Source organism: Limnohabitans sp. Rim8 (assembly GCF_943326455.1).
GTDB lineage: Bacteria > Pseudomonadota > Gammaproteobacteria > Burkholderiales > Burkholderiaceae_C > Limnohabitans_A.
In genome coordinates, this window is record NZ_CALPTI020000012.1 from 1 (window position 1) to 54,648 (window position 54,648).

Here is a 54,648-nt window from a genome sequence, read left to right on the forward strand (position 1 = left end):
CGCCCAACTGACCGCCTTGCAAGTGCAGCAATTGAACCAGCGACGCGGAGTATTGGGCTCGCACATGCGCCAGTTCATGCAGCGCTACGACCTTTTGGTCACGCCCTCGGTGTCGATTCCGGCTTTTGAGGCGCGCCCGGCGGGTTCGGTGCCGATGGACCCAGTCAGCATGCTGGGCTGGACGCCTTTCAGTTACCCCTTCAACCTGACCCAGCAACCTGCCATCACGGTGCCTTGCGGCCTGACCCGAAGCGGCTTGCCCATGGGCCTGCAGATCGTGGGCCCGATGTTTGGCGATGCCTTGGTGTTGCGTGCTGCGCGTGCCTACGAGTCGGTGCAGCCTGTCGTGCGTCCCAAGCTCTGAAGTGGCTCCTCTCTTGCCTTGAATGCTCTACCCGGTATTGCCCTGTTGGCTGCGAGCTAATCTTTTGGTGTAATAGCCGGTTCACCCTAGATTCAAGCGCTTGGGTGCATATCGCATTCATGTGGGGAAGCCATGCAATTGATTTGGGTCTCAGGGCCTGCCGCCAAAGTGGTCACTGTGTCCATCACCACCCGCACGGTGTTGACGGCCGTTGCGGCGGTGTCCGGTTTTTTGGTGCTGTTGGGTTTTGTGTTCAATTTGATCGGCTTGCGGGTGGCAGTGGAATACGTGCCCGAATTGGCCCATCGCATGGGCGGCGTCACCAGCCACAGTGAGCAGCAAAAAATCGAAGCCGATTACCGGGGCAAACTCGACGAACTGAACCAACAGCTGGCCCGCGTTACCGACCGCATGTCGCAATTGGAGCAGATCAAAAACAAGGCACTCGGACGCTTGGGGCTTGAAAAACTCTTGTCTTTTTCCTCTTCGGTGCAAACCGATGGTTGGCTCGGCCGGGGTGGCCCCATGAACTTGTTGCCTCTGTGGCGCTCCAACGACGACGCCCTTGGTACCCAGATCGACCAGTCCTTGCAAAAAGCACAGCGCTTTGACCAAGCCATGCAGGAGATGCAAAACCGTTGGCAGAAAGACCTGGGCCGCATCGACTTGTTGCCCACCTTGCTCCCCATTGCGGGTGATTTTGCCGTCACCAGTGGTTTTGGCTTTCGGGTCGATCCCTTGTCACGTTTGCCCAGCATGCATGAAGGCATTGACTTTGTGGCACCCGTTGGCACCCCGGTGTTGTCCACCGCACCCGGCGTCGTGCTGGTGGCTGAATATTCGGGGGCCTACGGCAAGATGGTGGACATCCAGCATGCAGAAGGGTTTGTGACCCGCTATGCACACCTGCAGGCCATTCATGTGCAAGCCGGGCAAATCATTGCGCCGCACCAAACCGTGGGCACTTTGGGCAACACGGGTCGCTCCACCGGCCCGCATCTTCATTACGAAGTCATCTTCAATGGGCGAGCCCTGCACCCTGTCAAGGCATTGGCCGCCTGGAGCCGCTCCTGAAACGGCGCAAATTCATCGACAAAAGGAGACTCCCATGTTCGGATCCAAAAAGAACAACCTCACACCCCTTGTCATGGGGCAGGAAAAGTTTGACACCCTGATTGGCCGCAACGCCGAGATACATGGTTGCCTGAAGTTGCACGAAAGCGTGCGGATTGACGGCAAGGTCGTGGGCAACATCGAGGCGCCCAAAGACAGCGCCATCTCGGTGGTGATTGGCACCACCGGTGAGATCCATGGCGATGTGATCGCCAGTCGAATCATTGTGGCTGGCAAAGTATCGGGTAATTTGCATGGCTTTGAGCGGGTGGAGCTCATGGCCAGCGCACTGGTGCAAGGCGATATCAAGTACGCCTCCATGGCCGTCGAACATGGGGCTCGTTTGCTGGGCTTGATGCTCCAGGTCGATACCCACGAGACAGGCGCGGGCATCGACCGCGATGCCAAGGCGGTGATTCGGAAAGCCAAAACCACTGGCCAGGCTGAGTGAGCACCAGCCGGGGAAGTCAGCCGCTAAAAATCATTATCATCAGCGGATGACATTTTTAGCCATCGACGTGGGCAACACGCGCCTGAAGTGGGCGCTGTACGACAGACCCAACCCCAGCGGGCAATTAATGGCGCAAGGCGCCGAATTTTTGGAAAACATTGACCGCTTGTCCGATGGCGCATGGGCTGAACTGCCCAAACCCGATCACATGCTGGGCTGCGTGGTAGCGGGTGACGCCATCAAGCGCCGCGTGCAAGAGCAAATGGACATCTGGGACTTTACCCCTCAATGGGTGGTGCCCAGTGCCCAAGAGGCGGGCCTGACCAATGGCTACGACCACCCCTCGCGTTTGGGGGCTGACCGCTGGGTGGCCATGGTGGGTGCTCGCCAACGGATGTTGGCCCAAGGTCCGGCGCGTCCTTTGGTGGTGGTCATGGTGGGCACAGCCGTCACAGTCGAGGCGATCGATGCCGAGGGTCGTTTTTTAGGAGGCCTGATTTTGCCCGGCCACGGCATCATGCTGCGAGCGCTGGAGTCCGGCACGGCCGGGTTGCATGTGCCCACCGGCGAGGTCACGCCTTTTCCCACCAACACCAGCGACGCCTTGACCAGTGGCGGCACCTATGCGATTGCGGGGGCCTGTGAACGCATGGTGCAGCACCTGCGCGCGCGCACTGGGCAAGAGCCCCTGTGCGTCATGACCGGCGGCGCGGGTTGGAAAATGGCGCCCAGCATGTCTGTGCAGTTCGAATTGGTGGACAACCTGATCTTTGATGGTCTGCTGGCGTTGGCCGCTCAGCGCTTTAACTGAGCATCAGTCTTGATGGGGCGTGTTGTAGGCCGCAGTCAAGGCCTGCAAATGGCTTTGTAAGTCGGTGTTGGCCATGTGCGGTGTCAGCAGGGCCAGCACATGTTGCGCACCCCGTGTCAGGGCCAGTCCGGCATTGGCAGGCTCCATCGCCTGACGTGGGTTGCGCACGTATTCATAACTCAACCAATAGGTCACCATCACCGACATGCTGGCCGACAAGGTCTCGATGTTGTCTGGGCTCAAGCGCATGAGTCCGGCCGCAGCCAATGACTCGAGCATCTGCCGAAAGGCGCGAGTCTTGCGTTCCAAGACCGCATGGAAATGCGTTTCCAAGTGGCGATTGCCAGACAGAAGGTTGTTCAGGTCCCGGTACAAAAACCGGTGGCTCCAGACCTGTTCAAACAGCGAGTGCAAAAAGAACCAGGTGTCCTCCACATCCTTCACATCAGGGGCAGCCTCCAGCAAACCCAACATGCTTGTTTCGTACTGGTCAAACAAGTGGTTGACCAAGGCATCTTTGGATGCAAAGTGGTAGTACAAATTGCCGGGGCTGATGCCCAGCTCGGCCGATATCAAAGTGGTCGACACATTGGGTTCGCCAAACCGGTTAAAGAGCTCCAGCGTCACCTCGGCGATGCGCTCTGCGGTTCGGCGGGGGGCTTTCTTGGCCATGTTTGCGGTTTGACGTGGGGCCTCAAGCCGACCGGCTGCGAGGCTTTTTGGCGGCTGCGGCAGGTTTGCTGCCTTGCAAGCTGGCCAGCTGAGCTTCAAGTTGTGCCACTCGCTCGGTCAACATCTGCATGTCCAAAAGCGAAGGCATGCCCAAACGATGCAAGGCTTTGGCCACTCGGTCTTCAAACAAGTGCTCCAGTTTGTCCACACGCCCGGTGGCCTGCTGGCCAAAATCACTGGCCATATGACTCAGGCGCTCGGTGGCTTCCTGAAGGCGTTGCTGGGCCTCGGCCTGGCTTTTGCGTTGAAACGCCAGCCCATCGTTCAGCAAAGTTTCGATGGCTTTGCTGCCTTGCTCTTGGGCTTTGGCCATGGCTCCGAGGCCTGCCAGCCAGACCTGCTGAGCGGGTGGCGTGTGGGCTTCGCTGGCGGATGAGGGTTTGGCGGTTTTGCGCTTTGAAGAGTCTGAGGTGGCCATGGTTGCGTCCTGAACAAGCCATCACTTTAACCGCTGCCTGTGACCATGCAACACCTCAGTGCCCTGCTGGCTGGTTCACGTGGAATGCAAAGTGGCGTGCCATGCAAAGAACAAGGCAAAGAGCAAGGCGCATTGCTCCTAAAATCATGTGAATCTGGCGCGGCCCCTCGTTGCGCCTTAACCCTCCTTCATCTCATGACCCTTTTGGTAACCGGCGGCGCGGGTTTTATTGGCGCCAACTTTGTGCTGGATTGGCTCGCTGCCAACGATGAGCCGATCGTCAACCTCGACAAACTGACCTACGCGGGCAACCCCGAAACCTTGGCCAGCTTGCAAGGCGATGTGCGTCATCAGTTGGTGCAGGGCGACATTGGCGACAGCGCCCTGGTCAGTCGCCTGCTGGCCGAACACCAGCCTCGTGCGGTGGTCAACTTCGCGGCCGAAAGCCATGTGGACCGTTCCATCCACGGCCCGGGCGAGTTCATCCAGACCAACATCGTGGGCACCTTCAACCTGCTCGAAGCAGTGCGGGGCTTTTGGGGCGACTTGCCCGAGACTGAAAAATTGGCTTTCCGGTTTTTGCATGTGTCAACCGACGAGGTTTATGGCTCTTTGGCCCAGGGCGATCCGGCTTTCTCCGAAACCCACCGCTACGAGCCCAACAGCCCCTACAGCGCCAGCAAGGCCGCCAGCGACCATTTGGTCCGTGCCTGGCACCACACCTATGGTTTGCCGGTGCTCACCACCAACTGCAGCAACAACTACGGGCCCTACCATTTCCCCGAAAAACTCATACCGCTCATGATCGTGAGCGCTTTGGCGGGCAAGCCCTTGCCTGTGTATGGCGACGGCATGCAGATTCGCGACTGGCTTTACGTCAAAGACCATTGCAGCGCGATTCGCCGCGTGCTCGAAGCCGGTCGCTTGGGCGAGGTGTACAACGTGGGCGGTTGGAACGAGAAGCCCAACATCGAGATCGTGCAGACCATCTGCCAACTGCTGGACGAGATGCGCCCCAAAGCCGACGGCGGCACTTACGCCAGCCAGATCACTTACGTGACCGACCGCCCCGGCCATGACCGCCGCTACGCCATCGATGCCCGCAAACTCGAAGCCGAGCTGGGCTGGAAGCCCGCCGAAACGTTTGAGACCGGCATCCGCAAAACCGTGGAATGGTATCTGGCCAACCCCGATTGGGTGAGCCATGTGCAAAGCGGCGCTTACCGCGAGTGGGTGAACACAAACTACGCAGAGCGCCAAACATGAAGATCTTGCTGTTGGGGAAAAACGGCCAAGTTGGGTGGGAGCTGCAACGCAGTTTGGCCCCCTTGGGCGAGGTGTTGGCGCTGGATCGGCGCAGCGCCGACTTTTGCGGTGACCTGAGCCAGCCCGAGCGCTTGGCGCAAACGGTGTTGGCCTTCCGGCCTGATGTCATCGTCAATGCCGCAGCCCACACCGCCGTGGACAAAGCCGAGAGCGAGCCTGATTTGGCCCGCTGCCTCAATGCCACCGCGCCCGCTGCGCTGGCGCAGGCGGCTGCTCAAGTGGGCGCTTTGCTCGTGCACTATTCCACCGATTACGTCTTCAACGGCGAAGGCGAAAAGCCTTGGCAAGAAGCTGACGCTACGGGCCCCTTGAGTGTTTATGGCCAAAGCAAACTCGAGGGTGAACAAGCGATCGTGTCCAGCGGCTGCAAGCACCTGATTTTTCGCACCAGCTGGGTCTACGCGGCGCGAGGCGGCAACTTTGCCAAAACCATGCTGCGCCTGGCCGCCGAGCGCGAGCGCCTCACGGTGATCGATGACCAACACGGTGCCCCCACAGGTGCGGACCTGATTGCCGATGTCACCGCGCACGCCATTCGCCATGCGCTCCAACAACCTGCCTTGTCAGGCGTTTTCCACTTGGTGGCTTCGGGTGAAACCAGCTGGCACGGTTATGCCAGCCATGTGATTGCACAGGCCCGCATCCTTCGGCCCGAGCTGGCCCTGAAAGTCAGCGAGATCGCCCCCGTACCCACCGCTTCATTCCCAACGCCTGCAAAGCGCCCACTCAATTCCCGCCTGCAAACAGGCAAGCTGCAACAGGCCTTTGGGGTGGTGTTGCCCCCATGGCAAGTCGGAGTCAACCGGCTGTTGGCCGAGATCCTCTGATCGGCTTTTGGCTTGCGGCACAATCGTTGGTACTCACTCTCTTTGTTATCTGCCTCATCACGCTTTGTTGAAGTTCATCACCATGACCGACACCTCCACACCTGCCGCCACTGGCCTGGCTGTTGCACCGCATGACCAGGCCCAAATTCTGGCGCAGGCCATGCCCTACATCCGTAAATACCACGGCAAAACCTTGGTCATCAAGTACGGCGGCAACGCCATGACCGACCCCGCTTTGCAGCAAGCTTTTGCCGAAGATGTGGTGTTGCTCAAGTTGGTGGGCATGAACCCGGTGGTGGTGCACGGTGGCGGCCCGCAAATTGAAACCGCCCTCAAGCGCTTGGGTAAAAGCGGTGAATTCATCCAAGGCATGCGCGTGACCGATGCCGAGACCATGGAGGTCGTGGAGTGGGTGCTGGGTGGCGAGGTGCAGCAAGACATTGTGGGCATGATCAACCGCGCAGGCGGCAAGGCCGTGGGCCTGACAGGCCGCGACGGCGGTTTGATCCGCGCCAAAAAACTGCGTTTGGTGGATGCCCAAGATCCCAACAAAGAACACGACGTGGGCCAAGTCGGTGAGATCGAAAGCATTGACCCGGCCATTCTGAAGTGCCTGCAAGACGACGCTTTTATTCCGGTGGTCAGCCCCATTGGTTTTGGCGTCAACAACGAGAGCTACAACATCAACGCCGACGTGGTCGCCGCCAAATTGGCCACCGTGCTGCAAGCCGAAAAACTGCTCATGCTCACCAACATCCGTGGCGTGCTTGACAAAGAAGGACAGCTGCTGACCGAACTGACGCCCAGCCGCATCGACGAGCTGTGCGCCGATGGCACCATCAGCGGCGGCATGATCCCCAAGATTGCGGGCGCCTTAGACGCGGCCAAGAGCGGCGTGAACGCTGTGCACATCATTGATGGCCGCGTGCCCCACGCCATGCTGCTCGAAGTCTTGTCTGAGCAAGCCTTTGGCACCATGATCCGCAGCCGCTAAAGCCGGCTTTGCCAAAGCCCCGCACCTGACTCAGAGGACAACATGAGCGACACCCGCCCAGACCACGCAGACGATTCCGAAGAAGAAGCATCTCCAGCACGCAAGCGACCCCGCCCTGGCGAGCGCCGTTTACAAATTCTGCAAACACTGGCCGCCATGCTGGAGAAGCCTGGCTCCGAGCGCATCACCACCGCAGGCCTGGCCGCCCAAATTGGCGTGAGTGAAGCGGCTTTGTACCGCCACTTTGCCAGCAAGGCCCAAATGTTCGAAGGCTTGATTGACTTCGTGGACCAGTCCGTCATGGGCTTGATCCGTCAAGTCACCGACCGCGAACCCGCAGGCCCTCAGCAAGCCGGACGCATCGTGGCTTTGCTGCTCCAATTTGCCGAAAAGAACCCCGGCATGAGCCGTGTCATGAATGGCGAGGCGCTTGCCTTTGAGCACGAGCGATTGCAAGAGCGCATCAATTTGCTGTTTGACAAGATCGAAGCGCAGTTGCGCCAATCTCTCAAAGGGATCGAATCGGCCACGCCGACAGCAGACCTGCATGTCACGGCGTCTTTGCTGGTGGCCTTCATGCAAGGCCGTTTGCAGCGCTTTGCCCGTTCGGGCTTCAAGCGCTTGCCCTCAGAGCATTTGCAGGCGGCTTTGGGACGGATCTTGTAAACACGTTTTGTGTTGACTTTGGGTTATCCTTACTTTAAGGTAAGGTGAAGCAGGAGGTATTCAACATGACAACCGCTACGCTCACAAGCAAAGGACAGATCACCATCCCCGCCAATGTTCGTCACGACCTGAAGGTCGATGCAGGTGATCGTGTCGAATTTATCCTGATCGCACCGGGTCGGTATGAATTTGTGGCCGCTACACAGAACGTCACCGAGCTCAAAGGCATGTTCGGTAAACCGACGAAAAAGATTTCAATCGATGACATGAACAAGGCCGTTGCTCAGCGCGGAGCGGCTGCACGATGATTGGACTGGATACCAATGTTCTTGTGCGCTACATCATGCAAGATGACGCCAAGCAATCACCCAAGGCCACGGCACTGATCGAGTCTTTGGATTCAGAACAACCCGGCTTCATCACTTTGGTTTCTGTGGTGGAGTTGTATTGGGTGCTGACATCTTGCTATGGCCTGAGTGGTCAGCAAGTGAAACAGGCATTGGAAGCGCTGCTCCGTACCAAGCAAATCATCGTGGACCGTGCTGACCAAGTGCTGCGCGCCTTGCGAGTTTTTGATGCGGGCAAGGCGGATCTCGCGGATTGCTTGATCGAACGCACAGCCGAATCGGAAGGCTGCAAGCAGACCATGACTTTTGACGCAGGTGCCGCCAAGCATGCTGGGATGACGCTGATTCGTTGAAAGATTTTCTGTCATGTTGCGCAAGACAGATCAAGGACAGCTTCAGGCGGCGGATTCAACCGGTCGATGCCACCCGTAGCGAACAATCGAGGCCGCAATGAAAAGCAGCCTTTGAATTGCTCGCTGTAATTTCATGAAAATCAAATAATTTGGGATAGATATTGGATTAGCAGTGCCTAAAGGTCAGAAGGACATCCAGTGATCATGATGCCTCTCTTGATCTCTCACTGCTTCCCGCCAGATACCCATTCAATAATGTGTTGGTTCACCAGCTTCGGATCTTCAAGTTGCATGAAATGTCCGACCTGATCCAGAACCCTGACCTCAAGCTATGGGCAAGTGTTTCGAGCCTCTTGAGCCAATTCGACGCCAATGCAGCCATCATTTTTGCCATGCAAATAAAGTGTTGGCTGGATCAAGGGCTCAAGACCTTTTGTCTCTAACGCGTTGTACGTTTCTATCTTTTTTCCATTGCCCAAAGAGGCGCGATAGTATCCAAGTGCTGCTTTGAGATGGCTGGGACTCGAGACGCATTTTTTGAAATTTTCGAGGTCATCTTTTGATTTGAAACCGGGAGACCAATCCTCCCACAGCATCTCAATGAGCGCGTAATCGTTCGCTGGGATGGCTATTTCCGCCAATGCAGACTGAAAATAAAACATGTACCAACTTCGTTTAATTTGAGCAAGATTTCCATCCAATGCTTTGCGCAAAATAAGTACGGGGGGGACCGACATGGCAACCACCCTATGCCATCGTTGAGGTGCGTTGGCCGCAGCAGTCAGAGCCGTGGAAGCACCCCAATCGTGGCCAATCAGAACCGCATTTTCATCACCACCCAGCGCTTCATGCAATGCATTGACATCAGCTGCACGTGCGCCAGTTTGGTAACAGTCATCGGGGGCAAGTGAAGTGGGCGCATAGCCCCGGGTAAATGGTGCGATGGCTCTAAAGCCCGCTTTAGCTAGTGCTGGCATCAAGAATCGCCAAGTGTGGGCAGAGTCTGGAAATCCGTGGACACACAAAGCGATAGGACCAGAACCACACTCAAGGTAAGAAAAATGGATGCCATTGGCATCAATTTGATTGAGCTGAATTTGTTGTTTCATAGGGTCATTTTGAGGAGGTGCCAGCGCCAACAAATAGGTGTCAACCCGTAAATCCGTAATTTGAGTTTCATTTCTTTGAATACCCATGGCTTGTTTGAAGCCGGAGCAAAAACTATGATTCCCAATATAGCCAAAGAATGTTAAGCAGCGATGGCAGACATTGACGCTTTGATACCGAGTGAAACAGATTGGCCGACAGCAGAGGATTAGCTGCTTTATGCGGACGACTTCTTTCGCTGCACACCAGACCCCGGATAGTCAAAGGCCCTCACCAGCTCCACAAGGTCCCATCATGCTGCAGCCGGTTCACCGGCAGATAAGCCCTTTGGTACGGGTACTTGGCCGCCAGCTTCTCGTCGATGTCCACCCCATGGCCGGGGGATTCGCCGCAGTGCATCATTCCGCGCTCAAAGCGGTAGTCGTGTGGGAAGACCGACAACATTTCTTCGCTGTGCGGCATGAACTCTTGCACGCCAAAGTTGGGCACCCAGGTGTCAAAGTGCAGGGCCGCACCCATGCACACCGGTGACAAGTCGGTGGCACCGTGGCAGCCGGTGCGCACTTGGTACAGGCTCGCCAAGTCGGCGATGCGACGCAGGTGCGTGATGCCGCCCGCGTGGACCACGGTGGTGCGGATGTAGTCGATCAGCTGTTTCTCGATCAGCGTCTTGCAGTCCCAAATGCTGTTGAAAATCTCACCCACCGCAATCGGTGTGGTGGTGTGGTGGCGTATCCACTGGAAAGCATCTTGGTTTTCGGCAGGTGTCGGGTCTTCCATCCAGAACATTCGCACGGGCTCCAGCGCTTTGCCCAACTGGCCCGCCTCAATGGGGGTTAGGCGGTGGTGTACGTCGTGCAGCAAATGGATGTCGGGGCCTACGGCTTCGCGCACAGCTTCAAACAGGCCGGGCGTGTGGCGCAAATACTTGTCGGTGCTCCAGTCGTGTTCGCTCGGCAGGTTCCCATCAGCGGGTTCGTACAGGCGGTTCGCACTGTTCACACCATTCACGCCATAGACCTTGTTCAGCCCAGGCACGCCGCTTTGGGCGCGTATGGCCAAATAGCCTTCTTCCTTGTGGCGCAAGACTTCGTCCACCGTCTCGGCGGTGTCGCGGCCGTTGGCATGGCCATAGACCATCACGCCCGTGCGGCTGCGCCCGCCCAAGAGCTGATACAGCGGCATGTTCGCCATCTTGGCCTTGATGTCCCACAGGGCGGTGTCCACGGCGGCAATCGCGCTCATGGTCACCGGGCCGCGCCGCCAGTAAGCGCCTTTGTAGAGGTATTGCCAAATGTCCTCAATCTGCTGCGGGTCGCGACCGATCAGACAGGGGATCACATGGTCTTCGAGGTAGCTGACCACGGCCAACTCGCGGCCATTGAGTGTGGCGTCGCCCACGCCGTAGACGCCTTGGTCGGTCTCGATCTTCAGCGTGACAAAGTTGCGGCCGGGGCTGCAGACGATGACACGGGCGGCGGTGATTTTCATGGGGCGTATCCCGTGTTCAGATTTCTTGTTGCAGCAGTTGCTGGATGGCTGCATCCACACCGTGTTGCAAAACCTGTTGGTGCCAGTGTGTCACGCTGGCTGTCCAGGTGGTGTTGTCTGGCAGTGCCTTGCCCCAAAGGTCTTCTCGGGCCAACAGAGCGCGCACGCAGGCCTCGGGCTCGGTGCGTTGCGCGGCGCCCAGGGCTGTGAGGATCTCGGCTTGCGGGTCGTTCAGGCTGTAAGCCTGACCTTGTTCGTCCACGCCCAGCGTGTAGCGCAAAAAAACAGCGGCGGCCAGCGCGTGGTGTTCAAATGAAGCGCCTTGCGTGATTTGCCCCAGCACCGAGGGTGGCCAGCGTTGCGGAATTTTTTGCGAGCTGTCGGTGGCGATCTGGTGCACGCCGTGCTTGAGGTAAGGGTTGCCAAAGCGGGCAATCAGTGCGTCCCGGTAGTCGGCCCAGTCGCTTCGGGCCAAGTGCGGTGCGACTTCGCGGCTCATCAGGCGGTGCACGAAACTGCGGATGTGTGGCTCACCGATGCAGCTCGCAATGAAAGGCCTGCCGGTGACTGCGCCCATAAGTGCCATGGCCGAGTGGCTGCCGTTGAGCATGCGCAGCTTGGCTTCTTCGTAGCTGTGCACATAGGGCGTGACGCGCACGCCCGCGCTTTGAAGCAGGGCGGCATCCAGCGGGTCGGCAAAGCGGTCTTCGATCACCCATTCCCAAAAGCCCTCGGTGCTCAGCGTTGCGTCGTCACGCAGACCCAGCGCCTGACTGGCGGCGGCCAGCACTTCGGCGGTGGCAGCAGGCACGATGCGGTCAACCATGCTGCATGGAAAGGCGCAGTGCGTGTCGATCCAGCTCAGCAAATCCGCGCCTTGCGGCGTGGTGTCTTGGGTGGCGATCTCGCCTTTCACCAAAGCCAGCAGCCTGTGGCCATTGCCTTGCAGGTTGTCGCACGATGCCACCGTGATGCCCGGCAAACCTGCGAGCTGCCGCAGGCGCAAACCGTCAAGCAGCAGCTGGGCCAAGGCCGGTGTATAGCCTTTTTCGGTGACGGTGAGGGTGACCCAGCGGGTACTGGGTGCGGCAATGGCTTGAACCACGTCGTCGCGCTCAGTGGCGGCCACATGCATGCGCCAAAGCGCGCCAGGCACATGCCACTGCACTCCTTGATCATCGGCGACACGCACGGCGTACAGGCCATCTTGCGCACGCAAGGCGTTGACCAAATCAGGCCGTGTCATGCCCACCCCGTGGATGCCCCAGCGCGTATCGCCTGCGCTCAGCAGTCGGTCAAAAACCATGGCCTGGTGCGCCCGGTGAAAGGCGCCCAGCCCCAGGTGCACCACACCAGGCGCATGGCGGCGGCGGTCGTAAGTGGGCGTGTGGATGTCAGCCGGCAGCGATGCCAGGTTCAGAGCGCACAGGTGCATGGGTGTCAGAGGAGTGGGCTCCCAAGCGGGAAGTTGGGGTCAGACAATGCTCAACGCCCTGCCAGCTTTTTCTCAGATGCCTCGATTTCGGCCCAGGTGGCGTCGTCGATCCAGATGCCGGTTTGCTCGCGCTCAGCGCGTGCAGTGCGTTCGGGCTCGCCCGCCAGCTTCACGCCGTCGCTGCCCGGAGCATCGGGGCTTTGGCGCAACCAGTCGGCAAAAGCCAGGGCTTCTTGCTCGAACAGGGCTTGAGTGCCCAGACGCACGGGGTCGATCAGCATGGTCAGCATGCCGTTGAGCACGGCGCGTTGGTGGTCCGCTTCGCGGTGCCAGGTGCCGCTTCCGGTGAGCGCGCCGCCCAGCAGTTCGCAGGCCATGGCCATGCCAAAACCCTTGTGGTCGCCAAAGGTCATGAGCGCACCAAACAAACCGTTGGACTGCGGCACCACCACCACGCCGGGGTCGGTGGTCGGGTGGCCGTGTTCGTCGATCAAATAACCCGGCGGCACTTGCTCGCCTTTGTTGTGCGCCACGCGCATCTTGCCCTGCGCCACGCGGCTGGTGGCAAAGTCCAGCACAAAGGGGGCACTGCTGCCCATGGGCACACCGATACAGCAAGGGTTGGTGCCAAAGCGGCCGTCACCCCCGCCAAAGGGGGCCACCACCGGGCGCGAGAGCACGTTCACAAAGTGCACCGATACGAGGCCTTGCGCCACGGCCATTTCGGCAAAGTGACCGATGCGGCCCAAGTGGTGCGATCGGCTGAGCGCCACGGTACACACGCCGTGCTGTTTGGCGCGCTCAATGCCCATCTGCATGGCCTGCACGCCGGTGATTTGTCCGTAGCCACGCTGGCCGTCCAGATTCAAAAGGGGCCCGGTGTCCAGCAGCACTTTCACACCGGTGTTGGGTGACAGGCCGCCCTCGAGCACTGCGTCCACATAGCGCGGCACCATGCCCACCCCGTGCGAGTCGTGCCCGCTCAGGTTGGCCATGACCAGGTTGTCGGCCACTTGCGCGGCTTCAGCAGGCAGGCTGCCCGCTTGTTCAATGATGCGGGTGACCTTGGTGCGCAGGTCGTGGGCAGAAATGGTGTGGCTCATATGCTGTTTAATTGGTTGGGGACAGCGCTAAAGATCTGTCCCGAAAGTCATTACATGACCGCGCCAACTTGCCATGGCACAAACTCGTTTTGGCCATAACCGTGGCGTTCGCTCTTGGTGGGTTCGCCCGAAGCAGCGGCCAAAATCATCTCGAAGATGCGCTGGCCCATTTCGGCAATGCTCACTCCGCCGTCCACGATCTCACCGCAGTTCAGGTCCATGTCTTCTTCCTGCTTTTTCCAAAGCGCCGAGTTGGTCGAGAACTTCAGGCTGGGCGAGGGCGCGCAGCCATAAGCGCTGCCACGCCCGGTGGTGAAGCAGATCAGGTTGGCCCCGCCCGCCACTTGGCCCGTGGCGCTCACGGGGTCATAGCCGGGGGTGTCCATGTAAACAAAGCCTTTGGCCGTGACCGGCTCGGCGTATTCATAGACCGCTTGCAGGTTGCTGGTGCCGCCTTTGGCCACAGCCCCCAAAGATTTCTCCAGGATAGTCGTCAGGCCGCCCGCCTTGTTGCCGGGTGAGGGGTTGTTGTTCATCTCGCCGCCGTTGATGGCGGTGTAGTTTTCCCACCAGCGGATGCGCTCGATCAGTTTGTGCGCCACCTCAGGCTTCACTGCACGGCGCGTGAGCAAGTGCTCGGCGCCATAAATCTCAGGCGTCTCGCTCAGAATGGCGGTGCCGCCGTGCTGCACCAGCAGATCCACCGCCGCACCCAGCGCCGGGTTGGCGCTGATGCCCGAATAACCATCTGAGCCGCCGCATTGCAGACCCACGGTGATGTGTTCGGCACTGCAAGGCTCGCGCTTGATCGCGTTGGCGCGGGGCAGCATTTCTGCAATCAGCTGGATGCCTTTTTCCACCGTCAAACGTGTGCCGCCCGTGTCCTGGATATTGAAGACCTTGAGTGTGTCGCCCTCGCGCAAGCTGCTGTGTGCCAGCCAGGTGTTGAGCTGGTTGGTTTCGCAGCCCAGACCCACCACCACCACACCCCAAAAGTTGGCGTGCGTGGCATAGCCGGCCAAGGTGCGCTCAAGCAATTGCATGCCCATGCCCTCGTTGTCCATGCCGCAGCCAGTGCCGTGCGTCAAAGCGACCACGCCGTCCACATTCGGGAAGTTGGCGAGTGCTGCGGGGTTGTTGCGTTTGGAAAAATGGTCGGCAATGGCGCGTGCGGCGGTGGCCGAACAGTTGACGCTCGACAACACACCGATGTAGTTGCGTGTGGCCACGCGGCCGTCCGAACGCTTGTAGCCCATGAAGGTGGCTTGTTGGCGCGCAGGCTCGGGTTTGACGTCTTGCCCGATGGCGTAGTCACGTTCAAAGTTGCCTTTTTCAGCGCCCATGTTCAAGTTGTGCGTGTGCACATGCTCTCCGGGCGCGATGGGCTGATGCGCAAAGCCAATGATCTGGTTGTAGCGGCGAACTGGCTCGCCCACGGCGATGGCGCGGGTGGCGATTTTGTGGCCTGGCGGGATCAGGCCGCGCACGGCCACGCCGTCCACAGTGCTCCCGCTCATCAGTTGGGCGCGAGCAATGACAACATCGTCGGCGGGGTGCAGTCGAATGAATGAACTCATGGCAAGGTCTCAATAAAATTGTTTGGGCAACCACAGCACCAAGTTAGGGAAGTAGGTGATGATGGCCAGGCTGCCCAGCAAGGGGAACAGCCAGGGCAAGATGGCCATGGTGGTGCGTTCCACACTGAGCTTGGCCACCCTGGCCAGCACGAACAGCACCATGCCCATGGGCGGGTGCAGCAACCCGATCATCAGGTTGAGCACCATGACCAGACCGAAGTGCACCAGGTCAATGCCCAGCTGTTGGCAAATCGGCACCAAGATCGGCACAAGAATGGTGATGGCGGCAGTCGGCTCCAAGAAGCAGCCGACAAACAGCATCAAGGCATTGGCCAGCAACAAAAACACCCAAGGCTCTTGGGTGAAGCCCAGCACCCAGGCAGAGATGGCGGTGGTCACACCTGTGGCGGTGAGCATCCAGCCAAAAATGCTGGCTGCGGCCACGATGAACAAGACCGTGGCGGTGGTCTCGACCGTGTCCAAGCAGACTTTGACGAACATTTTCAGGTTCAGGGTGCGGTACCAGAAGAAGCCCAAAATCAAGGCCCACACACAGGCAGCAATCGCCCCTTCGGTCGGCGTGAACACGCCTGTGGTCATGCCGCCGATCAGGATGATGGGGGTCATGATGGGCAAGACGGCTTGGAACTTGAACAGCTTGTCGGCCACAAACAAAATGGCCAAAGCCACAAACACCGTCATTTGGGGCGGTGTGCCAAAGGTTTTGACGGTCCACCAAATGGCCAGAGGCCAGCCTACAACCACGGCGGTTTCCGTCAAGGCCTTGATGACGCGGGGCCACTCGAATTTGATGTCAGCGCCCCAACCGTTCTTGTGCGCAAAGAAAGCCACCGTCAGCATCATCAACAGCGCCATCAAAATGCCGGGCAAGATGCCCGCAAGGAACAAGGCGCCCACCGACACGTTGGCCATCATGCCGTAGATCACAAACGGCAAGCTGGGCGGAATGATGGGGCCCAGCGTGGCCGAAGCAGCGGTGACGCCCACGGCAAATTCGGTGCTGTAGCCATGGTCTTTCATGGCCTTGACTTCGATGGTGCCCAAGCCTGCAGCATCGGCAATGGCTGTGCCACTCATGCCCGCAAACACGACCGAGCCCACCACGTTGACGTGGCCCAAACCGCCCTTGAGCCAGCCCACCAAGGCCAGCGCATAGTTGTAAATGCGGTTGGTGATGCCGGCGTTGTTCATCAAGTTGCCCGCCAGGATGAAGAAAGGCACAGCCAGCAACGGAAAACTGTCGATGCCCGAGACCATGCGGTGAATCACCACAAACGGCGGCGAGCTTTGGGCGAAAAACAGGTAAATGAGCGAGGCTCCCGCCATGGCAATGGCCACCGGAATGCCGCCACTCATCAGCAGCAGGAAAATGATTTTCAACATGGCAGGGGCTTTCTGTCGTTCGGGGGAGGGCTGTTCAGCGGTCCGTCATTTCGGATTCAGGACGCTCCAGCACGGTGTAGCCGCGCTGCAGGTGGATGCGCATGACCCAGATGGATCGCAAGCACATGGCGGCAAAACCGGCCATCACCACGCCGTAAACCCAGTTCATGGGCAAGTCGATGATCGTCATCTTGTAGCTGCCCAACTTCTGCATCATCTGGCCCGTCAAAAAGGTGGCGGCGCCAAAAAATGCGATGCGCATCACATCCACCAACAAGGCCACCGCGTAGGACAGCCTGGCGGGCATGAAGCGGAAGAAAAAATCAACCTGAATGTGGTTGTTCTTGGCCACACCAATGGCTGCGCCCGTGAAGACCGTGGCAATCAACAAATACCGGGCGATCTCCTCGGTCCACGAAGCCGAATCGTTGAGCACATAGCGGGTGAAAAATTGGTAAAAAACCGTCAGGCCCAAGGCCCAAAAAAACAGCAAGGCCACCCAAGCCTCGATGGGCGTTCCGGACAAATCCACAGCCTCATCGGTGGCGTGGAACTGGCCGTCATCGCCCATGACTTTGGGCAGGGCATCCAGGTCTTGCAGCTTGCTCATGGCAAATCTTTCGGAATTGAAAAGCGGATGATCGGACCCGTGGGTCCGGTCATGCCAATGCACGCTGGGCTATGGCCCAGCGTGGTGGAGTCGGCTGTGCTTTGGGCGCAGCCTCAAGATCACCTGGCGGCCTGGATCTTGTCGAAGTCAGACTGCGTGAAGCCCATGCCTGTCAGAGGCTTGTTTTTCAGCACCGCATCCTGGAAGGATTTGCGGTCGACTTGCACCATCTGCAAACCTTTCTTGCGGAACTCTTCCACCAACTCGGCTTCGCGGGCCTTGACCTTGGCCGATGCGCGCACCGCAGCTTCCTGGGTCACATCGGTGAAGATCTTCTTTTCGGCATCGCTCAAGCGATTCCAGAGGTGAGGGGCAATCTGTGTGGTCAAGCCGTCCACGATGTGACCGGTGAGCATGATGGCTTTTTGGACTTCAAAAAACTTCTTGGCCTCGATCGTGGTCAAGGGGTTCTCCTGGGCTTCCACGGTGCCGTTTTGCAGGGCCAGATACACCTCGGCAAAAGCAATGGGTGTGGGGTTGGCACCGCAGGCCTCAGGTGTGGCGCGGTAGGCGGGCACATCGGGCACGCGGATCTTGATGCCCTTCATGCCGGCGCAGTTGGTGAAGGGTCTCTGGGCTGTGGTGTGGCGTGCACCGTAGTAGGTGTAGGCCGTGACCTGAATGCCCGTGCGGGCACGGAATTCACCAATCATTTCCTGGAATACAGGGCTCTTGGCGTAAGCCAGCAGGTGGTCGCCATCGCGGAAGATGAAGGGGTAGTAGGCGATGCCAAAACGGGGGTAGGTGCGCGCCGCAAAAGAGGGGCCGCTGATGATCATGTCCACTGTGCCCAGGGTCAGGCCTTGGTTGATGTCGGTCTCTTTGCCCAGTGTGGAAGCTGGAAATACCTGGATGTCGAACTTGCCATTGGAGCGTTTTTTGATCTCTTCGGCTGCCCAGACCGATTCGGTGTGGAAGGGCTCGGACGTTTCATAAACGTGGGCCCATTTGAGTTTTTGTTGGGCTTGCACAGCCGTGCTGCCCAGCACGGTCATGGCCCCCACAGCAAAAGCGCCTAAGGTGGCCAGGGTCTTCAGGGTGAATCGTTTGCTCATCAAAGTCTCCTCGTTGGTTTTGAAAAAATGCTGACGCGAAAAAAAACTGCATGCCTTTGGCTGACCATCTCACTGGCGAGCTAACGGGCAGGCGCGCGGCGCCAGCTCGCGCTGTATCTTTTGTGGGCTTGTTTCAAGTGTTTTTGCATGGCTTTGCGGGCAGCAGGCGCGTCGTGCGCCTCAATGGCCCACAGTACCTGTTGGTGTTCGGCGATGGCGGTTTGCCAAGACTCGGGGTGTTCAAAATAGTCGCCCAGCCGCTCAAACAGGGGGCCGTTGCGGGCTTGCCAATAGCGCTGTACGGTGTCGAGCAACACGCTGTTGCCGCAGGCCTTGGCAATGCCCGCATGAAAGGCTTCGTCGCCATCGCGTGGTTCCTTGTTGCGGGCGGCTTCAAGTTTCATTTGTTGCAAACCGGCTTTGATGGCTTTGATGTCAGCTTTTTGCGCATGTGTGGCGGCCAATGCAGCGACTTCGGCTTCGATCAGCAAACGGGCGCTCATCACTTCCAGAGGGCCCCATTCGGAAGGTGTGTCCGTGTCGTGGGCGGCGAGGTGTTTGGCTTTGGGTGCAGATTTGGACTTGGCCACCGCTTGGGTGCGCTGCACGTAAATGCCTGAACCGGTACGCACTTCGATCATGCCTTCGACCTCAAGCGCAATCAGCGCCTCACGCACCGAGGGGCGACTCACGCCCAATTGCAAGGCCAAGTCCCGTTCTGCGGGCAAGCGCGAACCGAGCGCGAATTCGCCCGACACCATGAGTTGCCTGAGTTGCTCGGCAATTTGGCGGTACAGACGCTGCGGGGCCACGGTTTGCAAAGGCATGGGGTCGATCAGGGATAACGTGAATTGGACAAGTGGTCATACCAGTTGCACAATCATCACATGCCCAGATTTGTCAGGTCAAGCGCTTTTATCTCCACACAAACCCGCATCCCGGTTGTCGCAAAAATGACTCAGCCTCTTGTGCGCTGCATGCATTCTTAAAGGCTTCGTCGGCCTTGACGGGTCCCCATCTGTTTCAACAAACCATGCCTTCAGTGACCATCAACCGCGTGAGCATTCGGCAAGTGAATTTGCCGCCGAAAGTCTTGCGCACCGACGCCATCCAATCGTTTGTGACGCAAGAAACTGTTCTGCTCACTCTCCATTGCAGTGACGGCATCGCGGCCACGGGTTATGCCTACACGATTGGCACCGGCGGCTCTTCTGTGGTGGCCTTGCTCAAAGACCATTTGGCACCGCGCCTGATTGGTCGCAACCCGGTTTTGGTTGAGGCCATTTGGAAAGATCTGTTTTTTCACACCCATGCCACCGCCGTGGGCGCCATCACCAGTTTGGCACTGGCTTGCATCGACACAGCCTTGTGGGACTGGCGTGGCCAAAGCCAGAGTCTGCCGTTGTGGCAGTTGTTGGGCGGAGCGCAGGCGCGGGTGCCGCTCTACACCACCGAAGGCGGCTGGTTGCACTTGTCACCCGAGGCGCTCGTGGACCAAACCCTGGAAGCGCAAGCCCAAGGCTTCAAGGGGGCCAAGATCAAAATCGGTCGCCCGCACGTGAGCGAAGACGTGGCGCGCCTGAGTGCTGTGCGCGATGCGGTGGGCCCAGGTTTCGAGTTGATGACCGATGCCAACCAAGGCTTCAACAGGGCCGAGGCCGTGCGCCGCGCGCGGGCTTTCGACGGTCTGGGTTTGGCGTGGATAGAAGAGCCCTTGCCTGCTGAAGACGTGTCGGGCCACCGCCAGCTGCGCGAGCACACCGCGACGCCTGTGGCGGTGGGTGAGTCCATGTACCACCCGATGCAGTTTCGCGAGTACCTGGAACAGGGCGCTTGTTCCATCGTGCAGCCCGATGTGGCGCGCATTGGTGGCATCACCCCCTGGATCAAAACCGCCCACCTGGCCGAAACCTTTGACGTGGCGGTCTGCCCGCACTTTTTGATGGAGCTGCATGTCAGCTTGTGCGCAGCCGTGCCCAATGCCACTTGGGTGGAGTACATCCCGCAGCTCGACGACATCACCACTTCGCGCATGCAAGTGCAAGCCGGCTTTGCCCTGCCCCCTGAAACCCCTGGCCTGGGCATCGCCTGGGACTGGGCCGCTATTTCAAACAGACAAACCACCTATTTGGAGATCCAAGCACCATGAGACTCAAAGGAAAAACCGCGCTCGTGACCGCAGCCGGACAAGGCATTGGCCAAGCTGCAGCGCTCGCCATGGCCGCTGAAGGCGCCACCGTGTACGCCACCGATGTCAATGCCGAACTGCTCAAGTCTTATCAAGGCGTTGCCAATGTGCACACAGCCGTGCTCAATGTGCTCGATAAGCAAGCGATTGCCGCCCAAGTCGCCAGCCTCGCGCGCATCGACATCGTCTTCAACTGTGCGGGCTTTGTGCACAACGGCAACATCGAGTTGGCCACCGACGAAGACTGGGACTTTGCCTTCAACCTGAATGTGCGCTCACAGTTTTGGATGATCCAAGCGGTCATTCCCAAAATGTTGGCACAGTTTGCGCAAGACGGCCATGGCGGCAGCATCATCAACATGGCCAGCGTGTGTTCCAGCGTGCGCGGCTTGCCCAACCGCTTCATTTACGGCACCAGCAAAGCAGCCGTGATTGGCCTGACCAAAAGTGTTGCCGCTGACTATGTGCGCCAAGGCGTGCGTTGCAATGCCATATGTCCGGGCACCGTGGACACCCCCTCACTGCAGGGCCGTATCAACAGCTACGCCGACCCGGTGCAAGCGCGGCAGGACTTCATCAACCGCCAGCCCATGGGCCGTTTGGCGCAGGCCAACGAGATCGCCCCCATCGTGACCTTCTTGGCGTCCGATGAATCCATTTTTGCCACTGGCAACGCCTACATGGTCGACGGTGGCATGACCATTTGAATTGCAAAATTTCCACGCAGAAAGAAACACATGAATTTGCTTGACATGAAAGGCCGCCATGCGGTCATCACCGGCGGAGCCACTGGTTTGGGTTTGGCCATCGCGCAGCGCATGCTCGCCTCGGGCGCACGGGTCAGCATTTGGGACCGTGATGCGGCAGGCATGACGAAAGCCGCCGAACAACTGCGCCAAGGGCACTTGGGTGCGGTGGTCAACACCGTGCAGGTCGATGTGACCGATCACGCTTCGGTGGCTCAGGCCACCGCGCAAACCACAGCATTGGCGGCTGTGGATGTGCTGGTCAACAGCGCAGGCGTGACCGGTCCCAACGTCAAGGTCTGGGATTACCCGGTCGACGCCTGGAAGCAGGTGTTCGATGTCAACGTGAATGGCTTGTTTTATTGCTGCCGTGAACTCAGTGCCCACATGAAGGCCCGCAACTACGGCCGCATCGTCAACATCGCCTCGGTCGCGGGCAAAGACGGAAACCCCAACGCCAGCGCTTACAGTGCGAGCAAGGCTGCAGTCATTGGCCTGACCAAATCGCTGGGCAAAGAGCTGGCCGACACCGGGGTGCGTGTCAACTGTGTCACCCCGGCGGCTGTCAAGACCGCGATTTTTGATCAAATGACGCCCGAGCACATCCAGTTCATGCTTTCCAAAATCCCGATGGCCCGTTTTGGCGAGCCTGAAGAAGTCGCCGCCATGGTGACCTGGCTCAGCACCGAAGAATGTTCCTTCTCCACCGGCGCGGTCTTTGACCTGTCGGGGGGGCGCTCTACTTATTGATGTTTTGAAAACTGAAAGGCAATTATGAAACTCGTTCGCTATGGCCAACCTGGCAAAGAAAAACCTGGTCTGATCGATGCCGAAGGCCGCTTGCGCGACCTCAGCGGCGTGGTCAAAGACATTTCGCCTGACCAACTGAACGACAAAGCCTTGGCCAAGCTGGCCAAAGTCAAAACCGACAAATTGCCCTTGGTGCGTGGCAAAAAGCGTTTGGGTACGCCCATCTCTTACACCAGCAAATTCATCGCCATTGGCCTCAACTACGCCGACCACGCGGCCGAAGCGGGCATGGCCATCCCAGCCGAGCCCATCGTGTTCACCAAAGCCATCTCTTGCATCCAGGGCGCGAACGACGACGTCATGTTGCCCAAAGGCTCGAAAAAGTCTGACTGGGAAGTGGAGCTGGGCATCGTCATTGGCACCCGTACCCGTTATGTCACGCAAAAAGACGCCTTGAACCATGTGGCCGGTTACTGCGTGGTCAACGACGTGAGCGAACGCGAATACCAACTCGAGCGCGGCGCGACCTGGGACAAGGGCAAGGGCTGCGACACCTTTGGCCCCGTGGGCCCTTGGTTGGTCACCCGCGACGAGGTGCCCAACCCACAGGCCTTGGGCATGTGGCTGGATGTGAACGGCGTGCGCTATCAAACCGGCAACACCAAAACCATGATTTTTGGCGTGGCCAAGTTGGTGAGCTATGTCAGCCAGTTCATGACCCTTGAGCCCGGTGACATCATCACCACTGGCACGCCACCTGGTGTGGGCATGGGCGTCAAGGTCGATGGCAAACCCGCGCCGGTGTACCTCAAGCGCGGCGATGTCATGCGTTTGGGCATCGAAGGTCTGGGCGAGCAAACCCAAAAGGTTGTGGCTTTTAAGGCCTGATCGCTTTCAGCCCCACCCGTCAGATCCTGAATTACCCTCGATCTGACGGGTTCTTGGTGTTGATGGAGAGTTTTGGTGCAGAATAGAACGATCGTTCTATTTTGTGCACCATGACCGACCGCCAAATTCCCTCCAACGTCGAAAGCCTGCCTTCCCCCGAGCCGGGTCGGCGCGTGCTCATCAAGGGCCAGCAAACCAAAGCCATCATCATCGATGCGGCGCTTGGCTTGGCCTCGCAAATCGGCCTCGAAGGCCTGTCGATTGGCGCTGTGGCCGAAGTCACCGGCATGAGCAAGTCGGGTGTGTTCGCGCACTTTGGCTCGCGCGAAGAATTGCAAATTTCGGTCATCCGCGAATACCACGACCGCTTCGAATCCAGCGTTTTTTATGCCGCCATGCAAAAGAGCCGTGGCTTGCCCCGCCTGCACGCCATGTTTGACAACTGGATGGTGCAAACCTCCGCCGAAATCGATTCAGGCTGCATCTACATCAGTGGCGCTGTGGAGTTTGATGACCGCAGTGGCCCGGTGCGCGATGCGCTGGCTTCTTCGGTGGCCACCTGGCAAACGGCTTTGCGCCGAGCGGTGGAGCTGGCGCAGGCCGAAGGCCAGCTCAGCCAAGAGGCCGACGCCCACCAAATCGCGTTTGAGATCCACGGCCTGATTCTGGCGCTGCACTACGAAGCCCGTTTCTTGCGCAACCCCAGCGCCACTGAGCGGGCGCGTCGGGGCTTTTTGCACATCTTGGCGCGATATGGCGCCCCGACCATGCCCCCTTCGGCCGTACCCGCTGCGGGCGCCAAGGCGGCCAAATTGGTGGCTGTGCCCAAGACCCGCCGCAAGCCTGCCGACCATTGATTGTTCAAGCGCACCCGATTTTCTCAGCCCCTCTCTCCGACCCCATTTCCACCGATTCAAGGAGTCTTCCATGCCTGTTTACACCCCACCGCTTCGCGACATGCAATTTGTGTTGCACGAGCTGCTCCATGTCAGTGCCGAACTCAAAGCCCTGCCCAAGCATGCCGATACCGATGCCGACACCATCAACGCGGTGCTCGAAGAGGGCGGCAAATTCGCGGCCGAGGTGGTTTTCCCCATCAACATCTCGGGCGACACCCAGGGTTGTCAACTGGATCGCAACACGCACGAAGTCAAAGCACCCGACGGTTTCAAAGAAGCCTATGCCCAGTACGTGGCCGGTGGCTGGCCCGCGCTCAGCTGCGACCCCGACTTTGGTGGCCAAGGCCTGCCCTTTGTGGTCAACCAGTGCTTTTACGAAATGCTCAATTCGTCCAACCAAGCCTGGACCATGTACCCTGGCCTGAGCCATGGTGCCTACGAGTGTCTGCACGCGCATGGCACGCCTGAGCAAAAAGCCCTGTACCTGCCCAAGCTCACCAGTGGCGAATGGACCGGCACCATGTGCCTGACCGAGCCGCATTGCGGCACCGATCTCGGCATGCTGCGCACCAAGGCCGAGCCACAGGCCGACGGCACCTACAAGCTCAGTGGCCAAAAGATTTTCATCAGCGCTGGCGAACACAACCTGACCCCGAACATCGTGCACCTGGTCTTGGCCCGCCTGCCCGATGCGCCTCCCGGCAGCAAAGGCATCAGTCTCTTCATCGTGCCCAAGTTCAACGTGGCCGCCGATGGCAGCATGGGCGAGCGCAACGGCATTTACTGCGGCGGCCTCGAGCACAAAATGGGCATCCATGGCAACGCCACTTGCCAGATGGTGCTGGACGGCGCGGTGGGCACCTTGGTGGGCCAGCCCAACAAGGGCTTGGCAGCGATGTTTGTCATGATGAATGCCGCTCGCCTGGGTGTGGGCAACCAGTCACTGGGCCTGACCGAAGTGGCTTACCAAAATGCCTTGGCCTACGCCAAAGACCGCGTGCAAATGCGCTCGCTCACGGGTGTCAAAGCGCCTGGCAAGCCGGCCGATCCGATCATCGTGCACCCCGATGTGCGCCGCATGCTCATGACCGCCAAGGCCTATGCCGAAGGTGGCCGGGCTCTGGCTTGCTATTGCGCCTTGCTGCTCGACAAAGAAATCAACCACCCCGACGAAGCTGTGCGTGCCGAGTCCGCCGAAGTCGTGGCCCTGCTCACGCCCATCGTCAAGGCCTTCACCACCGACAACGCCTGGGAAGCCACATCGGCCTGCCAGCAAGTCTTTGGTGGCCACGGCTACATCAAAGAGTGGGGCATGGAGCAATACGTGCGCGATGCCCGCATCAACATGATTTATGAAGGCACCAACACCATCCAGTCGCTTGACTTGCTGGGCCGCAAGGTGCTGGGCAACCAAGGTGCCACGCTCAAGAAGTTCGGCAAGTTGGTGGAGCAATTGGTCAAGGCCGAAATGGCCAACGAAGCCATGGGCGAATTCATCAAACCATTGGCCGATCTGGGCCAAAAGCTCACGCAACTCACAGGCGAAGTCGGCATGAAAGCCATGAGCAACGCCGACGAAGTGGGTGCTGCAGCGGTGGATTATTTGCGTGTGGTGGGCCACCTGGTGCTGGGTTATTTCTGGGCCCGTTCGGCACAAATTGCCTTGGCCAAATTGGCCGAGGCCGAAGAAGAGGCGCAGCGCCCCGACCCGTTCTACCAAGCCAAACTGCAAACCGCGCGCTTTTACTTCACCCGCCTGATGCCCGAAACATCCACACTGATGCGCCGAATCCGTGCGGGCAGCGACGTGCTGATGGACACCGACGCGGCCTTGGCATAACACGCCAGGTCAATCCCACCCTTCAAACCCAACCCGGAGGACAACCCCATGATCAAAACCGCTTTGACCCTGACCATGACCCTGAGCGCGGGCCTGCTGAGCCTGGCCGCCCATGCCCAAATGAGCCCGGTGGGCCTGTGGCGCAGCATCGACGACGCCACCCAGCAACCCAAAGCCGAAATCCGCATCACCCAAAAAGCCGGTGGTGGCCTGTCCGGCGTGGTCGAGCGCTCATTGGCCACCACCCCCAACCCCGAACCCAACTGCACCCTGTGCACCGATGACCGCAAGGGTCAACCCAAAATCGGCATGGAAATCATCCGAGGCGGTCAACAAAGTGACGGCAAAGCGGTGTGGGAGGGAGGCAAAATCCTCGATCCCGAGAATGGCAAAAACTACAGCCTGCGTCTGACCCCGATTGACGGCGGCAAAAAACTCGAAGTCCGTGGTTTCATCGGTGCGCCCCTGCTGGGCCGCACCCAGACCTGGATACGGGTGCAGTAAACCTTCTCGCCCAGTAAGACAACACGACACCATAAGGACCTTCATGTCTGACATCCTGACCCACACCGACGCCGGGGTGATGACCATCACCTTTAACCGTTTGGACAAAAAGAACTCGATCACTTCGGCCATGTACGCTGCCATGGCCGACGCCGTGGCCCAGGCCGCGGCCGATGCCAGCGTGCGTGTGGTGCTGTTTCAGGGGCATGAAAGCATCTTCAGTGCGGGCAACGACATTGGCGACTTTTTGAACCAACCACCCACCACGCAAGAGTCGCCCGTGTTCCGTTTTTTGCGCGGCATCGCCACGTTTGACAAGCCCCTGCTTGCCGCCGTGGCCGGGCCTGCGGTGGGCATCGGCACCACCATGCTGTTCCATTGCGACCTGGTCTATGCCGGTGACAACGCGGCGTTCTCCATGCCCTTTGTCAACCTAGGTCTGTGCCCCGAGGCCGCGTCCAGCCTGCTGGCGCCGCGCATGTTTGGCTACCACCGCGCGGCTGAAGCCCTGCTCATGGGCGAGCCGTTTTTTGCCGAAGCTGCGCAAGAAGTCGGCTTGGTCAACCGCGTCGTGCCGCCCACCGAGGTCAACAGCTATGCGCAGGCACAAGCACGCAAGTTGGCGGCCAAACCCCTGACATCCCTCATCGCCACCAAACGCCTCATGAAAGGGAGCAGCCAGCAAGAAGTCCTGCAAAAAATGGACGAAGAAGGCCAAAGCTTTGGCCGCATGCTGCGCGAGCCTGCCGCCAAAGAAGCCTTTGGCGCCTTCATGGAAAAGCGCAAGCCTGACTTCAGCAAGGTCTGATGACTGGGGCGGGGTGGGGGGCCAACTCAGCCTGCTGCGCCCAGCCGCCAAAGCGAAGTGACTTCGGCCGATCGGGCCGCGTACAAAGGGTCGGTGTTGTCTTGCGCTTTGGCATGCACCGGTTTGGCATCCAGCCGCCCAATGACCACCAGCCCCGCATCGCCGATCCAGCCCAACAGTGCCTCGCGGCTGCGCAGGCCCAGGTGCTCGGCCAGGTCTGACAAAATCAGCCAACCTTCGCCGCCCTCGCACAGGTGCTCGCGCAGGCCCGCCAAAAAGCCTTTGAGCATTTGGCTGCCTTCGTCGTACACGGCCTGGTCGAGCAAACCCACCGGGCGTGCGGGCAACCAAGGCGGGTTGCACACCACCAAAGGCGCTTGCCCCGGCGGGAACAAATGCGTGTGCACCAAAGTCACTTGGTTTTGCAGGCCCAAGCGCTGCAAATTGTCGCGCGCGCAGGCCACAGCCCGCTCAGACAGGTCAGTGGCCACCACCTGCTTTACGCCACGGCGCGCCAACACCGCCGATAAAACGCCAGTGCCTACACCCACATCAAAAGCCAGCGACTGCGCCATCAGCGCTTGTGGCAGTGGGGCCTGGGCCACCAAATCCACATACTCTCCCCGCACCGGAGAAAACACCCCGTAATGCGGGTAAATGCGCAGCGCTTCGCCCATGCCGGGTACTTCCACCCCGTTTTTACGCCACTCAAAAGCGCCCACTGCGCCCTGCAAACTGCGCAGCGACACCACCGAGCGCTGGCCCTGCGCTGGGCCAAAAGCCTGTACACAGGCTTGGCGCACATCGGGGGCGCGGCGCAAAGCCATGCCGTAGTCACCATCGAGCTCGATCAGGATCGAATTGAGCACCCGGTTGCGCTGCGACTGTGCCAAGCGGTGCGCATGAAAAGCCGCGCCCGGGGAAGGAGCAGGGGCAGGGGCCGCACCGGCGCTGGCCTTTTTGGCACGGGTCTTTTTGGGTTGGTCGATGCGCCGGGCCATGGCCTGCAGCAATTGCCGCGCATTTTGAAAGTCACTGCGCCAGATCAAGCCCGTTCCTGCGCAGGCCAGTCGGTAGGCCGAATCGGCCGTTAGCGTGTCATCGGCCAACACCACCGTCTTGGGCATCACCGCACCCGAATCCATGCGCCACAAAGCCGAACGGGCTTCGCCTTTTTCCGTCCAATGCAACTCGCTCAGCCCCGTCATGCCATACCGCCCGAGGGCGCCTGTGTAAAAAAAAGAGGGCCCTGAGGCCCGGTGCGGGCTATTGTCTCAGCTGAGCGGGTCGTTCAAGCCGAACGGTCATCAGAGCGGAACTGCCATCACCAAGCCCACTCGCAAATTTTGGCGTTTGTTGGCCCGCTGGTCTTGGCCGTCTGTCAACTCGGTGTAGGCCAATTCGGGCGTCAGGCGCATGCCCATCCAAGAAAACACCTGACTGGCGCTCACGCCCCACAGGTCGCCGCGTGGGGCGCCTGCTCGTGGGCCCTCGGGTCTTGTGCGCGGGTCGTAAGCCCCCAAGCTGGTGTGCACTTTGCCCGCATGCACTTTCACCATGCGTTGGCGTGCGGCATCCATCCAGCCTACGGTCAACATCTCAGAACCCGAACCCTGCGCAGAGCCAGCCCATCGACCACCTTGGGTGTAGCCCTGGTTGTAAACACCGTTCACATAGCCCGGAAACGGCTCTTTGGTGTCCCACGGCAAGCTGTAGGCGTTGGTGTTGGCCCATTCGGCAAACACCCGGTATTGGCCCTGGCCATAAGTGCTTTCAACACCCCACAAACTCATGAACTTGAAGGGCAGCGGGATGACGCTGCCCGCCGCGTCCTCGCCCATCCACTGGGTATAAGCAGCGCAAGACCCCAACATCCCTGACCACGACTTGGGGCAACGCGCCCGCACGTCGTAGCCGGCAATTTGCCCACTGCTGTCGCTGAAAGTATCGTCATCAAGTTTGTTGACCTCTTGACCCAAGAATGACTTGGCAAAGTTCAACGCGCCGCTGGGCCTGCCAGCACCGCCGGTCTGCAGACCACGGCTCAAGCCCACCTCCAGCCAAGGCTGGGGCTTCATGGTCAGGCGCATGCCCGAAAACATAAAGCCCTGTGGCTGGTTGGTGACGACCCGGGGGTCTTGCGCCTTGGCCACAAACACATCCAAGTTCCAAGGCCCCATCCAGCTCAACCAAGCGCTGTCTGAAGGTGCCACACTGGCGCGTTGAATGCCAACGCCCGTCCAAGACGGATTGTTGTGCCCACTGACCAAACTGCTTTGCCAGCCCGGCCCCCACCACTGGCGGTGCGAAAACGCCTGCACATTCCAGCCGCTGAAGCCCAGCACCGCCGCGCTGCCATCGAGCCGCGCCTGAAACTCGCCCTCGGCACCCATGCCACTGAATTTCGACTGTAGCGAATTCGGGCTGGCCTCTATCCGCGCACCCAAGCGGCCCGCCACCGACACATCGCCCCACGACCGGCGCAACTCGGCCGAGTTCAGCTGCGCACTGCTGCCCGGTGTGTAGTTCTCGCCATACCCATTGAGCGCCTCAGACTCCGAGCGCAAATGCATTTGGGCACGCCCTTGGTTCTGTGCCATGTCCAGCTCTTTCAGCACAAAGTCGCGGGCTATTTGCACATTGGCCTGGGCTGCTGCGGGCGCAATACTGTCCAGCGCCTGCCGAACCGCAGCGGCTGGCAGCGGCCAGTGGCTGCCTGTCAAAGGCAAGCTCGCGTGGTCACCCAGCCACTGCAAATAATGCCGCGCTGTCCAGCTGGGGGTGTAGGGCACGCTGGCGGCCGATGGATGTGCTGGCCCAGCCTGGACTTGCCCAGCACCCATCAATAAACCTGCCAAACAAGTCAAAGTAAAAAAGTGGCGCATGAGATCGTTTTAAAAATAATGACTTTATTATCGCAGGGCGCGCCAAGTGCTCGGGCAGACCGTAGAATCACTTTCAAAAGCATAAGAGACACACCTCGATAAGCCTGCATGACCCAGAACCCGCCTGTTTCAGACCCCCATAGGCCGGCCCTCACGCCCTATGACCGTTGGTACTTGGCGTACACCAAGCCCCGCCAAGAAGCCATGGCCCAAGTCAACTTGGTGCAACAAGCCTTTGACGCTTACCTGCCGCTCTACAAAAAATTCAAAAAAACCGAGCAAGGCCCTGTGGCGCTTTTTGAACCCATGTTTCCGCGTTACATCCTCTTCAAACCCAGCAAGCCAGAGCAAAGCATCTCGGCCGTGCGCAGTACCAAAGGCATTGCCACCATCGTGCGCTTCGGGTTTGAGCCGGCCCAACTGCATGACGATTTGGTGCAACGCATCCGCCAGCTCGAACAAGACCGCAACCACGCTACCTTGCAAGAGCTCAGCAACCTCAAGGCAGGCCAAACCGTGCGCCTCAAGCACAATGCTCTGGGCGGCGTTGAAGGCCTCATTCAAAGTGTGTCCAGCAAAAGGGTGGCGGTGTTGCTCGAAATCCTTGGGCGCCCTACGGTTGTGCAGATGGAGCACCACCAAGTCGAAGTCACCCCCTGAGTCCGGACGAACCCAGCACACCCATTTCTTGCCAACGCCCTTGTCTACCCCAACTGCCAACCCCACACTGCCGCAGCACATCGCCATCATCATGGATGGCAACCGCCGTTGGGCCAAAAACAAGTTCATGCCTGCCGCTGTGGGGCACGCCGCCGGAGCCAAACGCGTTCGCGACATTGTCAAAGCCTGTGCCGACATGGGCGTGGCTCACCTCAGCATCTTTGCTTTCAGTACCGAAAACTGGAAACGCCCTGCCGATGAAGTCACCAGCCTGATGAACCTGTTTATGACCTACTTGCAAAAAGAGGTCAACAACATGAACCAAAACGGCGTGCGCCTCAAAGTGGTGGGTGACAAAACCCGTTTTGCGCCAATGCTGCAAGACCTGATTGCGCGTGCCGAAACGCAAACCGCCAACAACACCCGCATCACGCTGACGGTGTGCGCCAATTACGGTGGCCGCTGGGACCTGATCCAAGCCACCCGCGCCTGGCAAGAAGCCCACCCCGGCCAAACCCTGCAACGCCTCACCGAAGAAGGCTTGGCGCCCTACCTCAGCACCGCCTACGCGCCAGAGGTCGACCTGCTCATCCGCACCGGCGGCGAGTCACGCGTCAGCAACTTCATGCTTTGGCAAGCGGCCTATGCCGAGTTGTTCTTCACCGACGATTTGTGGCCCGACTTTTCGCCCGCTCGCCTGCAAGAAGCCATCGTCTGGTTTGCCGGACGAGACCGTCGTTTTGGTTCTTCGGCGCCGTTGTAACCAACAGGCCACAGCCGGCGCCTAAAAAAGCGCCCAAAGTTTGGGTCCCAACACCCAAGCCCCCACAGCCACCGCGCCCAAGCTGCAAATCAACACCCCGGCTGCCGCCACATCCTTGGCATCGCGTGCCAAGGCATGCCACTCGGGCTGTGCCAAGTTCACCGCCAGCTCAATGCCTGTGTTCAGCGCCTCGGCTCCCACCACCAGGGCCATGGCCAAAGACACCACCGCCCACTCCAAAGGGCTCAAGTCCAGCCAGGCCCCCAGCGCCACCACCAGCACTGCGGCCACCGCGTGCACCCTGGCATTGCGCTGCCCCATCAGCACACGCAAGCCTCTGAACGCATGCCCAAAAGACCGCACCATAGAGGTAATAGCGCCCAGACCGGCCGACATCACCAGCCTCGCTGCCAAAACATGGCCAAACCCCGGGGCGACGGCAACACACTCAACTGTCCGCCCTGAATCGGTTCGGCCCACCAAGTGGCTGCACCCCAACCCAGCACCGCACCCGCCGCCACATCGCGCCAATAGTGTTGGTCCGCCTCGACACGTGCCAAACCCGTCAGGCCTGCAGCCGCATACAACCAAGGCGTGTAGGGCGCTACCTGCTGGGCATAACGCTTGTCCATGAACCGCACCGCGGCAAAAGCCACAGCCGTGTGGCCAGACGGAAAGCTCTTGTCATCCGAACCATCGGGCCGGGTGGCCTTGACCGTCCGTTTGAGCAATTCCGCTGCACCCACGGTCGACGCCATGGTCAGCGTCAGTTGCTTCATGCCCTCAGTGTCTTGCTGCCCCCACGCCGCCCCAGCCGCCAAAGCAGGCAAACCCACAGCCAGCAAGTCCGAGCCGTTTTTCCAGTTCAGGCCGTTGTCTGCACAAGCTGCACCCATGGTGCACGCCGCCGACAAGACGCATGCCGCAGACTTGCAAAATCGCAAAAATTGATTCGTAAACATGAATATCCCCTGAATAGATAAATTTTTATAAACCACAATGACCAGATCAGAAACTCACAATAAAGGTATTTCGACGAATCTATAAACAAAAATCTATTTTAAAAAAGTATTGACTTTGATCGTTCTCTTTTTTCAGAAGATTCATGTCAACTTGAAGCGATACAATATAAGGTTGTTGAAATTGTAATATTTCAAGTCCCCTGCATTAATCAGTGTTGCCCTGCCCAGCAGCCACTGGCACTGCGGTAGCCTGCCCGTTCCGCGCACCACCCTAAGACCCATGCTCAATATAACCCCTGAATTTAACCGTCAAACAGCCAGCTTATGCTTGGCTGTTGGCCTCGCCCTTTGGGGCTGGCAAGCTCAAGCTCAGAACCTCCCCTTCGGTCTGCCAACAGGTGCAACAGCAGGCGTCCCAGCGGGAACACCAGTGGGAACATCAGCGGGAACAGCAGCTGTTATTCCGGCTGCGACAGGCCTTCCCGCCCAGCCCCCAATGGGCCTGGTGCCATCTCCCCTCATGCCCCAGCGCCCTGACATCGGTGCAGCAGACGCGCAGCGCTCCCCTATGGTGCAATTCCGTCCCGCCAAACCCCAAGCACCCAGCCAGTTTCAGCGCTTTGTGCAAGAAAGCACAGGCAAACTGCTGCCACACTTTGGCAGCAGCCTGTTTGAAAACCCCTTGGCTTACGCCGCAGACACGGCAGCGCCTGCTCCGGCAGAATATGTTTTGGGCCCTGGCGACGAAGTTCGCATCCAAATCTGGGGTGGTGTTGACTTTGCGGGCAGCCAAACCTTGGACCGCAGCGGCCAAATCAACCTGCCCAAGATAGGCACCATCAACCTCAGTGGTGTGCGCGTTAAAGACCTCGAAGACACCCTGCGCAAACGCATCGCCACCGTCTTTAACACCGTCCAAGTCAATGCCGCTTTGGGCAAACTGCGCGGCATCACCGTGTTTGTGGTGGGCCAAGCCCAGCAGCCAGGCACCTACAACCTCACGAGCTTGTCCACCTTGGTCAACGCCGTTTTTGCGAGTGGCGGCCCCGGTGTCAATGGCAGCATGCGCGCCATCGAACTCAAACGCAACGGTCAAACCGTCACTACGCTCGACCTGTACGACTTCATTGTGAGCGGCGACAAATCCAAAGACGTGTCCCTGCAGCCTGGCGACGTCATCATGATCCCGCCCGTCGGCCCCCGTGTGGCCCTGACGGGTGCCACGGACCATGCCGCTATTTATGAACTGAAGCAAGGTACCAACCTGCAAAACCTGCTGAGCTTGGGTGGTGGATTCCCCACCTTGGCCAGCACGCAAAAAGCACTGCTTGAACGCATTGACCCTCAAAATGCCAACGCGCCCCGTCAAGTTCAAAACATCGCACTCAACGCCCAAGGCTTGGCCCAGCCGCTTCGTGATGGCGATGTCATCACCTTGTTGCCCATGATTCAGGCCTTTGGCAACGTGGTCACCTTGCAAGGCGCTATAGCCCAGCCCTTGCGCCACCCATTCACGCCGGGTATGCGCATCCAAGACCTCATCCCCGACCGCGCCGCTTTGCTCACGCCTGACTTCTTCAAGCGGCGCAACGACTTGGTGCAAAACCGCATTGCCCAACTGCGCGCCCGTGGCTTCACGCCAGAGCAAATCCAGGCCCTTGATCGGGCCCAGCAACTGCCAGAAGACATCTCTCTCACCTCCGAGATCATCAGTCGCAACAACCTCGTTGGCCAACCTGGCCTGTTTGGCCCCCAAGGTCAGCCAGGTCAGCCAGGTCAAGCTTTGGCCCCCGGTCAAATGGGGCCACAAAACCCCAGTCTGCCAGCCGGTCAGTTCAACAACAATCCAGCTGTCAATGCAAGCATGGCCAACAGCATCAACCTGTTGACGCCCCAAGAGCAAGAGCAGCAACTTCAGCGTGACCGCGAAGCCCGCGTGCAGCGCAATGTCACCGACCGCGTGCGCAGTTTTCAGGACCAAATCAACTGGGACTATGCCGTCATCGAGCGCCTGAACAAAAACGAATTGCGCACCCAGCTGATCCCCTTCAACCTGGGCAAAGCCATCGTTCAAAAAGACCCCGCACACAACCTCGAACTGCAAGAGGGTGACATCGTCACCATCATGAGCAGCGCCGAACTGCGCCTGCCCGTTGAAAGGCAAACCCGCGTGGTCCGTCTGGAGGGCGAAGTCGTCGCGCCTGGCCTGTACCAAGCCCTGCCGGGTGAAACCCTGGCGCAAATCATCACCCGCATTGGCGGCGTCACGCCTCAGGCCTATTTGTATGGCGCCGAATTCACCCGCGAGTCGGTGCGCAAACAGCAGCAACAAAACCTGGACCAACTGGTGCGCCGTCTTGAGACACAAATGCAAAGCGCTGGCGCCACATTGGCCGCCAACCTGACGGGCGAGCGGGCCCTGCAGTCGCCCGCTTTGATCCAGCAGCAGCAGCAGCAAATGCGATTACAAATTGACCGTCTCAAGGTCCTGCGCAGCAAAGGCCGTGTCTCTCTAGAACTCGACCCCCTGCGCACCATGAGCGCGGCGACGGCCGGCACCACCACCAGCCAAATCCTGACGTCCCTGCCCGATCTGCCTCTTGAAGACGGCGATGCCTTCTTGGTGCCCAGCCAGCCCGCCTTCATTGCCGCCGTGGGCAGCGTCAATAACGAAAACGTGCTGGTCTACAAACCCGGTAAAACAGTGGGTGACCTCATCCGCTCCGCAGGCCTGACAGAAGACGCCAAACCCAGCGATGCCTTCATCCTGCGGGCCGACGGCTCGGTTTTAAGCCGCACCCGCACAGGTTTCTTCAGCAATTTTGAGTCCACCAAAATCATGCCTGGCGACACGCTGGTCGTGCCGCCCAAGGTGGACCGCGAAACTGGCTACAACTTCTTGGTCCGTGGCCTGCGCGACTGGACGCAAATTTTCAGCAATCTGGGCATAGGCGCCGCCGCCATTCGTACACTGCGAAATTGATCCTCCATGCGCCTGACCCCCGCTCAAATCGACACCATCCAAAGCACCGTGCACGCGGTGTTGGGTGAGGGCGCGCAGTTCAAGCAACAAAAATGCGCCTGACCCCTGCAGAACACCAAACCATTACCCGTATCCTGCGGTCTGTTGATCCGCAAGGCGAGGTGTTGCTGTTTGGCTCTAGGGTGGATGACCAGCGCAAAGGTGGCGATATTGATCTGCTCTGGCGCACCAGTCGGCCGATCGACCTCAAGACCCAGCTCACTGCGCAATGGCAATTGCAAGTGTCGTGCGACACCCGGGTGGACCTGTTGGTGCAAACTCCGGGTGAGCCAGACCATGACATTATTCAAATCGCCCGCCAAACAGGGATTGTGTTGTGAAGCCTGAAACACGTTTGCTTGTACAGAGCCTGCAGGCTTGTCAACAGCTGGTAGACAAGCTGTCGTATTCATTTGGCAAAATCGGTCAGCTTTTTCCTGTGAATGTCGAGACCGTTGAGCATTGGAGCGAAGAGCAAGAAGAATCCGTGGATGCCTTGATCTTGCGTTACTCGCAATGTGTCACGATGATCCAGGAGCAGCTCTTCAAGGGCGTTGCTTATCTGGAGCAGGAAGACATCAGCGACAAGTCCAATCGGGACAAAACACTGCTCATGGAAAAGCTCGGCGCTATTCGTTCAGCCGAAGAATTTGGCACTGCAGCCATGCTGTGCAACAAATTCGCGCATCACTACCCCGAAGTTGTTCAGGCTCGCATTGAGCGACTGAACATGCTGCCGGCCGAAGCCGAACACGTCATCGATACGTTCAAGTCCATCCAGAAATATCTGGAACTGAAAAAACTGCTTTGAAACAAACGCATGACCGACAACACACACATCCCCGACACCGCAGAAGACGACGAAATCAGCCTGCTTGACTTGCTGCAAACCATCGTCGACAACCTGCGCCTGCTGATCATCGGCCCGCTGGTGGTGGGCCTGGCCGCATTGGGCATTAGCTTTGCCGTGCCCCCCACCTTCACAGCCACCGTCAAATTCCTCCCCCCCCAACAACAGCAAAGCGCCGCCGCCAGCATGCTGGCCAGCCTGGGCGGGCTGGGTGGTTTGGCCGGGGCGGCTGCGGGCCTCAAAAGCCCGGCTGACCAATACATGGCCTTCATGAAAAGCAACAGCGTGCAAGACGCGCTGATCGAGCGCTTCAAGCTGCAAGAGCGTTATGAAGAAAAGTTCAAAGACGATACCCGAAAAGAATTGACCGAAAACACCCGCGCCTCCAGCGGCAAAGACGGCATCATCACAGTGCAGATTGACGACAAAGACCCCAAGTTTGCGGCCGACCTGGCCAACGCCCATGTGGACGAGCTGCAAAAACTGCTGGCCCGCTTGGCCGTGACCGAGGCTCAGCAACGCCGTGCCTTCTTTGAAAAGCAGCTCAGCCAAGTCAAAGAAAAATTCACCGAGGCAGAGCAAGCCCTGCGCGCCACGGGCGTGAGCAGCAGCGTGCTCAAATCCAACCCCACATCGGCACTGGCCGCCGTGGCGGGACTCAAGGCCCAAGTCACAGCGCAAGAAGTCAAAGTGGGCGCCATGCGCGGCTATTTGGCCGAGACTGCGCCCGACTTCAAACAAGCCATGACCGAGCTGGCCAACCTGCGCGCCCAACTGGCCAAACAAGAAAAAGACGAACCCGCCACAGCAGCCGGGCAGGGCGACTACGTGGCCAAGTTCCGCGAATTCAAATACCAAGAAACACTGTTCGAACTCTTTGCCCGCCAGTTTGAAATGGCCAAGGTGGACGAATCGCGCGAAGGCGCCGTCATCCAGGTGCTCGACGCTGCCCAGCCGCCCGAGCGCAAGAGCAAACCCAAGAAGGCCCTGATCGCCATCATCGCCACCCTGGCCGCTGGCTTTGCTTTGCTTCTTTTCGTATTCATCCGCCAAGCCCTGCGTAACGCCAGCCAAGACAGCGAATCCGCACAAAAGATGGCCGCCCTTAAAGCCAGCTGGCGCAAAGCCGTGGGCAGAGCTGCCTGACTCCTGCCAAACTCGACCAACCCATGATTCAAGTTACACCTGTCATCCTTTGCGGCGGATCCGGCACGCGTTTGTGGCCACTGTCTCGCACGGGTTTCCCCAAACAGTTTATGTGCCTCACGGGCAACGAAAGTCTGTTTCAGCAAGCCGCCCAGCGCTTGGCTGGATTGGGCCAAGACGGTATTCAAGTCTCAGCGCCATTCATCGTCAGTGGTGAAGAACATCGCTTCTTGGCCGCTGAGCAATTGCGCGAAGCGGGCATTCAACTCGGGGCAGCCCGTCAAGATCATCGACCTGGCCCGCCGCATGGTTGAGCTGTCGGGACTGACGGTGCGCGATGAGCTGAACCCCAGTGGAGACATTGAGCTGGTCGTGACCGGCCTGCGCCCCGGAGAAAAGCTTTACGAAGAGCTGCTGATTGGCGACAACCCCAAGCCGACCCAGCACCCACGCATCATGAAAGCGCACGAGCAGTACCTGAGCTGGCCCCAGCTGGAAGGCAAGCTCAACGCACTCAAAATCGCCATGAGCGTGAACGACGTCCCGGTCATCCGCGGCCAACTGCAAGAGCTGGTGTCAGGCTACCAACCCAGCGGCGAAGTGGTCGACTGGGTGCACATGGCCCAGGAGCGCGAAGCGCTGGCGAATGGCGCTTAATTTTTAATTGGGGTCAGATCCCGATTATTTTGCAACAAAGGAGCCTTGGGCTCCTTTGTTGATTTTATTCATTGATTTAATGTAATATCTCGTATGCATATGACATGGAGGATGGGATGACGATCACCGCACGGGTATTCATGAGTGGGCGCAGCCAAGCTTTGCGTTGGCCTGCGAAGTTGCGCTTACAGGCGCAAGAGGTCAGGTTGGAGCAGATTGGCAGCGACATTTGGTTGCACCCCGAAATGCCCCCTGAAAAAGACATGGGGCGTTGGTTGCAGCAGTTTTACGCCACGGCAGAAGCTTTGCCTTCTGATTACCTAGCGGACCGTCTGGATGTGCCAGCCCAAGAGCGTGATTGGTCTTGAGATCTTGAGATGCGACGCACTCTGGACACCAACATTTGCAGCTATATTTTGCGGCGACACCCCCTGAACATGATTGAGCGGTTTGCAACGCTGGATCGTGAGCAATTGTGGTTGTCGGCCATCGTTGCAGCTGAATTGCGTTTTGGTGCCAGCAAATTGGGCGTGCCACGGTTTCAGTCTGCGGTCGAGGCTTGGTTGGCGGGATTTGATGTGCGTCCTTGGCCCTTGAACGCAACCCACCACTACGCTCAAATCCGAGCTTCACTCGAGCGTTCAGGTAAGCCTATTGGGGGTATGGATTTAATGATCGCAGCTCACGTTTTGGCAGAAGACAGTGTGCTGATCACCAACAATGCCAGGGAGTTTCACCGCGTGCCTGGCTTGGCAGTGGAAGAGTGGGCGATGGATTGACCCAAGTCGTTAAATTTAATTGGGGTCAGACCCCAATTGTTTGAACTAAACCGCCTTCGGGCGGTTTTTGTTTTTGGGGCTGGCAAAGAGGTACTGAGTAGATCAGGAGATACTTGTCGTTATGTTTCTCATCTCTAAATTGCTCTCCGCCATCACCCAGCCCATGTTTTGGCTGGCGCTGTGGTGGGCGTTCGCGCTGCTCATACTGCTGCGTTGGCGCAAGCTGGCGATGGCCATGCTGTGGAGCGGCTTGGTGATGTTGGGGCTGTTGGGCTTTGCAGCTGCGCCCCACGCGTTGTTGCGCTCGCTGGAAAACCGCTACCCCGCGCCGACGGCTGAGGCAGTGGGTCGGCATGTGGGCGTGATTGTGCTGGGTGGTGCCACAGAGCACCCCGGCATTTACCAGGCGCATGGCCAGGTGCCGCTGGGCGAAGCGGCCGAGCGCATGTCGGTGCCGGTGGGGCTGCTGCGTCAGCACCCGAAGTTGCAACTGGTGTTTTCGGGTGGTGAAGGGCGGCTGCTGGCCACGGGCGTGAGTGAGGCCGAATTGGCCAAAACTTTTTACCAGCAGCAGGGCGTGGACATGGGCCGCGTGGTGCTGGAAGGCGGCTCGCGCACCACCCGCGAAAACGCGCAACAAGTGGCGGCGTTGCTGGGCGAGCGATGCCGCCAGACGTGGTTGTTGGTGACCTCGGCCTGGCACATGCCCCGCTCTGTGCCCGAGTTCGAGGCAGTGGGTTGCCAGGTCACGCCCTACCCGGTGGACTTCAGAACAGGCGATACCACGCCCTGGACCGAGTATTCATTGGCGCGCAGCCTGCTGCTGTGGCAAACCGCTTTGCACGAGTGGCTGGGGTTGTGGGTGTATGAAGTGACGAGGTGAGAATTATTCGGGGTCAGACCCCAATTCACGGGGTCAGACCCCAATTCACACCTTAATTCCTTGCCACTTCAGCCTGCCGACCCCAAAGCCAGACCCGCGTGCTCGCGCAGGGGGTGAAAGTGGATCTTGGGAAAGCGCTCTTGCGCCAAGCGCACGTCGTAGGGGCTGGTGCACAAATAAGCCAGGGTGCCTGCCGCATCCAGGGACATGCGCTGCGGGTAGGCGTTGGTGAACTCGCGCAGCTCGGCCGGTGTGTCTGCGGTAATCCAGCGGGCGCCTGTGTACTGGCAGCCCTCTAACCTCACGTCGCAGTCGTATTCGGCTTTGAGGCGGTGTTGCACCACTTCAAACTGCAACTGGCCTACCGCACCCAGCAACATGGGGCCGCCGATTTCAGGTTTGAAGACCTGAATCGCGCCTTCTTCGCCCAGTTGGTCCAGGCCTTGTTGCAGCTGTTTGGTGCGGAGCGGATTTTTCAAAATCACCGTCATGAAAAGTTCGGGCGCAAAAAACGGCAGGCCCGTGAACAGCAGGTTGGCTCCGTCGGTGATGGTGTCGCCCAGCTGCACACCGCCGTGGGTGGTGAAGCCGATGATGTCGCCCGCATAGGCCTCGTCCACCGCCTCGCGGCGTTGGCTCAAAAAGGTGACCACGCTGGTGGGGCGCAGTTCTTTGGCGGTGCGTTGCACCTTGAGCTTCATGCCTGGGGTGTATTTGCCAGACGCCATGCGCACAAAGGCGATGCGGTCGCGGTGGTTGGCGTCCATGTTGGCTTGCACCTTGAACACCACGCCCGAAAATGCGCTGTCTTCGGGCTGGATTTCTTTGACCACGGGTTGCTTGTTCACCAACACCGAGCTGGTGCGGGGGCGGGGTGGCGGTGCCAGGTCGACCAGTGCGTCCAGCACTTCCATCACGCCGAAGTTGTTCACGCCAGAGCCAAAGAACACGGGGGTTTGTTTGCCCGCCAGAAAGGCTGCTTCGTCAAAGGCGGGCGATGCGCCGGTGGCCAGTTCCATGCTGTCCATGGCCGTCTGCCATTCCATGCCAAAGCGCTCGGCCAATTGGCCTTGCTCGGTGATCGGGATGGTTTCAAAGTCTTGCGGCAGGCGTTCAGAGCCAGAGTCAAACACCGTCATGGCTTGCGTGCGCAGGTTGATGATGCCGCCAAACGATTTGCCTTGGCCCACAGGCCAGGTCATGGGCACGCAGGGCATGCCCAGCTCGCGCTCGACTTCGTCGAGGATGTCGAGAGGGTCGCGCACTTCGCGGTCCATCTTGTTCACAAAGGTGATGATGGGCGTGTCGCGCTGGCGGCAGACCTCGATCAGGCGACGGGTTTGGGCTTCGACACCGTTGGCCGCGTCAATGACCATGAGCGCCGAGTCCACCGCAGTCAGCACGCGGTAGGTGTCTTCACTGAAGTCTTTGTGGCCGGGCGTGTCCAGCAGGTTGATGACGTGCTCGCGGTAGAGCATTTGCATCACGGACGAGGCCACCGAGATGCCGCGTTGCTTTTCGATTTCCATCCAGTCGCTGGTGGCGTGGCGCGAGGCCTTGCGGGCCTTGACCGAGCCGGCGATCTGGATCGCGCCGGAGAACAGCAAGAGCTTTTCGGTCAGCGTGGTTTTACCGGCGTCGGGGTGCGAAATGATGGCAAACGTCCGGCGGCGCCGGGTTTCGTGGGCGTAGGTCACAAGGGGTCCTGAAGATCGTGCAGGCCAAGCCCGTTGGAGGGTTGGCGAAAGGGGAGATTTTACCGGGGTGCCTGTGTGGCGAGGCGAGGTGCAGCACCAGACCTCTTGAGTCGGCCTTAGGCTTCTTCGGACCAGCAAAAGCCGTCGCGCGCGATCATGGCGCTGGACGCGCTGGGGCCCCAGCTGCCTGCGGCATAAGGGCGGGGCCCGATGGTGTCGTTTTTCCAGTGTTGCAAGATGGGTTCAACCCAACGCCAGGCTTCTTCCTGTTCGTCGCTGCGCACAAACAGGTTCAGTCGGCCGTCGAGCACATCGAGCAGAAGGCGTTCGTAGGCGCCTACGCGCTGGCTGCCAAAGCGTTTGTCAAAGTCCAGATCGAGGTGCACTGGGCTGAGGGTGGCGCTGCCGCTGCCTTGGCCGCGCTTGCTTTGGCCTTGGGCGAAAAGGTGAAGCTCCAGCCCGTCTTTGGGTTGCAGGTGAATGACCAGTTTGTTGGCCTGGCCCATGGGGCTCTTGAAGATTTCGTGGGGTGTGGGCCTGAAGTTGATCTCGATGTGTGCTTCCCGACCAGCCATGCGCTTGCCCGTCCGGATGTAAAACGGGACGCCTGCCCAACGCCAGTTGGCAATTTCGGTGCGCAGAGCGACAAAGGTTTCGGTGTTGCTTTGTTGGCCTACACCTGGCTCATCGCAGTAGCCTGACACAGCTTGGCCTTCGACGTTGCCTGCGCTGTATTGACCTCGGACGACGTGTTGGCCCAAGGTTTCGGGTGTCCAGCGCTTCAGGGCCCTGAGCACTTTGAGTTTTTCGTCGCGAATCGCATCGGCATGCGCGTTGATGGGCGGCTCCATGGCAATGGCGCACAGCAGTTGCAGAGCGTGGTTTTGCACCATGTCGCGTAAGGCCCCGGTGCCGTCGTAAAAACCGCCGCGTTTTTCCACGCCCAGCTCTTCGGCGATGGTGATCTGGATGTTGGCGATGTGTTCGCGCCGCCACAGGGGCTCGAACAAAGCGTTGCCAAAGCGCATGGCAAACAGGTTTTGGACTGCTGGCTTGCCCAAGTAGTGGTCGATGCGAAAGATCTGTTGTTCTTTGAAGGCCAACCCCACCGCATGGTTGATGGCCCGGTTGGAGGCCAGGTCGTGGCCCAGCGGCTTTTCCAGCACGATGCGGGTTTGGGGCGTGTTCAGGCCGTGGGCGGCAAGTTGCTCGCACACGGTGGTGAACAGGTTGGGTGCAGTGGACAAATACATGACCACGTTGTCGGTCTCGCGCTCGGCCAAGCGGGCAGACAGCGCTGCGTAGGCTGAGGGCTGCGACAAGTCCATGCGCACATAGCAAAGCAGGCTGGCAAATTGGGCAAATTCTTCGGCTTGAGGGCGTTTGTCGCCATCCACCCGCTCAAAGCGCGATTGGATGTGTTGGCGGTATTGCGCGTCACTCAGGTCGTCGCGCCCCACGCCGATGATGCGGCCCCCTTCGGGCAGGCTGCCGTGGCGAAAGGCCTGAAACAGGGCCGGCATGAGTTTGCGCCAGACCAAATCGCCTGTGCCGCCAAAGAAAACCAGATCAAACGCCATGGGGTCTTGGATCGCATTGCTTCAAAGGCGTCAATGTAACTGGTTTCGGAGATAATTCGATTCAGTTTTCACAACGATCGCCATGAACCAACTCGATGCCCTCAAGCAGCTCACCACCGTGGTCGCGGACACTGGGGACTTTAAGCAGTTGGCCCAGTTTCAACCGCAAGACGCGACGACCAATCCGTCTTTGATCTTGAAGGCGGTGCAAAAACCCGATTACGCGCCCTTGTTGGCTGAGGTTGTGGCTGCGCACAGGGGCCAGCCACTCGATGTGGTGATGGACCACCTGTTGGTGCGCTTTGGCTGTGAGATTTTGCAAACCATTCCCGGCCGTGTGTCCACCGAGGTCGATGCACGCCTGAGCTTTGACGCCGACGCCACCGTGGCGCGGGCCCGTCGCATCATGGCGCTCTATGAGGCGCAAGGCATTGATCGTCAGCGGGTGTTGATCAAGATCGCCTCGACCTGGGAAGGCATTCAGGCAGCAGCCACGCTGGAGCGCGAGGGCATCCGCTGCAACTTGACGCTGCTGTTTGCGTTTTGCCAAGCGGTGGCTTGTGGCCAAGCCCGTGTGCAGTTGATTTCGCCGTTTGTGGGCCGTATTTACGATTGGCATAAAAAGACCGCAGGCGCTGCTTGGGACGAAACGGCCATGTCCGGCGTCAACGACCCTGGCGTTCAGTCGGTTCGGGCCATCTTCAACCACTACAAAAGACATGGCATGGCCACCGAAGTCATGGGCGCGTCGTTTCGAAGTGTTGGTCAGATCACCGCTTTGGCGGGTTGCGATTTGTTGACCATCAGCCCCGAGCTGTTGGCGCAACTGGCGGCCAGCGATGCGCCTTTGGGTTTGGCACTCGACGCCAAAGCCGCGCAGTCTATGGATTTGCCCGTTGTGAACTACGGCGAAGCTGCGTTCCGTTTGGCGTTGAATGAAGACGCCATGGCCACCGAAAAGCTGGCCGAAGGCATTCGCGCTTTTTGCGCCGATGCGGTCAAGCTTGAAGTGTTGATGCAAAAGGCCTGAGATGCGCTGCGACCAGACCCCCGCCTGGAAGGCGTTGCAAGAGCACGCGCAAACCTTTGCGGGTTTTGACTTGCGCACGGCCTTTGCGCAAGACCCTGAGCGCTTTCAGGTGCTTAGCCAGACTGCGCCCTATGTGTTCGCCGATCTGTCGAAAAACCACACCGATGCTGCGACAGAGGCCTTGCTGATTGAATTGGCCCGCCAAACCGGCCTGGTTGCGCACCGCGATGCGATGTTCCGGGGTGAGCACATCAACACCACCGAAGACCGCGCTGTGATGCACTGGCTGCTGCGCCAACCCGAAGGCAGTTTGCAAGGTGCTTTGGCCGAACCGCTGGCGCTGGTGCATGGCACCTTGAAGGCCATGTTGGCCTATGCCGAGCAGGTGCGCGCCGATGCGCAGATCACCGATGTGGTGAATATTGGCATCGGGGGGTCTGACTTGGGGCCACAAATGGCGGTCTTGGCGCTGCAAGATTTTGTGATTCCAGGCAAGCGGTTTCACTTTGTGTCCAATGTGGATGGCCACGAGTTGACGGGCGTGCTCAAGGGTCTGAAGCCCGATAACACGTTGTTTGTGGTGGCTTCCAAAACGTTCACGACTTTGGACACGATGACCAACGCCCATTCGGCGCTGGCATGGTTCAAGGCGCAAGGTGGTCTGGATGTGGCCCGTCATTTTGTGGCCTTGACCAGCAACGTGTCGGCGGCAGCCGACTTTGGCGCCACCACCACCTTTGGTTTTTGGGATTGGGTGGGTGGGCGTTATTCGATGTGGTCGGCCATTGGCTTGCCTGTTGCCATCGCCATTGGGTCTGCAGGTTTCAAAGATCTGCTGGCCGGTGCCCACGCCATGGACCAGCACTTTTTGGCGACGCCCCTTGAGGCCAATTTGCCTGTGCGCTTGGGGCTGCTGGACGTTTGGTACCGCAACTTTATGCACTACACCAGCCGCTCCATCGCCCCTTATCACAGTGGCTTGCGGCGTTGGCCGGCTTTTTTGCAGCAGCTGGAAATGGAGAGCAACGGCAAGCGGGTAGACCGCAACGGGCAGGCTTTGACGCATGGCACCTCGCCTGTGCTGTGGGGCGAACAGGGCACCAATGGGCAACACGCGTTTTTTCAGATGCTGCACCAGGGCACCGACGTGGTGCCTCTGGAAATTGTGGCGTTTAAAAACCCGGCACACCCATTGCTGGAACACCATGCTTTGACTCTGGCCAATGCGTTGGCGCAGGCACAGGCGCTGATGTGCGGCAAAGCCGACACAGGCGGCCATAAGCACTTTGAGGGCAACCGGCCCAGCACGTTCTTGCTGCTGGATGAGCTCACGCCTGCCAGTTTGGGGGCGCTGACGGCTTTGCAAGAGCACCGCGTGTTCGTGAGCGGTTCGGTCTGGGGCATCAACAGCTTTGACCAATGGGGCGTTGAGCTGGGCAAGGTGTTGGCTCAAGATATTCGTGCCCGCATGACCTCGGGCGACGGGGCAGGCCTGGATGCTTCCACCGCAGGCCTGCTGGGGCGTTTGCGCTGATCAGTGTTTGTGGGTGCTGTGGTCGTGAGCCGGGTTCTTGGCTTTGGCCGGGGAGGGTGAGGCCGCACCGCTGGTCACCTTGACTTGGCCGCGCATGCCGGCTTCGTAGTGCCCCGGAATCAGGCAAGCCATTTGCAAGCTGCCAGCTTTGGGGAACGTCACCACCAACTCACCCGTTTGCCCTGCGGCCACCGTGATGGCAGCACCTGTGCCGTGGTGGTGGTCGGGGCCATGCGCTTTGCCTTGAGCGGCATCGCGTTTCATGGCTTCGGCGTGTTCGCGAATGTCCTCGTCAAGGCCCAGCACCATCTCGTGCTCAAGCTTGCCGGCGTTGTGCACCACAAAGCGGATGGTTTCACCCGCTTTCACCTCAATTTGGCTGGGCGTGAAGCGCATTTGGTCGTCCATGCGCACTTCGATGCTGCGGCTGACGACTTGGGCCACGGGTTCGTTGCTGTGCGCATCGTCAGGTGAAGCGCCATGATCGGCGCTAACCCCGTGGCTGTGCCCATGACCGGTGGCGGCCCATTCGGGGTGGTGCTTCAACCATTGCCAGGCACCCCAGCTGCCAGCGCTCGTCAGGGCGCCCAGCACCAAAACGTAAACGCTGGCGGCGCGAGTCCAGTTGCGTGGTGCACTGAGCCCCAAGGCCAGGACCGACACAAAAAAGCCCAGCGGCACCACCCAAGCGCTGCGTTCGGGCGAATCCGGGAAATGCTGCAAACCGCCCGTAAAAAAGCCCAACCCAATCGACAGCAAGCTGCCGATGGCCAGGGTCTTCATCAAGCCCGAACGCGGGGTGTCATCGTTGGCAGGCTGCCAGCGGTGTTCAAGCCAAGCCCCCAGCACAAACAAAACCATGCCGACCAAGGCGGTCCACAAAGAGCGTTCGCCACTGAAAAAACCGTGGTTGACGGCCCCCGAAATGAAGCTGATGCCCGAGTACTTGAGCAGCATCGCGCCGTGGTGTTGTTGAAAATTAGAAGTCATGTGTGCATCCTTACGCGAGGCTTTGCCCGCGCTCAAAAAACCATCAGCCGCGCATGGCCTGAGCCATCGCGGAACCTGTGAGGGAACAGGTGTCAGGCCTTGGGGGGACGCAGAGCGGGCAACCAGCTGGCGCTGTGCCAGGGAGCCACTTGCCGAGCAGGTGGCTGGGTAGGTGCGGCCTGCACGCCTAAACCCGCCCAGCTGCCCCAGGCCAACGGGCAGCAGTGGTGACAGTCGGCATGTGCGGTGCAGTGGGTGCTGTCGGGCGTGCTGTCAAGGCTGTTGTCAGCGTCATCAGCAGCCATGTGGTGCTGGGCATGGGCGCCGTGGTGCTGTTCTTGTTGCGGGGCGGTGCCCTCTGGCTTGGCCCATCCGGGCGAAGCGAAGGCGGTCAAGCCCATGGCCAAAGCCAGGCTCAACTTGAGCAGCCACGAACCCATCAAGCACCATGAACAAAAACGCATGCGCACATCTTATAGGCACAAGCGAAATCCACCGTGCAGATGCAAAAAAGCCCTGCAAGGCTTTCACCTTGCGGGGCTTTGTTTTTGGCCGGGTGAGGGCGCAAACCCTCAGTCCGGACAGCGGGGCAATTACATGCCCAAGCTTACATGCCCATGCCGCCCATACCACCCATGCCGCCCATGTCAGGCATGCCGCCGCCGCCAGCGCCGGACTCGTCCTTCGGGGCTTCGGAGATCATGCACTCTGTGGTCAACATCAAAGAGGCCACAGACGCTGCGTTTTGCAATGCAGTGCGTGTCACTTTGGTGGGGTCCAAGATGCCCATTTCGATCATGTCGCCGTAGGTGTCGTTGGCCGCGTTGAAGCCAAAGTTGCCTTTGCCAGCCATGACTGCGTTAACGACCACCGATGGCTCGCCGCCAGCGTTGTAAACGATTTCGCGCAAAGGCGCTTCGATGGCTTTGAGCACCAGCTTGATGCCGGCGTCTTGGTCAGCGTTGTCTCCTTTGATGGTGCCAGCAGCCTGACGTGCACGCAGCAATGCCACGCCGCCGCCAGCCACGATGCCTTCTTCCACAGCAGCGCGGGTGGCGTGCAGGGCGTCTTCAACGCGGGCTTTCTTTTCTTTCATCTCGACTTCGGTGGCAGCGCCAACCTTGATCACGGCCACACCGCCAGCCAACTTGGCCACGCGCTCTTGCAGCTTCTCGCGGTCGTAATCAGATGTGGCTTCTTCGATTTGCACGCGCACTTGCTTGACGCGGGCTTCGATGTCGATCGCAGCGCCAGCGCCGTCGATGATGATGGTGTTTTCCTTGCCCACTTCGATGCGCTTGGCTTGACCCAGATCTGCCAAAGTCACTTTTTCGAGCGTCAGGCCGACTTCTTCAGCGATCACTTTGCCGCCGGTCAGGATGGCGATGTCTTCCAACATGGCTTTGCGACGGTCACCAAAGCCTGGAGCCTTGACGGCGACAACCTTCAAGATGCCACGGATGGTGTTGACCACCAAAGTAGCCAAGGCTTCGCCTTCGACTTCTTCGGCAATGATCAACAAAGGACGGCCAGCTTTGGCAACGGCTTCCAGTGTGGGCAGCAGATCGCGGATGTTGCTGATCTTTTTGTCGAACAACAACACAAAGGGGTTGTCCAGCAAAGCGGCTTGCTTTTCGGGGTTGTTGATGAAGTAAGGCGACAGGTAGCCGCGGTCAAACTGCATGCCTTCGACGATGTCGAGTTCGTTGTCCAAAGACTTGCCGTCTTCGACAGTGATCACGCCTTCTTTGCCCACTTTGTCCATGGCTTTGGCAATGATGTCGCCGATGCTGTGGTCGCTGTTGGCAGAGATCGAACCGACTTGGGCGATTTCTTTGGTGGTGGTGGTGGCCTTGGTGGCCTTCTTCAGCTCTTCGATCAGGGCAGTCACTGCCTTGTCGATGCCGCGCTTCAGATCCATCGGGTTCATGCCGGCGGCCACGTACTTCATGCCTTCGCGCACGATGGCTTGGGCCAGCACGGTGGCGGTTGTTGTGCCGTCACCTGCGTTGTCAGAAGTCTTGGAAGCGACTTCCTTGACCATCTGCGCGCCCATGTTTTGCAGTTTGTCTTTGAGTTCGATTTCCTTGGCCACGGACACACCGTCCTTGGTCACGGTGGGGGCGCCGAAAGAACGCTCCAGAACCACGTTGCGACCCTTAGGGCCCAAAGTCACTTTGACCGCGTTGGCCAAAATGTTCACGCCTTCAACCATGCGTGCGCGGGCTTCGCCGCCGAAAATTACGTCTTTTGCTGCCATTTTGATAGCTCCTGAATTAAATTGATTTGATCAGTTGAGGACAGAGCGAACGGGCGCATCGCGCATCGTTCGCTCTGTCCCGCAAGTTATTCGACTACTGCGAACAGGTCTTCTTCTTTCATGACCAACAGCTCGTCGCCACCGACCTTGACGGTCTGGCCGCTGTACTTGCCGAACAACACGCGGTCGCCGACTTTGACGCTCAGGGCTTTGGTCTCGCCTTTGTCATTGGTTTTGCCGGGGCCAACGGCCAAGACTTCGCCTTGATCTGGCTTTTCTGCAGCCGAATCGGGAATCACGATGCCCGAGGCTGTTTTGGTTTCGCTTTCGATACGCTTGACGATCACGCGATCGCCCAAAGGACGCAGTTTCATGGAATCTCCTGAATTGAAACAAGGGTTGAAAAACAAAAGCACCTGTTTGGGTGCTGCTGAAATCTGAAGGGCGTGTGATTGTTAGCACTCATCCCTATCGAGTGCTAATGATAAGGGCTTTTTGGGGCGTTTCAAGACCCCGGTCGCAAACAAGTCGAGGGTTTCTAGTGGCAACGGATGGTTTCGGGCTGCTGTTGCTGCAGGCAGAGCAAGTAGCCGTCCACCAAATCGGTGCTGATGTCACCCGCAAAAAGGTGCAGGTTCTGGCTTTCGGTGAACAGGCTGTTGACGGGTAAATGTTCGCTGTTATACAGAATGATGTGCGTGTTTTGCATCCGGGCGTTGTGCAGATGCGCGGGGGAGGTGTGCAGCCAGGCCATGCGCGCGTCCACAAACAAAACCGCGAGTTCTGGGCCTATCTCCATCAAATCCAGTGGGTGGGTCATGACGGTAACGCAGGACCATGTGCTGAGATGGCTGAGGGCCGGTGTCATGTGTGCGCCGTCGTGCAGCACATAAATTTGTGCAACGGGGTGCGCAGGCACCAAGCCGATGGTGCTGACGCCCTGCTTTTGGCAATAGTCGTTCAGGGAGGTGGACAGAATGCGGCGGTGACCACCTTGGGTGACGAAGGCTTTAAAGACCCCGTTTTGGACCATGCGCTGTACGGTGCCCACCGACAGGCCGAGAACTTTGGCGGCTTGGCTCGTGCTGAAGTAATTTTGTGGATTTTGTGGTGTTTTCATGTGCTTGTTCCCAAGGTTGTGAGCTTCGTTGAAATTGGGTTTTTTGGCCTTTTTGAATCGTAGGCCAAGCCACGTTGGCAAGGTGCCTTGTTGAACCGGTAGTCGGGCAGAAGAAAACCGGTAAAGCGTTTGAGGCTGAGCGTTCAGGGCTTTGCGTGGGTTCAAGGCAAAATCTCCCCCATGTTGAGTTGGTTTCGTTTTTTTTCTCGTTGGCCTCTTTGGGCCTTGCATGCCCTTGGGGGTGTGGGCGGTTGGCTGGCCTGGATTTTTTCGGGAACTTACCGTCGCCGTTTTTTGGACAACGCCAAACAGGCAGGTCTTGACTGGCGAGCCGTATGGGGGGCTGTGGGGCAAGCGGGCCGCATGACAGCCGAGTTGCCGCGTTTGTGGCTCGGGCGCACGCCGCCTTTGGAGTGGGCCGATGACCGTGCTGCAGCTGAGGCTTATGCACAAGGGCAGGGGGTGTTGTTTTTGACGCCTCACATGGGTTGCTTTGAAATCACGGCGCAGGCTTTGGCGCTGAGATTTGGCGCCCAACACGGCCAATTGACGGTGCTGTACCGCCCTGCACGCTACGCGGCCTTGAATGAGGTGATGGCTTTGGCCCGCAATCGGCCGGGTTTGCAGGCCGTGCCCACCACCTTGGCTGGTGTGCGGCAGATGATCAAGGCTTTGCGGGCTGGCGAAGCGGTGGGCTTGTTGCCTGACCAGGTGCCACCTGAGGGCATGGGACAGTGGGCCCCTTACTTTGGCAAACAGGCCTACACCATGACCTTGGCTGCGAGGCTGGCTTTGCAAACCGGTGCCCATGTGGTGCTGATTTGGGGTGAGCGGTTGCCTTGGGGTCGTGGGTATCGGTTGCACACACGCACCTTGGGCCACGATTTGTCGTCCGATCTGAACACGGCGGTGGTGCAAATCAACCAAGCGATGGAGGGCATGGTGCTGGCCTGCCCACAACAGCATTTGTGGGGCTATGCCCGTTACAAGGCCCCGCGCCAGGATTCGTGATGCGTTGGGTCCCTCTTTTCATGCGCTTTTTGGCGATTTGGCCTTTGCCGCTTTTGCGGACTTTGGGGTGGTTGTTGGGCCATGTCTTGTTTGCCTTCGCCCATTCAAGACGGCACATTGTTCAGGTCAATTTGGGCTTGTGTTTCCCGCAACTCAGCGCAGCGCAGCGTGGGCACCTGGCCAGGCGTCATTTTGTGGTTTTGATGCAGTCATTGATAGATCGCTCATGGCTTTGGCATGGATCTGAGGAGGTGTTGCGCAGGCGCTTGTCGGTCAAGGGTGATGTCAGTCCTTTGCAGGGGGCCGAGCCCGTGGTGATGCTGGCCCCGCATTTTGTGGGCATGGACGCAGGCGGGACCGTATTGACCATGTTGCAGGGCGTGTCCATGGCCAGCATCTACACGCGGCAGCGCAACCCGATTCTGGACGAGTGGGTGCGGCAAGGGCGCAACCGGTCGGGGCGCATCAAGTTGTTTTTCAGGCAACAAGGGGTCAAGCAAATCGTGTCCGGTCTGCGAGAGGGCGACAAGTTGTACCTTTTGCCCGATATGGATTTTGGCCGTGAGGACTCGGTTTTCGTGCCTTTTTATGGCCTTCAAGCGGCCACGGTGCCGTCTTTGTCACGTTTTGCGCGTTTGGGGCGTGCCAGAGTGCTGATGGTGGCCACCCGGTTGACGCCGCAGGGGTATGGCTTGGAGGTGGGGCCTGTTTGGCCAGATTTCCCGACGGCGGATGCGCTGGCAGACACAGCCCAGATGAACCGGGCCTTGCAGGCAGTGATTGAAACCATGCCCGAGCAGTATTACTGGGTGCACAAGCGTTTCAAGACCCGGCCTGAGGGTGAGCCTGGCTTTTATTGAAGGGGCCTAGGGCTCACTCACGTTTTTAAAAAGGCAGAGATTTCCTCGATCACCCTTTGGGGCTGCTCATGCACCACCCAGTGGGTGGCGTTGGCAATGGGCACTGTTTTCAGATCGGCGATGTGTTCGTCCAAGCCTTCGGTCAGGCAGGGCAGCAGGGCCACATCGTCTTGAGCCCACAGGACCAGGGTAGGGACCTCGATGCGCAGCCCTTGGGGCGGGATTTGCACGGCGTTTGCCCCCGGGTCGGTAGGGGTTGCCGGACGCAGGGGCGACGCGCGGTAGTAATTCAGACCGCCTTGCAGGCCGTGCTGCCAAACTTGGCGGTATTGCGCTTTGACTGCGGGTGTCAGCCAGTCGGCTTGGCCAGCCATCGCTTGGGAGGTCAGCGATTGCAGCGAGGGGTCTTGGCCCGTTAAAAAACCAAACAGTCGTTCAAAGTCATTCGCCGTCAATTGGGCCGCTGCATCGGACTGGACCAAAAAGTTCATGTAAGTACTGGCCGTTTTTTGAGCTGGGTCGTTTTGCAACGCCTGCAAAAAGGGGCCGGGGTGGGGCGAGTTGACGATGACCAGTTTTTGCAGGAGCGCTGGGTGCTGGTTGGCGAGGCTCCAGGCCACGGCACCGCCCCAGTCGTGGGCGATCAAGGCGGCCAACGGCGCACGACCACCTTGGGTTTTGCATTCGGTGTCGATGAGCGCTGCGATGTCTTGGACCAAGTGCTTGGCGCGGTAGGCCTTGACGTCATCGGGGGCACTGGAGCGTTCGTAGCCCCGCAGGTTGGGGGCCACGCAGCGGTAGCCGCCGTTTTCAGGTTTTGAGAAATGCAGCAGCAAGGGGTCCCAGACCCAGGCGCCCTCTGGAAAGCCGTGCAAAAACAGCAGCACGGGGCGACCGGGTTCCCCACACGCCCGGCAACTCAAATCGATGCCATGGGGCAGGTTTTGTTGCCAGGTCTGGATCTCAGGCTGAGAGGGTGTAACTTGGGGCACAGCGGATCACTTTGGGTTGACCTGGTCGGTGGCGCGGGTCCGAGGTGCTTTGAAGCACGCGCTCATTCATCCACGGCCTCAGTTTCTTCTTCGGGTGGCTCGGCGGCTTGGGGTGCTGCCACAGCGCCATCGGCCGGGTGGGTCCAGTCCCACAGCAGTTGCGCCACTTCGTCTACGCCTTGTTTTTTCAAGGCGGAAAAGAGTTTGACTTCACCGCCGCCAGCTTGCAGCCGCGCAATCGACAAGGCCTTGGCTTGTTCAGCGCGGGTGAGTTTGTCGGCTTTGGTCAAGATGATCAGAAATTTCAGGCCCTCTTCGACGCGGGGGCGGATCACCTCCAGCAGGATGTCGTCCAGCTCGGTCAGTCCGTGGCGGGGGTCGCACATCATGACGATACCGGTCAGGTTGTCGCGGCTGACCAGGTAGTTGGCCATGACTTGCTGCCAGCGCAGCTTGTCCATCTTGGCCACGGCGGCATAGCCGTAGCCGGGCAGGTCGGCCAGCACCGCATCGGTGATGCCTTGCTTGCCCAGAGCAAACAGGTTGATGTGCTGGGTGCGGCCAGGCTTTTTCGAGGCAAAAGCCAGCTGCTTCTTTTGTGTCAGGGTGTTGATGCAGGTGGATTTGCCGGCGTTGGAGCGGCCTACAAAGGCGATTTCGGGGGTGTCCATCGCGGGCAAATGGTGCAATTGCGCGGCGGTGGTCAAAAAGCGGGCCGTGTGCATCCAGCCCATGGGCGTGACAGATGCGGGGTTATTGCGAACCACCGAAGTCGCGGCCGCATTGGCTTTGGGGACTTTTGCGGGCTTTGCTGGAACGCGAACTGGGGGGCGGGAGCTCATAAATCAGGGATACCTTGGGTCGTCAGGAAACTGACGCGGACCTCATTGTAGAATCCTTGGGTTTTGCGCCAACTCTTGGATCACGCCATGAAGTCGATTTCCTCTCTCTTGATCACCGCTCTGTCGGCCGCCTTGGTGGCCGGTTCTGCACTGGCCGCTGGCCCCGCCACCAAGGCCGCCAAGCCCGACCTGGCCAAAGGCGAAGCCATCTTCAGCCAAGCTTGTGTGGCATGCCACGCTGCCGATGGCAACTCCAGCACGCCATCCAACCCCAAGCTGGCCCAACAACACCCTGAATACCTGCTCAAGCAATTGCAAGAGTACAAATCGGGCAAGCGTGCCAATGCCGTCATGAGCGGCATGGTCGCAGCGCTCAGCGATGACGACATGCGCAACATCGCTTTTTGGTTGGCTTCCAAGCAGGCTAAGCCCGGTTTTGCCAGTGCCAAAGAGACCGTGGCTTGGGGTGAGCGCATTTACCGCGGCGGTATTCCAGACCGTCAAATTGCGGCTTGCGTGAGCTGCCATTCGCCCAATGGCGCTGGCATGCCTTCACAGTACCCGCGCCTCGCCGGTCAGCACGCAGAGTACACCGCTGCCCAGCTCACCCAGTTCCGCGAAGGTGTTCGCAAGAACAATTTGCAAATGACCCAAGTGGCCGCCAAGATGAACGACCGCGAAATCAAAGCGGTCTCTGACTACATCGCAGGTCTTCGCTGACCGCTTGTCAGCCGAGTTCCTGGGTTGCTGCAGTTTTGCCCTGCAGCCATCTGGGGGTTTTGTCCTGAAGGCCTTGAGCCTGCGGCACAATTAAGAATCGGCTGATATGACATGCACACAGGCCGGCTTTCCGGCCTTTGTTGTTTCCAACGCTCACCTCCTTGCCCCTTCTGGCGCGGCTCTTTTTTCAAACACCCCATGACGACTGTTGCTTCCAGCCCAGACTCCGAGCACGGCTCCTCCCGCAGGCAGGCCGTGATCGAGTTGCTGTCGTCCATGCGCTTTGCCATCTCTTTGCTGACGGTCATCTGTATCGCCTCGGTCATTGGCACAGTGCTCAAACAAAACGAGCCCACCAACAACTACATCAATCAATTTGGACCATTTTGGGCTGAATTGTTCGCCACCCTCAAACTCAACTCGGTTTACAGCGCTTGGTGGTTTTTGTTGATCCTGGCTTTTCTGGTCATCAGCACCAGTTTGTGCATTGCCCGCAATGCCCCCAAGATCTTGGTGGATCTTAAAAACTACAAAGAAA

The 54,648-nt window shown here is 59.1% G+C and carries 58 protein-coding genes and 1 pseudogene (1 of these 59 only partly in view); 35 read left to right on the plus strand and 24 right to left on the minus strand.

Features of this window, described 5'->3' with window-relative positions; genetic code table 11:
• The 4 genes from Q1M54_RS09610 to Q1M54_RS09625 form a co-directional block, all read left to right on the plus strand.
• Positions 1–364, plus strand: a 364-nt coding sequence (locus tag Q1M54_RS09610; protein WP_300556662.1) for an amidase family protein, incomplete at its 5' end; no start/stop codon positions are given.
• A gap of 132 nt (positions 365–496) precedes the next feature.
• Positions 497–1,438: a M23 family metallopeptidase gene (locus tag Q1M54_RS09615; RefSeq protein WP_300556664.1), complete on the plus strand. Its 942-nt coding sequence runs from the start codon at positions 497–499 to the stop codon at positions 1,436–1,438.
• Positions 1,439–1,472: 34 nt separating this feature from the next.
• Complete coding sequence (locus Q1M54_RS09620) at positions 1,473–1,928, plus strand: polymer-forming cytoskeletal protein (RefSeq protein WP_300556666.1); 456 nt, start codon at positions 1,473–1,475, stop codon at positions 1,926–1,928.
• Between the two features lie 46 nt (positions 1,929–1,974).
• Positions 1,975–2,739, plus strand: coding sequence for a type III pantothenate kinase (locus tag Q1M54_RS09625; protein ID WP_300556668.1), 765 nt, complete (start codon positions 1,975–1,977; stop codon positions 2,737–2,739).
• A gap of 3 nt (positions 2,740–2,742) precedes the next feature.
• Here Q1M54_RS09625 and Q1M54_RS09630 read toward each other — a convergent pair whose 3' ends face one another.
• Positions 2,743–3,411: a TetR/AcrR family transcriptional regulator gene (locus Q1M54_RS09630; protein ID WP_300556670.1), complete on the minus strand. Its 669-nt coding sequence runs from the start codon at positions 3,409–3,411 to the stop codon at positions 2,743–2,745.
• 22 nt (positions 3,412–3,433) lie between these two features.
• The gene (locus Q1M54_RS09635) at positions 3,434–3,889 is read right to left on the minus strand and encodes a phasin family protein (protein WP_300556672.1); all 456 of its coding nucleotides are present in this window, start codon (positions 3,887–3,889) and stop codon (positions 3,434–3,436) included.
• A 195-nt stretch (positions 3,890–4,084) separates the two neighbouring features.
• On the opposite strand from Q1M54_RS09635, the gene rfbB reads away from it, so the two are divergent.
• From rfbB to Q1M54_RS09665, 6 genes are all read left to right on the plus strand, one after another.
• Positions 4,085–5,155, plus strand: a complete 1,071-nt coding sequence (gene rfbB, locus Q1M54_RS09640) for a dTDP-glucose 4,6-dehydratase (protein ID WP_300556673.1) — start codon at positions 4,085–4,087, stop codon at positions 5,153–5,155.
• Positions 5,152–6,042: a dTDP-4-dehydrorhamnose reductase gene (gene rfbD / locus Q1M54_RS09645; RefSeq protein WP_300556675.1), complete on the plus strand. Its 891-nt coding sequence runs from the start codon at positions 5,152–5,154 to the stop codon at positions 6,040–6,042. The genes rfbB and rfbD overlap by 4 nt, the downstream gene beginning before the upstream one ends.
• Positions 6,043–6,124: 82 nt before the next feature.
• Entirely contained in the window at positions 6,125–7,036 is a 912-nt protein-coding gene (gene argB / locus Q1M54_RS09650; RefSeq protein WP_300556676.1) for an acetylglutamate kinase, read from the plus strand.
• 42 nt (positions 7,037–7,078) lie between these two features.
• Complete coding sequence (slmA, locus tag Q1M54_RS09655) at positions 7,079–7,702, plus strand: nucleoid occlusion factor SlmA (RefSeq protein ID WP_300556678.1); 624 nt, start codon at positions 7,079–7,081, stop codon at positions 7,700–7,702.
• A gap of 65 nt (positions 7,703–7,767) precedes the next feature.
• Complete coding sequence (locus Q1M54_RS09660) at positions 7,768–8,010, plus strand: AbrB/MazE/SpoVT family DNA-binding domain-containing protein (RefSeq protein WP_300556680.1); 243 nt, start codon at positions 7,768–7,770, stop codon at positions 8,008–8,010.
• Entirely contained in the window at positions 8,007–8,402 is a 396-nt protein-coding gene (locus Q1M54_RS09665; protein ID WP_300556682.1) for a type II toxin-antitoxin system VapC family toxin, read from the plus strand. The genes Q1M54_RS09660 and Q1M54_RS09665 overlap by 4 nt, the downstream gene beginning before the upstream one ends.
• Positions 8,403–8,731: 329 nt before the next feature.
• Here the strand turns inward: Q1M54_RS09665 and Q1M54_RS09670 are convergent, their stop codons facing one another.
• The 9 genes from Q1M54_RS09670 to Q1M54_RS09710 form a co-directional block, all read right to left on the minus strand.
• Entirely contained in the window at positions 8,732–9,598 is an 867-nt protein-coding gene (locus Q1M54_RS09670) for an alpha/beta hydrolase (RefSeq protein WP_300556684.1), read from the minus strand.
• Between the two features lie 181 nt (positions 9,599–9,779).
• Entirely contained in the window at positions 9,780–11,000 is a 1,221-nt protein-coding gene (gene manD, locus Q1M54_RS09675) for a D-mannonate dehydratase ManD (protein WP_300556686.1), read from the minus strand.
• Positions 11,001–11,016: 16 nt separating this feature from the next.
• Positions 11,017–12,435, minus strand: coding sequence for a mannitol dehydrogenase family protein (locus Q1M54_RS09680; RefSeq protein WP_300556688.1), 1,419 nt, complete (start codon positions 12,433–12,435; stop codon positions 11,017–11,019).
• Positions 12,436–12,485: 50 nt separating this feature from the next.
• Positions 12,486–13,538: a malate/lactate/ureidoglycolate dehydrogenase gene (locus Q1M54_RS09685; RefSeq protein ID WP_300556690.1), complete on the minus strand. Its 1,053-nt coding sequence runs from the start codon at positions 13,536–13,538 to the stop codon at positions 12,486–12,488.
• A gap of 50 nt (positions 13,539–13,588) precedes the next feature.
• Entirely contained in the window at positions 13,589–15,115 is a 1,527-nt protein-coding gene (locus Q1M54_RS09690) for an altronate dehydratase family protein (RefSeq protein ID WP_300556692.1), read from the minus strand.
• Positions 15,116–15,124: 9 nt separating this feature from the next.
• Positions 15,125–16,519 carry a TRAP transporter large permease gene (locus Q1M54_RS09695; protein ID WP_300556694.1) on the minus strand — a complete coding sequence of 465 codons (1,395 nt, stop codon included), beginning with the start codon at positions 16,517–16,519 and terminating at the stop codon, positions 15,125–15,127.
• A 34-nt stretch (positions 16,520–16,553) separates the two neighbouring features.
• Positions 16,554–17,129 carry a TRAP transporter small permease gene (locus Q1M54_RS09700; protein ID WP_300556696.1) on the minus strand — a complete coding sequence of 192 codons (576 nt, stop codon included), beginning with the start codon at positions 17,127–17,129 and terminating at the stop codon, positions 16,554–16,556.
• Positions 17,130–17,248: 119 nt separating this feature from the next.
• Positions 17,249–18,244 (minus strand): sialic acid TRAP transporter substrate-binding protein SiaP, encoded by a 996-nt coding sequence (locus Q1M54_RS09705; RefSeq protein ID WP_300556698.1) that lies wholly within the window; start codon positions 18,242–18,244, stop codon positions 17,249–17,251.
• Between the two features lie 80 nt (positions 18,245–18,324).
• The gene (locus tag Q1M54_RS09710) at positions 18,325–19,071 is read right to left on the minus strand and encodes a FadR/GntR family transcriptional regulator (protein ID WP_300556700.1); all 747 of its coding nucleotides are present in this window, start codon (positions 19,069–19,071) and stop codon (positions 18,325–18,327) included.
• Positions 19,072–19,277: 206 nt separating this feature from the next.
• Between Q1M54_RS09710 and Q1M54_RS09715 the strand changes: the two genes are divergently transcribed.
• The 8 genes from Q1M54_RS09715 (at position 19,278) to Q1M54_RS09750 (ending at position 26,867) form a co-directional block, all read left to right on the plus strand.
• On the plus strand, positions 19,278–20,393 hold the full coding sequence (locus Q1M54_RS09715) for a mandelate racemase/muconate lactonizing enzyme family protein (RefSeq protein ID WP_300556702.1): 1,116 nt from the start codon (positions 19,278–19,280) through the stop codon (positions 20,391–20,393).
• Positions 20,390–21,139 carry an SDR family oxidoreductase gene (locus tag Q1M54_RS09720; protein WP_300556704.1) on the plus strand — a complete coding sequence of 250 codons (750 nt, stop codon included), beginning with the start codon at positions 20,390–20,392 and terminating at the stop codon, positions 21,137–21,139. Before Q1M54_RS09715 ends, Q1M54_RS09720 begins: the two co-directional genes overlap by 4 nt.
• Before the next feature lie 30 nt (positions 21,140–21,169).
• Positions 21,170–21,928, plus strand: a complete 759-nt coding sequence (locus tag Q1M54_RS09725; RefSeq protein ID WP_300556706.1) for an SDR family NAD(P)-dependent oxidoreductase — start codon at positions 21,170–21,172, stop codon at positions 21,926–21,928.
• Between the two features lie 24 nt (positions 21,929–21,952).
• On the plus strand, positions 21,953–22,816 hold the full coding sequence (locus Q1M54_RS09730; RefSeq protein ID WP_300556708.1) for a fumarylacetoacetate hydrolase family protein: 864 nt from the start codon (positions 21,953–21,955) through the stop codon (positions 22,814–22,816).
• Between the two features lie 110 nt (positions 22,817–22,926).
• Entirely contained in the window at positions 22,927–23,673 is a 747-nt protein-coding gene (locus tag Q1M54_RS09735) for a TetR/AcrR family transcriptional regulator (protein WP_300556710.1), read from the plus strand.
• A gap of 70 nt (positions 23,674–23,743) precedes the next feature.
• The gene (locus Q1M54_RS09740) at positions 23,744–25,555 is read left to right on the plus strand and encodes an acyl-CoA dehydrogenase C-terminal domain-containing protein (protein WP_300556712.1); all 1,812 of its coding nucleotides are present in this window, start codon (positions 23,744–23,746) and stop codon (positions 25,553–25,555) included.
• A gap of 48 nt (positions 25,556–25,603) precedes the next feature.
• Positions 25,604–26,059 (plus strand): DUF2147 domain-containing protein, encoded by a 456-nt coding sequence (locus Q1M54_RS09745; RefSeq protein ID WP_300556714.1) that lies wholly within the window; start codon positions 25,604–25,606, stop codon positions 26,057–26,059.
• A gap of 43 nt (positions 26,060–26,102) precedes the next feature.
• Positions 26,103–26,867, plus strand: coding sequence for an enoyl-CoA hydratase (locus Q1M54_RS09750; RefSeq protein WP_300556716.1), 765 nt, complete (start codon positions 26,103–26,105; stop codon positions 26,865–26,867).
• Between the two features lie 26 nt (positions 26,868–26,893).
• Here the strand turns inward: Q1M54_RS09750 and Q1M54_RS09755 are convergent, their stop codons facing one another.
• A complete protein-coding gene (locus Q1M54_RS09755) occupies positions 26,894–28,075 on the minus strand; it encodes a class I SAM-dependent methyltransferase (protein ID WP_300556718.1) in 1,182 nt (393 codons plus the stop codon).
• Positions 28,076–28,174: 99 nt separating this feature from the next.
• Complete coding sequence (locus Q1M54_RS09760; protein WP_300556720.1) at positions 28,175–29,752, minus strand: capsule assembly Wzi family protein; 1,578 nt, start codon at positions 29,750–29,752, stop codon at positions 28,175–28,177.
• 108 nt (positions 29,753–29,860) lie between these two features.
• Between Q1M54_RS09760 and Q1M54_RS09765 the strand changes: the two genes are divergently transcribed.
• Positions 29,861–30,412 carry a transcription termination/antitermination NusG family protein gene (locus Q1M54_RS09765; RefSeq protein ID WP_300556722.1) on the plus strand — a complete coding sequence of 184 codons (552 nt, stop codon included), beginning with the start codon at positions 29,861–29,863 and terminating at the stop codon, positions 30,410–30,412.
• Positions 30,413–30,452: 40 nt separating this feature from the next.
• A complete protein-coding gene (gene uppS / locus Q1M54_RS09770) occupies positions 30,453–31,175 on the plus strand; it encodes a polyprenyl diphosphate synthase (protein ID WP_300556724.1) in 723 nt (240 codons plus the stop codon).
• Positions 31,176–31,196: 21 nt separating this feature from the next.
• On the opposite strand, the gene Q1M54_RS09775 is transcribed toward uppS, so the two are convergent.
• A complete protein-coding gene (locus Q1M54_RS09775; protein WP_300556726.1) occupies positions 31,197–31,571 on the minus strand; it encodes a diacylglycerol kinase family protein in 375 nt (124 codons plus the stop codon).
• On the minus strand, positions 31,571–32,137 hold the full coding sequence (locus Q1M54_RS09780; RefSeq protein WP_300556728.1) for a phosphatase PAP2 family protein: 567 nt from the start codon (positions 32,135–32,137) through the stop codon (positions 31,571–31,573). The genes Q1M54_RS09775 and Q1M54_RS09780 overlap by 1 nt, the downstream gene beginning before the upstream one ends.
• A gap of 520 nt (positions 32,138–32,657) precedes the next feature.
• On the opposite strand from Q1M54_RS09780, the gene Q1M54_RS09785 reads away from it, so the two are divergent.
• The 9 genes and pseudogenes from Q1M54_RS09785 (at position 32,658) to Q1M54_RS09825 (ending at position 39,474) form a co-directional block, all read left to right on the plus strand.
• Entirely contained in the window at positions 32,658–35,120 is a 2,463-nt protein-coding gene (locus Q1M54_RS09785; RefSeq protein ID WP_300556730.1) for an SLBB domain-containing protein, read from the plus strand.
• A 92-nt stretch (positions 35,121–35,212) separates the two neighbouring features.
• On the plus strand, positions 35,213–35,500 hold the full coding sequence (locus Q1M54_RS09790; RefSeq protein WP_300556732.1) for a nucleotidyltransferase domain-containing protein: 288 nt from the start codon (positions 35,213–35,215) through the stop codon (positions 35,498–35,500).
• Positions 35,497–35,970 carry a hypothetical protein gene (locus Q1M54_RS09795; RefSeq protein WP_300556734.1) on the plus strand — a complete coding sequence of 158 codons (474 nt, stop codon included), beginning with the start codon at positions 35,497–35,499 and terminating at the stop codon, positions 35,968–35,970. The genes Q1M54_RS09790 and Q1M54_RS09795 overlap by 4 nt, the downstream gene beginning before the upstream one ends.
• A gap of 9 nt (positions 35,971–35,979) precedes the next feature.
• Positions 35,980–37,155 carry a Wzz/FepE/Etk N-terminal domain-containing protein gene (locus Q1M54_RS09800; RefSeq protein WP_300556736.1) on the plus strand — a complete coding sequence of 392 codons (1,176 nt, stop codon included), beginning with the start codon at positions 35,980–35,982 and terminating at the stop codon, positions 37,153–37,155.
• A gap of 23 nt (positions 37,156–37,178) precedes the next feature.
• The gene (locus Q1M54_RS09805; RefSeq protein WP_366146254.1) at positions 37,179–37,469 is read left to right on the plus strand and encodes a sugar phosphate nucleotidyltransferase; all 291 of its coding nucleotides are present in this window, start codon (positions 37,179–37,181) and stop codon (positions 37,467–37,469) included.
• A pseudogene (locus Q1M54_RS09810) lies at positions 37,426–37,812 on the plus strand (polysaccharide biosynthesis protein); the annotation flags it as partial. The gene Q1M54_RS09805 and the pseudogene Q1M54_RS09810, both read left to right, overlap by 44 nt.
• A 116-nt stretch (positions 37,813–37,928) precedes the next feature.
• Entirely contained in the window at positions 37,929–38,180 is a 252-nt protein-coding gene (locus Q1M54_RS09815; protein WP_300556739.1) for a hypothetical protein, read from the plus strand.
• Between the two features lie 9 nt (positions 38,181–38,189).
• Positions 38,190–38,591, plus strand: coding sequence for a type II toxin-antitoxin system VapC family toxin (locus Q1M54_RS09820; protein WP_300556741.1), 402 nt, complete (start codon positions 38,190–38,192; stop codon positions 38,589–38,591).
• Positions 38,592–38,712: 121 nt separating this feature from the next.
• Complete coding sequence (locus tag Q1M54_RS09825; RefSeq protein WP_300556743.1) at positions 38,713–39,474, plus strand: YdcF family protein; 762 nt, start codon at positions 38,713–38,715, stop codon at positions 39,472–39,474.
• Positions 39,475–39,542: 68 nt separating this feature from the next.
• Here the strand turns inward: Q1M54_RS09825 and Q1M54_RS09830 are convergent, their stop codons facing one another.
• The gene (locus tag Q1M54_RS09830; RefSeq protein ID WP_300556745.1) at positions 39,543–41,171 is read right to left on the minus strand and encodes a peptide chain release factor 3; all 1,629 of its coding nucleotides are present in this window, start codon (positions 41,169–41,171) and stop codon (positions 39,543–39,545) included.
• A 116-nt stretch (positions 41,172–41,287) separates the two neighbouring features.
• The gene (gene zwf, locus Q1M54_RS09835) at positions 41,288–42,751 is read right to left on the minus strand and encodes a glucose-6-phosphate dehydrogenase (protein WP_300556747.1); all 1,464 of its coding nucleotides are present in this window, start codon (positions 42,749–42,751) and stop codon (positions 41,288–41,290) included.
• Between the two features lie 82 nt (positions 42,752–42,833).
• Here zwf and tal point away from each other — a divergent pair, with 82 nt between their 5' ends.
• Together tal and pgi are read left to right on the plus strand one after the other, a co-directional pair.
• Entirely contained in the window at positions 42,834–43,781 is a 948-nt protein-coding gene (tal, locus tag Q1M54_RS09840) for a transaldolase (protein WP_300556749.1), read from the plus strand.
• 1 nt (position 43,782) lies between these two features.
• Positions 43,783–45,315, plus strand: a complete 1,533-nt coding sequence (pgi, locus tag Q1M54_RS09845; RefSeq protein WP_300556751.1) for a glucose-6-phosphate isomerase — start codon at positions 43,783–43,785, stop codon at positions 45,313–45,315.
• On the opposite strand, the gene Q1M54_RS09850 is transcribed toward pgi, so the two are convergent.
• The 5 genes from Q1M54_RS09850 to Q1M54_RS09870 form a co-directional block, all read right to left on the minus strand.
• The gene (locus Q1M54_RS09850) at positions 45,316–46,305 is read right to left on the minus strand and encodes a plastocyanin/azurin family copper-binding protein (RefSeq protein ID WP_300556753.1); all 990 of its coding nucleotides are present in this window, start codon (positions 46,303–46,305) and stop codon (positions 45,316–45,318) included.
• A 92-nt stretch (positions 46,306–46,397) separates the two neighbouring features.
• Positions 46,398–46,769: a hypothetical protein gene (locus tag Q1M54_RS09855; RefSeq protein ID WP_300556755.1), complete on the minus strand. Its 372-nt coding sequence runs from the start codon at positions 46,767–46,769 to the stop codon at positions 46,398–46,400.
• Between the two features lie 143 nt (positions 46,770–46,912).
• Positions 46,913–48,565, minus strand: a complete 1,653-nt coding sequence (gene groL, locus Q1M54_RS09860) for a chaperonin GroEL (protein ID WP_019426306.1) — start codon at positions 48,563–48,565, stop codon at positions 46,913–46,915.
• Between the two features lie 86 nt (positions 48,566–48,651).
• Positions 48,652–48,939: a co-chaperone GroES gene (gene groES, locus Q1M54_RS09865; RefSeq protein WP_019426307.1), complete on the minus strand. Its 288-nt coding sequence runs from the start codon at positions 48,937–48,939 to the stop codon at positions 48,652–48,654.
• A gap of 164 nt (positions 48,940–49,103) precedes the next feature.
• Entirely contained in the window at positions 49,104–49,685 is a 582-nt protein-coding gene (locus Q1M54_RS09870) for a helix-turn-helix domain-containing protein (RefSeq protein WP_300556758.1), read from the minus strand.
• Between the two features lie 180 nt (positions 49,686–49,865).
• Here Q1M54_RS09870 and Q1M54_RS09875 point away from each other — a divergent pair, with 180 nt between their 5' ends.
• The gene (locus Q1M54_RS09875) at positions 49,866–50,696 is read left to right on the plus strand and encodes a lysophospholipid acyltransferase family protein (RefSeq protein ID WP_300556761.1); all 831 of its coding nucleotides are present in this window, start codon (positions 49,866–49,868) and stop codon (positions 50,694–50,696) included.
• Positions 50,696–51,556: a lipid A biosynthesis acyltransferase gene (locus tag Q1M54_RS09880; RefSeq protein WP_300556763.1), complete on the plus strand. Its 861-nt coding sequence runs from the start codon at positions 50,696–50,698 to the stop codon at positions 51,554–51,556. Before Q1M54_RS09875 ends, Q1M54_RS09880 begins: the two co-directional genes overlap by 1 nt.
• A gap of 17 nt (positions 51,557–51,573) precedes the next feature.
• Here the strand turns inward: Q1M54_RS09880 and Q1M54_RS09885 are convergent, their stop codons facing one another.
• A complete protein-coding gene (locus Q1M54_RS09885) occupies positions 51,574–52,548 on the minus strand; it encodes an alpha/beta hydrolase (protein WP_300556765.1) in 975 nt (324 codons plus the stop codon).
• A 62-nt stretch (positions 52,549–52,610) separates the two neighbouring features.
• Positions 52,611–53,282, minus strand: a complete 672-nt coding sequence (gene yihA, locus Q1M54_RS09890; RefSeq protein WP_300556842.1) for a ribosome biogenesis GTP-binding protein YihA/YsxC — start codon at positions 53,280–53,282, stop codon at positions 52,611–52,613.
• 195 nt (positions 53,283–53,477) lie between these two features.
• Between yihA and Q1M54_RS09895 the strand changes: the two genes are divergently transcribed.
• A complete protein-coding gene (locus Q1M54_RS09895; RefSeq protein ID WP_300556767.1) occupies positions 53,478–54,110 on the plus strand; it encodes a c-type cytochrome in 633 nt (210 codons plus the stop codon).
• Positions 54,111–54,308: 198 nt separating this feature from the next.
• Positions 54,309–54,648 carry the 5' end (the start) of a cytochrome c biogenesis protein ResB gene (locus Q1M54_RS09900; RefSeq protein ID WP_300556769.1) on the plus strand. 1,787 nt of this gene lie beyond the right edge of the window, so the window shows 340 of its 2,127 coding nt (coding positions 1–340); it begins with the start codon at positions 54,309–54,311; its stop codon lies off the right edge, out of view.

Excerpts from the sequence above, each read along its gene's own strand:
- Q1M54_RS09800 (WP_300556736.1), top strand. The coding sequence starts at position 35,980 with ATGACCGACAACACACACATCCCCGACACCGCAGAAGACGACGAAATC.
- Q1M54_RS09750 (WP_300556716.1), top strand. The coding sequence starts at position 26,103 with ATGTCTGACATCCTGACCCACACCGACGCCGGGGTGATGACCATCACC.
- Q1M54_RS09775 (WP_300556726.1), bottom strand. The coding sequence starts at position 31,571 with ATGTCGGCCGGTCTGGGCGCTATTACCTCTATGGTGCGGTCTTTTGGG.
- slmA (WP_300556678.1), top strand. The coding sequence starts at position 7,079 with ATGAGCGACACCCGCCCAGACCACGCAGACGATTCCGAAGAAGAAGCA.
- Q1M54_RS09625 (WP_300556668.1), top strand. The coding sequence starts at position 1,975 with ATGACATTTTTAGCCATCGACGTGGGCAACACGCGCCTGAAGTGGGCG.
- Q1M54_RS09685 (WP_300556690.1), bottom strand. The coding sequence starts at position 13,538 with ATGAGCCACACCATTTCTGCCCACGACCTGCGCACCAAGGTCACCCGC.
- Q1M54_RS09735 (WP_300556710.1), top strand. The coding sequence starts at position 22,927 with ATGACCGACCGCCAAATTCCCTCCAACGTCGAAAGCCTGCCTTCCCCC.
- Q1M54_RS09760 (WP_300556720.1), bottom strand. The coding sequence starts at position 29,752 with ATGCGCCACTTTTTTACTTTGACTTGTTTGGCAGGTTTATTGATGGGT.
- Q1M54_RS09660 (WP_300556680.1), top strand. The coding sequence starts at position 7,768 with ATGACAACCGCTACGCTCACAAGCAAAGGACAGATCACCATCCCCGCC.
- yihA (WP_300556842.1), bottom strand. The coding sequence starts at position 53,282 with ATGGGCTGGATGCACACGGCCCGCTTTTTGACCACCGCCGCGCAATTG.
- Q1M54_RS09715 (WP_300556702.1), top strand. The coding sequence starts at position 19,278 with ATGCCTTCAGTGACCATCAACCGCGTGAGCATTCGGCAAGTGAATTTG.
- Q1M54_RS09705 (WP_300556698.1), bottom strand. The coding sequence starts at position 18,244 with ATGAGCAAACGATTCACCCTGAAGACCCTGGCCACCTTAGGCGCTTTT.
- Q1M54_RS09700 (WP_300556696.1), bottom strand. The coding sequence starts at position 17,129 with ATGAGCAAGCTGCAAGACCTGGATGCCCTGCCCAAAGTCATGGGCGAT.
- Q1M54_RS09815 (WP_300556739.1), top strand. The coding sequence starts at position 37,929 with ATGACGATCACCGCACGGGTATTCATGAGTGGGCGCAGCCAAGCTTTG.
- Q1M54_RS09850 (WP_300556753.1), bottom strand. The coding sequence starts at position 46,305 with ATGACTTCTAATTTTCAACAACACCACGGCGCGATGCTGCTCAAGTAC.
- Q1M54_RS09670 (WP_300556684.1), bottom strand. The coding sequence starts at position 9,598 with ATGGGTATTCAAAGAAATGAAACTCAAATTACGGATTTACGGGTTGAC.
- Q1M54_RS09870 (WP_300556758.1), bottom strand. The coding sequence starts at position 49,685 with ATGAAAACACCACAAAATCCACAAAATTACTTCAGCACGAGCCAAGCC.
- Q1M54_RS09695 (WP_300556694.1), bottom strand. The coding sequence starts at position 16,519 with ATGTTGAAAATCATTTTCCTGCTGCTGATGAGTGGCGGCATTCCGGTG.
- Q1M54_RS09880 (WP_300556763.1), top strand. The coding sequence starts at position 50,696 with ATGCGTTGGGTCCCTCTTTTCATGCGCTTTTTGGCGATTTGGCCTTTG.
- groL (WP_019426306.1), bottom strand. The coding sequence starts at position 48,565 with ATGGCAGCAAAAGACGTAATTTTCGGCGGCGAAGCCCGCGCACGCATG.
- rfbB (WP_300556673.1), top strand. The coding sequence starts at position 4,085 with ATGACCCTTTTGGTAACCGGCGGCGCGGGTTTTATTGGCGCCAACTTT.
- Q1M54_RS09720 (WP_300556704.1), top strand. The coding sequence starts at position 20,390 with ATGAGACTCAAAGGAAAAACCGCGCTCGTGACCGCAGCCGGACAAGGC.
- Q1M54_RS09805 (WP_366146254.1), top strand. The coding sequence starts at position 37,179 with ATGATTCAAGTTACACCTGTCATCCTTTGCGGCGGATCCGGCACGCGT.
- tal (WP_300556749.1), top strand. The coding sequence starts at position 42,834 with ATGAACCAACTCGATGCCCTCAAGCAGCTCACCACCGTGGTCGCGGAC.
- zwf (WP_300556747.1), bottom strand. The coding sequence starts at position 42,751 with ATGGCGTTTGATCTGGTTTTCTTTGGCGGCACAGGCGATTTGGTCTGG.
- Q1M54_RS09725 (WP_300556706.1), top strand. The coding sequence starts at position 21,170 with ATGAATTTGCTTGACATGAAAGGCCGCCATGCGGTCATCACCGGCGGA.
- groES (WP_019426307.1), bottom strand. The coding sequence starts at position 48,939 with ATGAAACTGCGTCCTTTGGGCGATCGCGTGATCGTCAAGCGTATCGAA.
- Q1M54_RS09790 (WP_300556732.1), top strand. The coding sequence starts at position 35,213 with ATGCGCCTGACCCCTGCAGAACACCAAACCATTACCCGTATCCTGCGG.
- Q1M54_RS09785 (WP_300556730.1), top strand. The coding sequence starts at position 32,658 with ATGCCCCAGCGCCCTGACATCGGTGCAGCAGACGCGCAGCGCTCCCCT.
- Q1M54_RS09620 (WP_300556666.1), top strand. The coding sequence starts at position 1,473 with ATGTTCGGATCCAAAAAGAACAACCTCACACCCCTTGTCATGGGGCAG.
- Q1M54_RS09740 (WP_300556712.1), top strand. The coding sequence starts at position 23,744 with ATGCCTGTTTACACCCCACCGCTTCGCGACATGCAATTTGTGTTGCAC.
- Q1M54_RS09630 (WP_300556670.1), bottom strand. The coding sequence starts at position 3,411 with ATGGCCAAGAAAGCCCCCCGCCGAACCGCAGAGCGCATCGCCGAGGTG.
- Q1M54_RS09730 (WP_300556708.1), top strand. The coding sequence starts at position 21,953 with ATGAAACTCGTTCGCTATGGCCAACCTGGCAAAGAAAAACCTGGTCTG.
- pgi (WP_300556751.1), top strand. The coding sequence starts at position 43,783 with ATGCGCTGCGACCAGACCCCCGCCTGGAAGGCGTTGCAAGAGCACGCG.
- Q1M54_RS09665 (WP_300556682.1), top strand. The coding sequence starts at position 8,007 with ATGATTGGACTGGATACCAATGTTCTTGTGCGCTACATCATGCAAGAT.
- Q1M54_RS09690 (WP_300556692.1), bottom strand. The coding sequence starts at position 15,115 with ATGAGTTCATTCATTCGACTGCACCCCGCCGACGATGTTGTCATTGCT.
- Q1M54_RS09635 (WP_300556672.1), bottom strand. The coding sequence starts at position 3,889 with ATGGCCACCTCAGACTCTTCAAAGCGCAAAACCGCCAAACCCTCATCC.
- Q1M54_RS09875 (WP_300556761.1), top strand. The coding sequence starts at position 49,866 with ATGTTGAGTTGGTTTCGTTTTTTTTCTCGTTGGCCTCTTTGGGCCTTG.
- Q1M54_RS09615 (WP_300556664.1), top strand. The coding sequence starts at position 497 with ATGCAATTGATTTGGGTCTCAGGGCCTGCCGCCAAAGTGGTCACTGTG.
- Q1M54_RS09895 (WP_300556767.1), top strand. The coding sequence starts at position 53,478 with ATGAAGTCGATTTCCTCTCTCTTGATCACCGCTCTGTCGGCCGCCTTG.
- argB (WP_300556676.1), top strand. The coding sequence starts at position 6,125 with ATGACCGACACCTCCACACCTGCCGCCACTGGCCTGGCTGTTGCACCG.
- Q1M54_RS09765 (WP_300556722.1), top strand. The coding sequence starts at position 29,861 with ATGACCCAGAACCCGCCTGTTTCAGACCCCCATAGGCCGGCCCTCACG.
- Q1M54_RS09825 (WP_300556743.1), top strand. The coding sequence starts at position 38,713 with ATGTTTCTCATCTCTAAATTGCTCTCCGCCATCACCCAGCCCATGTTT.
- Q1M54_RS09745 (WP_300556714.1), top strand. The coding sequence starts at position 25,604 with ATGATCAAAACCGCTTTGACCCTGACCATGACCCTGAGCGCGGGCCTG.
- Q1M54_RS09780 (WP_300556728.1), bottom strand. The coding sequence starts at position 32,137 with ATGTTTACGAATCAATTTTTGCGATTTTGCAAGTCTGCGGCATGCGTC.
- Q1M54_RS09855 (WP_300556755.1), bottom strand. The coding sequence starts at position 46,769 with ATGCGTTTTTGTTCATGGTGCTTGATGGGTTCGTGGCTGCTCAAGTTG.
- Q1M54_RS09820 (WP_300556741.1), top strand. The coding sequence starts at position 38,190 with ATGCGACGCACTCTGGACACCAACATTTGCAGCTATATTTTGCGGCGA.
- rfbD (WP_300556675.1), top strand. The coding sequence starts at position 5,152 with ATGAAGATCTTGCTGTTGGGGAAAAACGGCCAAGTTGGGTGGGAGCTG.
- Q1M54_RS09755 (WP_300556718.1), bottom strand. The coding sequence starts at position 28,075 with ATGACGGGGCTGAGCGAGTTGCATTGGACGGAAAAAGGCGAAGCCCGT.
- Q1M54_RS09710 (WP_300556700.1), bottom strand. The coding sequence starts at position 19,071 with ATGCCTTTGCAAACCGTGGCCCCGCAGCGTCTGTACCGCCAAATTGCC.
- Q1M54_RS09680 (WP_300556688.1), bottom strand. The coding sequence starts at position 12,435 with ATGCACCTGTGCGCTCTGAACCTGGCATCGCTGCCGGCTGACATCCAC.
- manD (WP_300556686.1), bottom strand. The coding sequence starts at position 11,000 with ATGAAAATCACCGCCGCCCGTGTCATCGTCTGCAGCCCCGGCCGCAAC.